Source organism: Pseudoduganella violaceinigra DSM 15887 (assembly GCF_000425385.1).
Lineage (GTDB): Bacteria > Pseudomonadota > Gammaproteobacteria > Burkholderiales > Burkholderiaceae_D > Rugamonas > Rugamonas violaceinigra.
The window spans coordinates 170339-226661 of the sequence record NZ_AUDI01000012.1 but is presented as its reverse complement, the minus strand read 5'-3'; the positions used below and the strand labels follow the sequence as shown (position 1 = coordinate 226661).

At 62.3% G+C, this 56323-nt stretch carries 56 protein-coding genes, 1 tRNA gene and 1 pseudogene (2 of these 58 cut by a window edge); 32 read left to right on the top strand and 26 right to left on the bottom strand.

All coding sequences use genetic code 11. The annotated features are described in order from the left end of the window. The 9 genes from lspA to H597_RS0109035 all read left to right on the top strand — a co-directional run. Nucleotides 1-359 carry the 3' portion of a signal peptidase II gene (lspA, locus tag H597_RS0109075; RefSeq protein WP_028101861.1) on the top strand. It extends 148 nt beyond the left edge of the window, so the window shows 359 of its 507 coding nt (coding positions 149-507); its start codon lies beyond the left edge, outside the window; it ends in the stop codon at nt 357-359. 10 nt (nt 360-369) lie between these two features. Further along, nucleotides 370-1590 (top strand): bifunctional phosphopantothenoylcysteine decarboxylase/phosphopantothenate--cysteine ligase CoaBC, encoded by a 1221-nt coding sequence (gene coaBC, locus H597_RS0109070; RefSeq protein ID WP_028101860.1) that lies wholly within the window; start codon nt 370-372, stop codon nt 1588-1590. Continuing rightward, on the top strand, nt 1587-2036 hold the full coding sequence (dut, locus tag H597_RS0109065) for a dUTP diphosphatase (RefSeq protein WP_028101859.1): 450 nt from the start codon (nt 1587-1589) through the stop codon (nt 2034-2036). The genes coaBC and dut overlap by 4 nt, the downstream gene beginning before the upstream one ends. Before the next feature lie 10 nt (nt 2037-2046). Next, nucleotides 2047-3147 (top strand): M48 family metallopeptidase, encoded by a 1101-nt coding sequence (locus tag H597_RS0109060; protein WP_051293642.1) that lies wholly within the window; start codon nt 2047-2049, stop codon nt 3145-3147. Then, nucleotides 3144-3533 (top strand): surface-adhesin E family protein, encoded by a 390-nt coding sequence (locus tag H597_RS30295; RefSeq protein WP_051293641.1) that lies wholly within the window; start codon nt 3144-3146, stop codon nt 3531-3533. Before H597_RS0109060 ends, H597_RS30295 begins: the two co-directional genes overlap by 4 nt. A gap of 20 nt (nt 3534-3553) precedes the next feature. After that, nucleotides 3554-4561, top strand: coding sequence for an XdhC family protein (locus H597_RS0109050; RefSeq protein ID WP_028101857.1), 1008 nt, complete (start codon nt 3554-3556; stop codon nt 4559-4561). 129 nt (nt 4562-4690) lie between these two features. Next, nucleotides 4691-5590: a DMT family transporter gene (locus tag H597_RS0109045; RefSeq protein ID WP_028101856.1), complete on the top strand. Its 900-nt coding sequence runs from the start codon at nt 4691-4693 to the stop codon at nt 5588-5590. Further along, nucleotides 5587-6498, top strand: coding sequence for a DNA-3-methyladenine glycosylase family protein (locus H597_RS0109040; RefSeq protein WP_028101855.1), 912 nt, complete (start codon nt 5587-5589; stop codon nt 6496-6498). The genes H597_RS0109045 and H597_RS0109040 overlap by 4 nt, the downstream gene beginning before the upstream one ends. A 288-nt stretch (nt 6499-6786) precedes the next feature. Further along, entirely contained in the window at nt 6787-7800 is a 1014-nt protein-coding gene (locus H597_RS0109035; protein ID WP_028101854.1) for a MerR family transcriptional regulator, read from the top strand. 55 nt (nt 7801-7855) lie between these two features. On the opposite strand, the gene H597_RS0109030 is transcribed toward H597_RS0109035, so the two are convergent. Continuing rightward, a tRNA-Met gene (locus H597_RS0109030) sits at nt 7856-7932 on the bottom strand. 186 nt (nt 7933-8118) lie between these two features. Between H597_RS0109030 and H597_RS0109025 the strand changes: the two genes are divergently transcribed. The 6 genes from H597_RS0109025 (at nt 8119) to H597_RS0109000 (ending at nt 14203) form a co-directional block, all read left to right on the top strand. Next, nucleotides 8119-8697, top strand: coding sequence for an NUDIX hydrolase (locus H597_RS0109025; RefSeq protein WP_028101853.1), 579 nt, complete (start codon nt 8119-8121; stop codon nt 8695-8697). Continuing rightward, nucleotides 8694-9401: a leucyl/phenylalanyl-tRNA--protein transferase gene (gene aat / locus H597_RS0109020; RefSeq protein WP_028101852.1), complete on the top strand. Its 708-nt coding sequence runs from the start codon at nt 8694-8696 to the stop codon at nt 9399-9401. Before H597_RS0109025 ends, aat begins: the two co-directional genes overlap by 4 nt. A 26-nt stretch (nt 9402-9427) precedes the next feature. Beyond that, a complete protein-coding gene (locus H597_RS0109015) occupies nt 9428-10159 on the top strand; it encodes an arginyltransferase (RefSeq protein ID WP_028101851.1) in 732 nt (243 codons plus the stop codon). A 50-nt stretch (nt 10160-10209) separates the two neighbouring features. After that, the gene (locus H597_RS0109010) at nt 10210-11250 is read left to right on the top strand and encodes a quinone-dependent dihydroorotate dehydrogenase (RefSeq protein WP_028101850.1); all 1041 of its coding nucleotides are present in this window, start codon (nt 10210-10212) and stop codon (nt 11248-11250) included. Between the two features lie 2 nt (nt 11251-11252). Then, on the top strand, nt 11253-12299 hold the full coding sequence (locus H597_RS0109005) for an aldo/keto reductase (protein WP_028101849.1): 1047 nt from the start codon (nt 11253-11255) through the stop codon (nt 12297-12299). A 179-nt stretch (nt 12300-12478) separates the two neighbouring features. Continuing rightward, nucleotides 12479-14203 carry a methyl-accepting chemotaxis protein gene (locus tag H597_RS0109000; RefSeq protein WP_028101848.1) on the top strand — a complete coding sequence of 575 codons (1725 nt, stop codon included), beginning with the start codon at nt 12479-12481 and terminating at the stop codon, nt 14201-14203. 10 nt (nt 14204-14213) lie between these two features. Here the strand turns inward: H597_RS0109000 and H597_RS0108995 are convergent, their stop codons facing one another. From H597_RS0108995 to H597_RS34045, 6 genes and pseudogenes are all read right to left on the bottom strand, one after another. Next, on the bottom strand, nt 14214-15917 hold the full coding sequence (locus H597_RS0108995) for a methyl-accepting chemotaxis protein (RefSeq protein ID WP_028101847.1): 1704 nt from the start codon (nt 15915-15917) through the stop codon (nt 14214-14216). A gap of 15 nt (nt 15918-15932) precedes the next feature. After that, nucleotides 15933-16865, bottom strand: a complete 933-nt coding sequence (locus tag H597_RS0108990; protein ID WP_028101846.1) for a CysB family HTH-type transcriptional regulator — start codon at nt 16863-16865, stop codon at nt 15933-15935. After that, complete coding sequence (locus H597_RS0108985) at nt 16862-17926, bottom strand: sulfate/molybdate ABC transporter ATP-binding protein (protein ID WP_028101845.1); 1065 nt, start codon at nt 17924-17926, stop codon at nt 16862-16864. The genes H597_RS0108990 and H597_RS0108985 overlap by 4 nt, the downstream gene beginning before the upstream one ends. Before the next feature lies 1 nt (nt 17927). Beyond that, a complete protein-coding gene (cysW, locus tag H597_RS0108980; protein ID WP_028101844.1) occupies nt 17928-18812 on the bottom strand; it encodes a sulfate ABC transporter permease subunit CysW in 885 nt (294 codons plus the stop codon). Beyond that, on the bottom strand, nt 18809-19687 hold the full coding sequence (gene cysT, locus H597_RS0108975; RefSeq protein ID WP_083941018.1) for a sulfate ABC transporter permease subunit CysT: 879 nt from the start codon (nt 19685-19687) through the stop codon (nt 18809-18811). Before cysT ends, cysW begins: the two co-directional genes overlap by 4 nt. A gap of 105 nt (nt 19688-19792) precedes the next feature. Beyond that, nucleotides 19793-20307, bottom strand: a pseudogene (locus tag H597_RS34045) (TSUP family transporter). A 260-nt stretch (nt 20308-20567) separates the two neighbouring features. Here H597_RS34045 and H597_RS0108965 point away from each other — a divergent pair. From H597_RS0108965 to H597_RS0108940, 5 genes are all read left to right on the top strand, one after another. After that, nucleotides 20568-21794 carry a hypothetical protein gene (locus H597_RS0108965; RefSeq protein ID WP_035373587.1) on the top strand — a complete coding sequence of 409 codons (1227 nt, stop codon included), beginning with the start codon at nt 20568-20570 and terminating at the stop codon, nt 21792-21794. A 705-nt stretch (nt 21795-22499) separates the two neighbouring features. Further along, nucleotides 22500-24614 carry a peptidase domain-containing ABC transporter gene (locus H597_RS0108955; RefSeq protein ID WP_028101840.1) on the top strand — a complete coding sequence of 705 codons (2115 nt, stop codon included), beginning with the start codon at nt 22500-22502 and terminating at the stop codon, nt 24612-24614. Next, nucleotides 24611-25534 carry a hypothetical protein gene (locus H597_RS0108950; RefSeq protein WP_028101839.1) on the top strand — a complete coding sequence of 308 codons (924 nt, stop codon included), beginning with the start codon at nt 24611-24613 and terminating at the stop codon, nt 25532-25534. Before H597_RS0108955 ends, H597_RS0108950 begins: the two co-directional genes overlap by 4 nt. A gap of 6 nt (nt 25535-25540) precedes the next feature. Next, nucleotides 25541-26833, top strand: coding sequence for an HlyD family secretion protein (locus H597_RS0108945; protein ID WP_028101838.1), 1293 nt, complete (start codon nt 25541-25543; stop codon nt 26831-26833). A 2-nt stretch (nt 26834-26835) separates the two neighbouring features. After that, entirely contained in the window at nt 26836-28740 is a 1905-nt protein-coding gene (locus tag H597_RS0108940) for a DUF3857 domain-containing transglutaminase family protein (RefSeq protein ID WP_035373584.1), read from the top strand. Nucleotides 28741-28806: 66 nt separating this feature from the next. Here the strand turns inward: H597_RS0108940 and H597_RS0108935 are convergent, their stop codons facing one another. Continuing rightward, a complete protein-coding gene (locus H597_RS0108935) occupies nt 28807-31203 on the bottom strand; it encodes a TonB-dependent receptor plug domain-containing protein (RefSeq protein ID WP_028101836.1) in 2397 nt (798 codons plus the stop codon). A 202-nt stretch (nt 31204-31405) separates the two neighbouring features. Between H597_RS0108935 and H597_RS0108930 the strand changes: the two genes are divergently transcribed. Continuing rightward, nucleotides 31406-31732 (top strand): hypothetical protein, encoded by a 327-nt coding sequence (locus H597_RS0108930; RefSeq protein WP_028101835.1) that lies wholly within the window; start codon nt 31406-31408, stop codon nt 31730-31732. Between the two features lie 57 nt (nt 31733-31789). On the opposite strand, the gene H597_RS0108925 is transcribed toward H597_RS0108930, so the two are convergent. From H597_RS0108925 to H597_RS0108910, 4 genes are all read right to left on the bottom strand, one after another. Then, on the bottom strand, nt 31790-32428 hold the full coding sequence (locus H597_RS0108925; protein ID WP_028101834.1) for a peroxiredoxin: 639 nt from the start codon (nt 32426-32428) through the stop codon (nt 31790-31792). Beyond that, entirely contained in the window at nt 32355-32990 is a 636-nt protein-coding gene (locus tag H597_RS30285) for an RBBP9/YdeN family alpha/beta hydrolase (RefSeq protein WP_083941016.1), read from the bottom strand. The genes H597_RS0108925 and H597_RS30285 overlap by 74 nt, the downstream gene beginning before the upstream one ends. A gap of 20 nt (nt 32991-33010) precedes the next feature. Further along, nucleotides 33011-34024, bottom strand: a complete 1014-nt coding sequence (locus H597_RS0108915; protein ID WP_028101833.1) for a sulfate ABC transporter substrate-binding protein — start codon at nt 34022-34024, stop codon at nt 33011-33013. Nucleotides 34025-34117: 93 nt separating this feature from the next. Beyond that, nucleotides 34118-34501: a diacylglycerol kinase gene (locus H597_RS0108910; RefSeq protein ID WP_028101832.1), complete on the bottom strand. Its 384-nt coding sequence runs from the start codon at nt 34499-34501 to the stop codon at nt 34118-34120. An 86-nt stretch (nt 34502-34587) separates the two neighbouring features. Here H597_RS0108910 and H597_RS0108905 point away from each other — a divergent pair, with 86 nt between their 5' ends. Continuing rightward, nucleotides 34588-35370 carry an IclR family transcriptional regulator gene (locus H597_RS0108905; protein ID WP_028101831.1) on the top strand — a complete coding sequence of 261 codons (783 nt, stop codon included), beginning with the start codon at nt 34588-34590 and terminating at the stop codon, nt 35368-35370. Here H597_RS0108905 and H597_RS0108900 read toward each other — a convergent pair. Together H597_RS0108900 and H597_RS0108895 are read right to left on the bottom strand one after the other, a co-directional pair. Then, complete coding sequence (locus tag H597_RS0108900; RefSeq protein WP_028101830.1) at nt 35355-36401, bottom strand: serine hydrolase; 1047 nt, start codon at nt 36399-36401, stop codon at nt 35355-35357. The two genes, H597_RS0108905 and H597_RS0108900, sit on opposite strands and share 16 nt — an antisense overlap. Nucleotides 36402-36544: 143 nt before the next feature. Next, entirely contained in the window at nt 36545-37240 is a 696-nt protein-coding gene (locus H597_RS0108895; RefSeq protein ID WP_028101829.1) for a nitroreductase, read from the bottom strand. 288 nt (nt 37241-37528) lie between these two features. Here H597_RS0108895 and phaP point away from each other — a divergent pair, with 288 nt between their 5' ends. The 4 genes from phaP (at nt 37529) to H597_RS0108875 (ending at nt 40825) form a co-directional block, all read left to right on the top strand. Continuing rightward, nucleotides 37529-38083 (top strand): TIGR01841 family phasin, encoded by a 555-nt coding sequence (gene phaP / locus H597_RS0108890; protein ID WP_028101828.1) that lies wholly within the window; start codon nt 37529-37531, stop codon nt 38081-38083. 168 nt (nt 38084-38251) lie between these two features. Further along, nucleotides 38252-38884, top strand: coding sequence for a helix-turn-helix transcriptional regulator (locus H597_RS0108885; RefSeq protein ID WP_028101827.1), 633 nt, complete (start codon nt 38252-38254; stop codon nt 38882-38884). Further along, complete coding sequence (locus tag H597_RS0108880) at nt 38874-39857, top strand: ornithine cyclodeaminase family protein (RefSeq protein WP_028101826.1); 984 nt, start codon at nt 38874-38876, stop codon at nt 39855-39857. Before H597_RS0108885 ends, H597_RS0108880 begins: the two co-directional genes overlap by 11 nt. An 11-nt stretch (nt 39858-39868) precedes the next feature. Further along, the gene (locus tag H597_RS0108875; RefSeq protein WP_035373581.1) at nt 39869-40825 is read left to right on the top strand and encodes a threo-3-hydroxy-L-aspartate ammonia-lyase; all 957 of its coding nucleotides are present in this window, start codon (nt 39869-39871) and stop codon (nt 40823-40825) included. Nucleotides 40826-40925: 100 nt separating this feature from the next. Here the strand turns inward: H597_RS0108875 and H597_RS33185 are convergent, their stop codons facing one another. Continuing rightward, nucleotides 40926-41732 (bottom strand): ChbG/HpnK family deacetylase, encoded by an 807-nt coding sequence (locus tag H597_RS33185; RefSeq protein WP_051293639.1) that lies wholly within the window; start codon nt 41730-41732, stop codon nt 40926-40928. A 150-nt stretch (nt 41733-41882) separates the two neighbouring features. On the opposite strand from H597_RS33185, the gene H597_RS0108865 reads away from it, so the two are divergent. Further along, nucleotides 41883-42542, top strand: coding sequence for a response regulator (locus H597_RS0108865; protein WP_028101824.1), 660 nt, complete (start codon nt 41883-41885; stop codon nt 42540-42542). Beyond that, the gene (locus H597_RS0108860; RefSeq protein ID WP_083941015.1) at nt 42539-43831 is read left to right on the top strand and encodes an ATP-binding protein; all 1293 of its coding nucleotides are present in this window, start codon (nt 42539-42541) and stop codon (nt 43829-43831) included. Before H597_RS0108865 ends, H597_RS0108860 begins: the two co-directional genes overlap by 4 nt. Nucleotides 43832-43877: 46 nt before the next feature. Here H597_RS0108860 and H597_RS0108855 read toward each other — a convergent pair whose 3' ends face one another. From H597_RS0108855 to H597_RS0108830, 6 genes are all read right to left on the bottom strand, one after another. Then, nucleotides 43878-44600 carry an ABC transporter ATP-binding protein gene (locus H597_RS0108855; RefSeq protein WP_028101822.1) on the bottom strand — a complete coding sequence of 241 codons (723 nt, stop codon included), beginning with the start codon at nt 44598-44600 and terminating at the stop codon, nt 43878-43880. After that, nucleotides 44600-45370: an ABC transporter ATP-binding protein gene (locus tag H597_RS0108850; protein WP_028101821.1), complete on the bottom strand. Its 771-nt coding sequence runs from the start codon at nt 45368-45370 to the stop codon at nt 44600-44602. The genes H597_RS0108855 and H597_RS0108850 overlap by 1 nt, the downstream gene beginning before the upstream one ends. A gap of 11 nt (nt 45371-45381) precedes the next feature. Beyond that, nucleotides 45382-46584 carry a branched-chain amino acid ABC transporter permease gene (locus H597_RS0108845; protein WP_035373578.1) on the bottom strand — a complete coding sequence of 401 codons (1203 nt, stop codon included), beginning with the start codon at nt 46582-46584 and terminating at the stop codon, nt 45382-45384. Nucleotides 46585-46596: 12 nt separating this feature from the next. Then, on the bottom strand, nt 46597-47526 hold the full coding sequence (locus H597_RS0108840; RefSeq protein ID WP_028101819.1) for a branched-chain amino acid ABC transporter permease: 930 nt from the start codon (nt 47524-47526) through the stop codon (nt 46597-46599). Between the two features lie 165 nt (nt 47527-47691). Continuing rightward, nucleotides 47692-48642 carry a 4-hydroxy-3-methylbut-2-enyl diphosphate reductase gene (gene ispH, locus H597_RS0108835; RefSeq protein WP_028101818.1) on the bottom strand — a complete coding sequence of 317 codons (951 nt, stop codon included), beginning with the start codon at nt 48640-48642 and terminating at the stop codon, nt 47692-47694. 4 nt (nt 48643-48646) lie between these two features. Beyond that, a complete protein-coding gene (locus tag H597_RS0108830) occupies nt 48647-49090 on the bottom strand; it encodes an FKBP-type peptidyl-prolyl cis-trans isomerase (protein ID WP_028101817.1) in 444 nt (147 codons plus the stop codon). 125 nt (nt 49091-49215) lie between these two features. On the opposite strand from H597_RS0108830, the gene H597_RS30275 reads away from it, so the two are divergent. The 4 genes from H597_RS30275 to rpmG all read left to right on the top strand — a co-directional run bounded on the left by H597_RS30275 (nt 49216) and on the right by rpmG (nt 51526). Next, nucleotides 49216-50226 (top strand): S1C family serine protease, encoded by a 1011-nt coding sequence (locus H597_RS30275; protein WP_051293638.1) that lies wholly within the window; start codon nt 49216-49218, stop codon nt 50224-50226. A gap of 79 nt (nt 50227-50305) precedes the next feature. Then, a complete protein-coding gene (gene radC, locus H597_RS0108820; RefSeq protein WP_028101816.1) occupies nt 50306-50980 on the top strand; it encodes a RadC family protein in 675 nt (224 codons plus the stop codon). A 127-nt stretch (nt 50981-51107) separates the two neighbouring features. Beyond that, complete coding sequence (rpmB, locus tag H597_RS0108815) at nt 51108-51344, top strand: 50S ribosomal protein L28 (protein WP_008451488.1); 237 nt, start codon at nt 51108-51110, stop codon at nt 51342-51344. Between the two features lie 11 nt (nt 51345-51355). Continuing rightward, nucleotides 51356-51526, top strand: a complete 171-nt coding sequence (rpmG, locus tag H597_RS0108810) for a 50S ribosomal protein L33 (protein WP_028101815.1) — start codon at nt 51356-51358, stop codon at nt 51524-51526. Between the two features lie 45 nt (nt 51527-51571). Here the strand turns inward: rpmG and H597_RS0108805 are convergent, their stop codons facing one another. From H597_RS0108805 to purN, 5 genes are all read right to left on the bottom strand, one after another. Next, nucleotides 51572-52051, bottom strand: a complete 480-nt coding sequence (locus tag H597_RS0108805; RefSeq protein ID WP_154668026.1) for a hypothetical protein — start codon at nt 52049-52051, stop codon at nt 51572-51574. Between the two features lie 93 nt (nt 52052-52144). Then, nucleotides 52145-53341 carry a DesA family fatty acid desaturase gene (locus H597_RS0108800; RefSeq protein ID WP_028101813.1) on the bottom strand — a complete coding sequence of 399 codons (1197 nt, stop codon included), beginning with the start codon at nt 53339-53341 and terminating at the stop codon, nt 52145-52147. Nucleotides 53342-53425: 84 nt separating this feature from the next. Then, nucleotides 53426-54724 (bottom strand): mechanosensitive ion channel family protein, encoded by a 1299-nt coding sequence (locus H597_RS0108795; RefSeq protein WP_028101812.1) that lies wholly within the window; start codon nt 54722-54724, stop codon nt 53426-53428. Nucleotides 54725-54802: 78 nt separating this feature from the next. Continuing rightward, entirely contained in the window at nt 54803-56095 is a 1293-nt protein-coding gene (locus tag H597_RS0108790; RefSeq protein ID WP_028101811.1) for an RsmB/NOP family class I SAM-dependent RNA methyltransferase, read from the bottom strand. Nucleotides 56096-56114: 19 nt separating this feature from the next. Next, nucleotides 56115-56323, bottom strand: partial view of a phosphoribosylglycinamide formyltransferase gene (gene purN / locus H597_RS0108785; RefSeq protein WP_028101810.1) — the end only. The gene runs 400 nt beyond the window's last position; only the last 209 of its 609 coding nucleotides appear in the window; its start codon lies beyond the right edge, outside the window — the gene reads right to left on this strand; it ends in the stop codon at nt 56115-56117.

Here is a 56323-nt window from a genome sequence, read left to right as displayed (position 1 = left end):
CCAGCTTCTTCAACCTGGTCCTGGCCTACAACAAAGGGGCGGCATTCAGCTTCCTGGCCAATGAAGGCGGCTGGCAGCGCCATATGTTCACCGCCATCGGCATCATCGCCGCGCTCTACATCATCTACCTGTTGAAACGCCACAGCGGCCAGCGCATGTTCTGCTGGGCCCTGGCCCTGATCCTGGGCGGCGCCATCGGCAACGTCATCGACCGCATCGCCTACGGCCACGTGATCGATTTCCTCGACTTCCACTGGCAAGGTTTCGGCCACTTCCCGGCCTTTAACATCGCCGATTCCGCCATCTGCATCGGCGCAGCGCTGTTCGTGCTGGACGAACTGCGCCGCGTGAACAAGTAGGAGCAGCAATATGGAGCTGACTGGCAAGAAAATCGTCCTTGGCCTTTCCGGCGGCGTCGCCTGCTACAAGGCCGCTGAACTGTGCCGCGCGCTGACCAAGGAAGGCGCCTCCGTGCAGGTCGTCATGACCGACGCCGCCACCCACTTCATCACCGCGGTGACGATGCAGGCGCTGTCGGGCAAGCCGGTGTTCAGCAGCCAGTGGGATCCACGCGTGAACAACAATATGGCGCACATCGACGTCACGCGCGACGCCGACGCCATCCTGATCGCGCCCTGCTCCGCGGACTTCATCTACAAGCTGGCGCACGGCGTGTGCGACGACCTGCTGTCGACCATGTGCCTGGCCCGCCCGCGCACCTTGCCGCTGCTGATCGCCCCGGCGATGAACGTGGAAATGTGGTCCAACCCGGCCACCCAGCGCAATGTCGACCAGGTGCGCGCGGACGGCATCACGGTGTTCGGCCCGGCCGCCGGCGACCAGGCCTGCGGCGAAGTGGGCCTGGGCCGCATGCTGGAGCCGGAAGAACTGCTGGCGGAAATGATCGCCACCTTCCAGCCGAAAGTCCTGGCGGGCAAGCGCATCTTGATCACGGCCGGCCCGACCTTCGAAGCGATCGATCCGGTGCGCGGCATCACCAACCTGTCCTCCGGCAAAATGGGTTATGCCGTGGCGCGCGCCGCGCGTGAAGCGGGCGCCGACGTGACCCTGGTGTCCGGCCCGACCGCGCTGGCGACGCCGTTCGGCGTGGCGCGCCACGACGTCAGGAGTGCGCAGCAGATGTTCGACACCGTGATGGACCAGATCGGCGGCCAGCATGTGTTCATCTCCGTGGCCGCCGTGGCCGACTGGAAGGTGGCCAATCCGAGCGCGCAGAAGGTCAAGAAGACCGGCGACGGCAGCGTGCCTGATCTGAAGTTCGAGCAAAACCCGGACATCCTGGCCAGCGTGGCCACCCGCACCAGCCTGGCCGGCTGGCCTTACTGCGTGGGCTTCGCCGCCGAATCGGAAAATCTGATCGAGTACGGCGCCACCAAGCGCGAACGCAAAGGCATTCCCCTCCTGGTCGGCAATATCGGCCACAATACCTTCGGCCAGGACGACAACACCATCATCCTGTTTGACGAACACGGACACACCATCCTGCCGCGCGCCGACAAGCTTACACTGGCGCGCCAGCTGATTTCCGAAATCGCCAAACGCATCGACAACAACTCGCTCTTCCAATGAAAACTGTAGACGTCAAAATCCTCGACCCGCGCATGAAAGACCAGATGCCGGCCTATGCAACCCCCGGCAGCGCGGGCCTCGACCTGCGCGCCTGCGTCGACGCGCCGATCGTGATCGAGCCCGGCCAGACCGTGCTGGTGCCCACCGGCCTGGCCATCCACATCGCCGACCCCGGCTATGCCGCCATGATCCTGCCGCGCTCCGGCATGGGCCACAAGAACGGCATTGTTTTGGGGAATCTGGTAGGCTTGATTGACTCCGATTACCAGGGACAACTGATGGTGTCCACCTGGAACCGGGGCGTCAACACGTTTACGCTGAATCCCATGGAACGCCTGGCGCAGTTGATCATCGTGCCCGTGCTGCAGGTTGGCTTCAATCTTGTCGAAGACTTTGAGGCCAGCGACCGCGGCGCCGGAGGTTTCGGCAGCACTGGCAAGCACTGAGGAAATACTTATGGCAGTAGGGCAACCCGTCAAATCACCTTACCCGCTGGCCTGGCCGGCAATCGCCGCCGCGCTGCTGCTCTCTGCCTGTTCCACCCTCCAACCCGGCGGCGAGCCGCCGGTCCCGGCGCAGCCGCTGCCGCCCGCGGAACCGCCGGCGCCGGTGGTAACGCCGCAGATGCAGGCCGCGCGCGACCAGCTGAAAGTGATCGCCGGCTTGCAGGAGCGTCTGTACCGCATCGCCGCCCCGCTGCTGATCAATAACGCCGACCTGTGCAAGACACAGGCGCGCAACCTGCTCGGCTTCACCGCCAAGAACAAATATTCCTACCCGGGCGAATATGCCGACGCCTCGACCGCCGTGCTCGGTTACGACGACGTGCTGCAGATTTCCGGCGTGCTGGCCGGCAGCGGCGCCGCGCGCGCCGGGCTGCGCAAGGGCGACGACCTGCTGGCAGCCGGCGGCAAGCCCCTGCCGCGCGGCCGCGACGCCGAAAGCAAGGCCGCCGCCGTCTTCGGTCCCCTGACCGCCAGCAGCGCCACGCTGAGCATGACCATCGGCCGCAACGGCAACAGCCAGACGCTCAACGTCCCCGTGACGCGCGCCTGCGCCTTCCGCGTCGATCTGGGCAACTCGGACAATGTGAACGCCTACAACGACGGCAGCCGCGTGCTGCTGACGCGCGGCATGATCAACTTCGCCCAGAACGACGAGGCGATCGCCTACGTGATGGCGAAGGAACTGGCGCACAACATCCTGGGGCACACCAACCAGATGAAGAGCACCGCCACCGTGTCCAGCCTCATCGACAACCTGACCTCGGTGCGGCCCGACCTGACCATGCTGGTCGGCAGCGCCGGCGTGCGGCCCATGCCACCGGACTACGATGTGGCGGCCGACAACCTGGCGCTGTACATGCTGGCGCGCGCCGGCTACAACATCGGCAATGCGCGCAGCTTCTGGCAGCGGCTGTCGGGCCAGTATCCGGCCACGGTGCTGAACGGCTATACCGCGATCCACCCGAACGTGACGGCCCGCCTGGCAGCCATGGACCGCAGCGTCTCCGAAATCAAGGCCAAGCAGGCCGCCAAGCGCCCCCTTCTGCCATGAAACCCGCGGTCCTGCTCCTCGCCCTGGCGCCTTCGGTGGCGCTGGCGGGGCCCTGGACCACCGTCGCCAGCGACAAGGACAGCACCTTGCTGCTGGACCGCAAATCCGTGCGCAGCAACGCCGACGGCCTGCGCGCCTGGACCATGGAAAGCTACCGCAAGCCGCAGACCGCCCCCGACGGCAAGATGTTCCTGTCCGTGCGCTCCCTGCACCTGTACGGCTGCGCTGCCGGCACCCGCACCCTGCTCAGCCAGACCTACCACGCCGAAGTACTGGGCAAAGGCGAACCGCTTGGCACCTTCAAATTCGAGGCCTACGACCCGGAAACCATTGCCCCGGACAGCCTGGCGGAAAAGGCCTTGAAGGCCGTCTGCAAAAAACCCTGACCCTTGCTATAGTGCGGTGCATGGACAGCATCGACCTCGAAGTACTCAAGACTTGCGCGGCATGGCTGGCGGCGGACCTGCGCTGCCAATTGGTCACGGTGATCCGTACCTGGGGCTCCAGCCCGCGCCCGATCGGCGCCACCCTGGCCATCTGCGAAGACGGGCGCGTGGTCGGATCGGTCTCCGGCGGTTGTATCGAGGACGACCTGATTGAGCGCGTGCGCAGGGAAGGCATCGTGCGCCGGCAACCGGAAATCGTCAGCTACGGCATCACCGCCGACGAAGCGCACCGTTTCGGACTGCCCTGCGGCGGCACCATCGAACTGGCGCTCGAACCGCTCGGCCCGCACAGCCGCATCGACGAACTGCTGGAACGGCTGGCCGCGCACGAACTGGTGGCGCGCACGCTGGACCTGGGCAGCGGCGCCGTCGCCCTCGAACGCGCGCGTCCCGGCGCCGTACTCGAACGCCGCGGGGACCAGCTGGTCACGCAGCACGGCCCGCGCTGGCGGCTGCTGATCATCGGCGCCGGCCAGCTATCGCGCATGCTGGCGCAGATCGCCACGGCGATGGACTACCACGTCACCGTCTGCGACCCGCGCGAAGAATACCGCGCCGGCTGGTCGCTACCCGATGTGCCGCTGGTGCACGCCATGCCGGACGACGTGGTGCTGGCAATGAAGCTCGATTCGCGCAGCGCGGTCGTGGCGCTGACCCACGATCCCAAGCTGGACGACATGGCCCTGATGGAAGCGCTCAAATCGGCTGCCTTCTACATCGGCGCCATCGGCTCGCGCGCCAACAACAACAAACGGCGCGAGCGCCTGCAACAGTTCGACCTGACGCCAGAACAGATCGCCCGCCTGCACGGCCCGATCGGCCTGTATATCGGCAGCAAGACGCCGCCGGAGATCGCCATCTCGATCCTGGCCGAAATGACGGCGATCAAAAACGGCGTCCCCGACGTATTGCAGATCAACCACGCCGCAGCGCTTGCGACAGAACCCGGTCCGGCCTGCCCCTCATGAATTCAATAGCAAGAAGCGGCTTGTCCCGACGGACGAGCCCGTGGCAACCTTGGGGTCAGGCTCTTGGGTTGCCAAGCATGGCAACCCAAGAGCCTGACCCCAAGGTTGCCACGAACTGAACTGAACCATATGAATACTTCAAACCTTCTCAAGCTGATTTTGCTGGCCGCGATCTGGGGCGGCTCGTTCCTGTTCATGCGGATTGCGGCGCCCGTGCTGGGGCCAGGGGTGCTGATCGAGTACCGCGTGACTTTCGCCGCCATCTTCCTGGCCGTGGTGGCCTTGGCGCTGCGCAAGCGGCTTGACCTGCTCACGCATTGGAAGCATTACCTCATCCTCGGCTTGTTCAATTCTGCCCTGCCCTTCCTCTTGTTCGCTTTTGCAGCCAAGACGCTGACCGCTTCCGTGCTGTCGGTGCTGAACGCGACCGCGCCGATCTGGGGCGCCATCGTCGGCGCCGTGTGGCACCGGCATATGGTGTCCGGGCGTGTGATGCTCGGGCTAGCCCTGGGGACGGCGGGCGTCGCCATGCTGGTCGGCTTCGACCATGTCAGCAGCAAGGATGGCGCGCCGTTGGCGATTGCTGCGGCCACCCTGGCGGCCTTCAGCTACAGCATCGCGACAACGTATACCAAGGTTGCCAAGTCGGCGCAGGGCGTGGAGCCCTTCGCCAATGCGCATGGCAGCATGTGGGCGGCGGCGGTGCTGACCATTCCTTCGCTGGCGATCTTCCCGCAGCCGGGCGAGCCGACCGCCGGCATCATGGCGGCCGCGCTGGCGCTCGGCGTGCTGTGCAGCGGTATCGCTTACCTGCTGTATTTCGGGCTGGTGCGCGATGTGGGCCCGACATCGGCTTTGACGGTCACCTTCCTGAACCCCTTGTTCGGCATCCTGTGGGGAGCCTTGTTCCTGCATGAAGTCGTGGGTTGGTACACCATTGCCGGGGCGGCCATCGTGATCACCGGCACCATGCTGGTCACGGGCTATAAAGTCCGTCTGCCATGGATGCGAAAAACCGAAGCGGCATGAAGCACGCCTTTTCGCTGGCCTTGCCCGCCGGCTACCGCGTGCAGGATGTGCTGGCCTTCCATGGCCGCGATGCCGAGAGCGTCGCGGAGCAGGTCAGCCCCGAAATGATCCGCAAGGGCATGCTGCTGGACGGCGTGCCGGTGGTGCTGAGCGCAGCGCTGCCACGCGGGCGCACGCGGACCGTAGCCTGCGAGGCCGACATCGAACTGCCCCGCGCACGCAAGCTGCCGCCGGCGCTGGCCGGAAAGCTCGAGGCGGCCGCCCGCAACATCCTGGGCCTGCACATCGATCCCGCTCCCTTCGTCGCATTCACGCGTGAAGACGCCCTCTTCGGCCCCTTGGTAGCGCGCCAGCCGGGCCTGCGGATCGTGCAATCGGCCACGGCGTTCGAGGCATTGACCTGGGCCATCATCGGCCAGCAGATCAACCTGTCGTTCGCCATTGCCCTACGCCGCACCTTCATCCTGCAAGCCGGGCGCCAGCACAGGGAGGGGTTGTGGTGCTATCCCGAAGCGTCCGATGTGGCCCGCCTGAGTGCCGAAGATCTCACCACACGCAAGTTTTCGCGCGCCAAGGCGGAGACCTTGATCCGCTTCGCCCAGTTGGTCGCCACCGGTGAACTCGATATCGAGGAACGCGAGGATAATCCAATTCCCGAGATTTGCAGGAAGCTGCTGGCGGTCAAAGGCATCGGCCCCTGGACCGTCAACTACGCCCTGCTGCGCGGCTATGGCTACGCCGATTGCTCCCTGCATGGCGATGTGGCCATCCGCGCCGCGCTGCAACGCCTGCTGGGCGAGGAGAGCAAGCCGGATATGGCGCGCACCGAGGCCTTCCTGCTGCGCTACGCGCCGCACCGCACGATGGCGGCGGCCCACCTGTGGGCCAGCCTGGCCAGCGCGCAGTAGCGTCAGAAGTCGTATTTGGTTTTCCGGGCCCAGACGCATCCCACGCCATTGATGCCGTTCGCGCCCCATACGGAAGGCCATCGGCACCACTTCATCTGCCGTACCGGCCGCTATCCATGCGGCAGAATGGCAAGCAGCGCGGCGGCGGCAAGGAGGCGAAAACGTTGCATAGTACGCATGCATAAGGGACGGATCGCTTACCATGACGATTTCTGCGAACAGTGCTTGACCCTCACCTAACGTCAGGCTCCAGCATGTGGCTAATGTAACGAGGACAAGGAGTTGAACATGATGTTGAAAGTGGGGGAACTGGCGCGCCGCTCCGGCCTGACCGTGCGGACGCTGCACCATTACGACAGCATCGGCCTGCTCAAGCCTTCGGGACGTTCCGATGCCGGCTATCGCCAGTACAACCGCGACGACGTGGCACGCCTGCACCAGGTGCAGGCCCTGCGCCGCTTCGGCATGGCGCTGGCCGATATCGGTCATTTCCTGGCCAAACCCGGTAATTCCCTACCCGAGCTGATTGCCCGCCAGATCGACTCGCTCGATCAGCAGATCGCCGAAGCCGCCAAACTGCGCGCGCAGCTGGTGCTCCTGCGCGGGCAGTTGCTGGCCGGTGAAGAACCGGAATTGGCCACCTGGCTAACCACACTGGAGCAAATGACCGTGTACGACAAATACTTTACCAAGGAAGAACTGGCCCAGCTGCCGATTTACACCGATCCGGCGGCGCGCGAGGAGTGGGCGCAGTTGATCGCCGCCGTCACCGAAAAGATGTCCGCCAACGTTCCGCCAGCCGATGCATCGGTGCAGGCACTGGCGGAGCGGTGGATGGCAACCTTCAGCCGCCATGCCGGCGACAATCCCGAAATGATGGTGCGCCTGGATAATATGTGGGCCCGCGAAGAGGCATACCGCAAGACGGCGGGCGTGACGCATGAAATGCGCAACTATATCGCCGCCGCGAGCGGCGAAAGGAAGCTGGCACTGTATGCCAAATACATGCTGCCGGCGGAAGTGGAGACCATGCGCAAGCATATCCAGTGCCGCGCACGTGAATGGCCGGACCTGATCATGGCCATCCGCCGGCAAATGGCCGCCGATTCCTCCCCTGCCGCACCGCAGGCGCGTGAGCTGGCGCAGCGCTGGTTCGAGCTGTTTACCGATATGGTGGGCAGCGCGCCGGACGCGCGCCTGCGTTTCCGCACGGCCCTTGAAAAAGAGCCGGAACTGAACGCGGGCCGCCTGATGAGCGACGATTTGCTGGAATTCCTGCGCCAGGCACACGTACCGGCCTGACAAGACGAAAAAAAACCGTCATCGCAAGCTGCTGATGACGGTTTCTTCTGAATTCTGGTTGCGGGGACAGGATTTGAACCTGTGACCTTCGGGTTATGAGCCCGACGAGCTGCCAGACTGCTCCACCCCGCGTCTGATGCACGTATTATAGGGCAGCGCGCCACTTTAGGCAATATTTATCCCAGCTCTTTTTGCGATAGCTCGAATATATTTCACTCGATCCCGGACCAAAGGCGTTCGGTGTAAAGTAGAGGTCCGCAGCAGGCAGCGCACGTCCGCGGATTTGCCCCGTCCTTCGCAATCAGCTACATTAATCCCATGAAATTTTGCTCAGAATGCGCCCACCCTGTTGAGTTGTTGGTGCCGGCCGGCGATAACCGGCCGCGTTATGTTTGCGTCAACTGCTCGGCAATCCATTATCAGAATCCCAAGATGGTGATCGGTACGATCCCGGTCTGGGAGCGCAATGGCGAGTTGCAGGTTTTGCTGTGCCAGCGTGCCATCGAGCCGCGCCGCGGCTTCTGGACCCTGCCGGCGGGTTTCATGGAAAACAATGAAACCACGTCCGAGGCGGCCCAGCGCGAGACGGAAGAGGAAGCCGGCGCCCACATCGAACTGGGCAAACTGTATACCCTGCTCAACGTGCCGCACGTGCACCAGGTGCATATGTTCTACCTGGCCACCCTGCGCGACCTCGCGTTTGCGCCCGGCGAAGAGAGCCTGGACGTGCAGATGTTCAGGGAAGCGGAAATTCCCTGGGATGACTTGGCCTTCCCCACCATCCGCACGACGCTGGAATGCTTCTTCGCCGACCGTGCCCGGATGCACCAGGGCGGCGGCTACGGTTTCCACACCCAGGATATTACGCAGCCGATGCGCCAGCCCGACGCCACATGATTCCCTGGCTCGACGTCAACACGCCCTTTCCCGATGTCTCCGAAGCCCTGACCACGGACGCGCCGGGACTGCTGGCCGCCGGCGCCGATCTGTCGCCGAACAGGCTGCTGGCCGCCTACCAGCGCGGCATCTTTCCCTGGTTTTCGGAAGGGCAGCCCATCCTTTGGTGGAGCACCGACCCGCGCATGGTCCTGCGCACGGCCGACTTCAAGGTGTCGGACAGCCTGAAAAAAACGCTGAAGAAGATCGCCCGCGATACCGGGCGCTGGGAAGTGCGTTTCGACAGCGCCTTTGAACAGGTGATGCGCGCCTGCGCCGCGCCGCGCCGCGACGGCCCCGGCACCTGGATTTCGGAAGACATCATCGCCGGCTACACCGGCTTGCACCAGCAGGGCTACGCCCACTCGTCGGAATTGTGGCTGGACGGGGAACTGGTGGGCGGCGCCTACGGCGTCTCGATCGGCGCCATGTTCTACGGCGAGTCGATGTTTGCGCGCGTCACCGACGGTTCCAAGGTCGCGCTGGCCTATCTCGTGCATTTTTTACGACAGCATGGCGTCGAGCTGATCGACTGCCAGCAGGAGACCGGCCACCTGGCGTCCCTGGGCGCCCGCCCTATCGCGCGCAAGGATTTCATTGCCCACTTACAGAAATGTATTGTGATGCCCCAGATACGCGATTGGTGCCCTATCGCACCGTTTTAAGCCGCGGACGCGTTATGATATGACTCATGACGCAGCTTAACGACCTCCCCTTCGCGACGTTGCAGTTTTATACAACGGCGCCTTATCCGTGCAGCTACCTGGATGCACGACAGGCCCGTTCGCAAGTGGCAACGCCGTCGCACCTGATCAATGCCGATGTGTATTCGGAGCTGGTGAAGAGCGGCTTCCGCCGCAGCGGCATCTTTACTTATCGTCCATATTGCGATGGTTGCCAGGCCTGCATTCCCGTGCGCGTGGCGGCGCGCGAATTCAAGCCGACGCGCGGCCAGCGCCGTGCATGGCAGCGCCACAGCAATCTGAAGGCGGGCGTGGCCAGCCTGGCCTTCTCGGACGAGCATTACGATCTTTACCTGCGCTACCAGAGCACGCGCCACGCCGGCGGCGGCATGGACCAGGATTCGCGCGACCAGTATGCACAGTTCCTGCTGCAAAGCCGCGTGAATACGCGCCTGGTGGAATTCCGCGAACCGGACGGCACGCTGCGCATGGTGTCCATCATCGACGTGCTGTCCGACGGGCTGTCGTCGGTCTATACCTTCTTCGATCCGGACGTGCCGGGCGCCTCCTTCGGCACCTACAACGTCATGTGGCAGATCGAACAGGCGCACGAACTGGCACTGGATTTCGTCTACCTGGGCTACTGGATCGAGGACAGCCCGAAGATGAACTACAAGATCAAATTCCAGCCGCTGCAAGCGCGTATCAAGGGTGTCTGGGGGCCGCTCACGGCGTCGTAGGCGCGGGCAGCGCAGTGTAAAATGCTGCAAAATTCCACAAAGCTGCCCACATGTCCGAAAAATTCCTGTACTCCCTCGCCCGCCCCGTCCTGTTCTCGATGGACGCCGAATCGGCCCACCATTTCACCCTGCCTGCACTGAAGCGCCTGTCCGCACTGGGGCTGACGCGCGCCATGGTGCGCCGCCCGAAAGACGATCCGCGCACCGTGATGGGCCTGACCTTCCGCAATCCGGTCGGGCTGGCCGCGGGCCTGGACAAGGACGGTGCCTTCATCGACGCGCTGGCCGACCTGGGCTTCGGCTCCATCGAGGTGGGCACCGTGACCCCGCGCGCGCAAGCTGGCAATCCCAAGCCGCGCATGTTCCGCATCCCGGCGGCCAAAGGCATCATCAACCGCATGGGTTTCAATAACGGCGGCGTCGACGCCTTCGTGGCCAATGTGCAGTCCTCGCGCTTTTACCAGAACCGCGAAGGCGTGCTGGGCCTGAACATCGGCAAGAACGCCGACACCCCGATCGAGCGCGCGGTCGACGACTATCTGCACTGCCTGGATAAGGTGTATCCGTATGCCAGCTATGTGACGGTCAACATCTCTTCGCCGAACACCAAGAATTTGCGCCAGCTGCAGGGCGCGTCCGAAGTGGACGGCCTGCTGTCGCAGCTGAAGGCGGCGCAGCTGCGCCTGGCCGACCAGCATAAGCGCTACGTGCCGATGACCTTGAAGATCGCGCCGGACATGGACAGCGACCAGGTGAAGAACATCGCCGACGCATTGATGCGCCATAAGATCGATGGCGTGATCGCCACCAACACCACCCTCAGCCGCACCGCCGTGGAAGGCATGCAGCACGGCGCGGAAACGGGCGGCCTGTCCGGCGCGCCGGTGTTCGAACTGTCGAACAATGTGATCCGCCTGCTGAAAGCGGAATTGGGCGGGGCGCTGCCGATCATCGGCGTGGGCGGCATCATGCAGGGTAAGGACGCCAGGGCCAAGATCGACGCCGGGGCCCAGCTGGTGCAGCTGTATTCCGGCCTGATCTACGCCGGCCCGGCGCTGGTGCGCGACTGCGCCGACGCGTTGCGGGGCTGAGAATGGAGAAAACCGCCCTTGGCCGCAGCGGCCTGAACGTCAGCAAAATCTGCCTCGGCACGATGACTTTCGGCCAGCAGAACAGCGAAGCCGATGCGCACGCCCAGCTCGATTACGCGCTGGAGCGCGGCATCAACTTCATCGATACGGCGGAGCTGTATCCAGTGATGCCGTCCGCTGCGACCCAGGGTGACACGGAACGCTTCATCGGCAGCTGGCTGAAAAAGTCCGGCCGCCGCGCCGACATGGTGGTGGCGACCAAGGTCGCCGGCCCCAACCCGTATCTGCAGTGGATCCGCAAGGGCAAGAGCAACCACAACGCGACCCATATCCGGGCCGCGGTGGAGACCAGCCTGCAGCGCTTGCAGACCGATGTCATTGACCTCTACCAGTTGCACTGGCCGAGCCGCAACGTGCCGATCTTCGGCGCCAGCCAGTTCGATCCCGGCAAGGAACGCCACAGCATCGCCATCGAGGAAACGCTGGCGGTATTGGGCGACTTGATCAAGGAAGGCAAGATCCGCCATATCGGCGTATCCAACGAGAGCAGCTGGGGCGTCGCCGAATTCGTCAAGCAGGCCGAGATGAAAGGCTTGCCGCGCATTGCCACCATCCAGAACCTGTACAACCTGACCGCGCGCCATTTTGAGACCAGCTTCCTGGACGAGACTTGCTTCCGCGAGCAGGTAAGCCTGCTCGCGTATAGCCCGCTGGCGTTCGGCCAGTTGACGGCCAAGTATCACGATGACCCGAAGGCGCATGGCCGCCTGACGATCTTCCCGCCCAGCTGGAGCCCGCGCTACCTGCGCCCGGGCGTGATCGACGCCGTGGCGCAGTACGCCAGGCTGGCGCGCGACAACGGCATGACCCCGACCCAGCTCGCCCTGGCCTGGTGCTATTCGCGCTGGTTCGTGGCGTCGACCATTGTCGGCGCGACCACATTGGCGCAACTGAAAGAGAATATCGACGCGCTGGAGGTGAAGCTGCCGCAGGACGTCATGGCTGCCGTGGATGCGATCCATGCGCGCCTTCCCAATCCGGGCCAATAAGCCACAATCTCACCAATTCCCACTTGCTTTGCGGGAACCTTGTTGCTAGCATCGGGGTTCCAGGGCGTCCGCCTCGCCGGACCATGCCTGCCCTGCCTCCCCGCCGCCCCACCCTCGCGGCATGAAACTCTCCCGAACCAGAAATGATGCCTGCGCACGTGCGCGGGCCGGAGCCGCACATGCTGAACAACCTGACAATCAAGACCCGCCTGATCGCCGTCCTGGCGCTGCTGTCCATGACCATGACCGTGATCGGCGTGGCGGGCATCGCCAGCCTCGCCAATTCGAACGCGTCGCTGAAAACCGTTTATGAGGACCGCCTGGTGGCGCTGGGCCAGCTGCAGGACGTCATCCGCACCATCAACCGCAACCAGCTGAATGTCGCCAAGGCGGTCAGCGACGATCCCGCCAAGCTGCCGGAAATGGTCAAGGCGGTGGAAGAAGGCCGCGCCAAAACCATCAAAGTCTGGACGGAATACGCCGCCACCTATCTCACCGACGAGGAAAAGGTCCTGGTGGAGCGGTTTGTCGCGGCGCACACGGCATTCCTCGACGAAGGCCTGAACCCGGTGCTGGAAGCCGCACGCGCCGGAGATGTCCCGAAGATCAACACGCTGCTGCATGGACGCCTGAATGAGCGCTATGTGGCCATGCGCGAGATCATGAACCAGCTGATCCAGCTGCAAATGGATGTCGGCAAGAACGAGTTCGAAAGCTCGCAGGCCAGCTATGCCAGCTTCCGCGTCGTCGTGATCGGCCTGATGCTGGGCGGCCTGGCCATGGCGGCCGGCATCGGATGGTGGCTGATACGCAGCATCACCCAGCCGCTGAACCGTGCGGTGCGCATCGCCGAAAGCGTCGCGGCTGGCGACTTGACGCAGGAAATCGCGGTGCAGTCGCAGGACGAAACAGGCAAACTTCTGGCGGCGCTGCGCGAGATGAACAACAGCCTGGTGGGCATTGTCGGCAATGTGCGCCAAGCTACCGACTCGATCAGTACCGCCTCGTCGGAAATCGCCAGCGGCAACCTGGACCTCTCCTCGCGCACCGAAGAGCAGGCCAGCTCGCTGGAGGAAACCGCATCGTCGATGGAAGAACTGACATCGACCGTGCGCCAGAATGCCGACAATGCGAAGCAGGCCAACCAGTTGGCGGGGAACGCGTCGGACGTGGCGCGCCGCGGCGGCGCAGTGGTGTCGCAAGTGGTCGACAAGATGAGCGCCATCAACGAATCGGCCTACAAGATCGTGGAGATCATCTCGGTCATCGACGGCATCGCATTCCAGACCAACATCCTGGCGCTGAATGCGGCAGTGGAAGCGGCACGCGCAGGCGAACAGGGACGCGGCTTCGCCGTGGTGGCGTCCGAGGTGCGCAACCTGGCGCAGCGCGCGGCTGGCGCGGCGAAGGAAATCAAGCAGCTGATCGACAACTCCGTGGCGCAGGTGGAAGAAGGCAGCCGCCTGGTTGACCAGGCCGGCGCCACCATGCAGGAAGTCGTCGCCAGCGTGCAGCAGGTATCGGACATCATCGGCGAAATCTCGGCTGCCAGCGGGGAGCAAAGCGCCGGCATCGAGCAGATCAATGAAGCGGTGGTGCAGATGGATAATGTCACGCAGCAGAACGCTGCGCTGGTGGAGGAAGCGGCAGCGGCGGCGGGAGCGCTGCAGGAACAGGCGGCATCGCTGTCGCAGGCTGTCAGCGTGTTCCGCCTGGAGGCAACGGCGCATGCTCCCGCCGTCGCGCGCGCCGCGCCGCGCAAGCAGCTGGCAGCACCGGCACGCAGCAGCAGCAGCAGCAGCAATGTCGCACGGCTTCAAACGCGCAGCGCGGCAGAGCCTGCTGCCCCGGCGCCTAAGCGTTCGGCCGAGGCATCCGGCGGCGACGGTTGGGAAGAATTCTGAGCGCCAGGGCTCAGAACTCGCCCCACTCCCCTTCCGCTTTGGTGCTGGCTTTGACCAGGCGCGGCGCTGCCCGGCGCCCGGCGGGCGGCGCCGACGGCGGGCGGGTTGCCGCCTTGACCATCGCGCGCGCTGCCAGCCGCTGCGGGTCCGCCTGCTGATCCACGAGGCGGAACACACTGACCGCCTCGGACAGCATTTCCGCCTGTTCGCGCATCGATTGCGCGGCGGCTGCGGCTTCTTCCACCAGCGCGGCATTCTGCTGCGTCACGTCGTCGATGGAGACGATGGCCTGGTTGACCTGCGCGATGCCGCTGCTTTGCTCCTGGCTCGCTGCGCTGATCTGCTGCATGATGTCGCTCACTTGCTGCACCGCCTTGACGATGCCATCCATTGTTTCGCCGGCTTGGTCGACCAGGCGCGCGCCCTCGTCCACGGTATCGACCGAGTGCCCGATCAGCTCCTTGATCTCCTTGGCGGCGGCAGCGGAGCGCTGCGCCAGGTTGCGCACTTCGGAAGCGACGACGGCAAAGCCCCTGCCCTGCTCGCCGGCGCGCGCGGCTTCGACGGCGGCATTCAGCGCCAGGATATTGGTCTGGAACGCGATGCCGTCGATCACGCCAATAATGTCGACGATCTTGTTCGAGGATTCCTTGATGGCGCCCATGGTATTGACCACCTGGCCCACCACCGCGCCTCCGCGCGTGGCGAAATCGGAAGCGGCCACCACCAGTTGCGTCGCCTGGCGCGCATTCTCGGCGTTCTGCTGCACGGTCGACGTCAGCTCTTCCATTGAGGATGCGGTTTCTTCCAGCGAGCTGGCTTGCTGCTCCGTGCGAGAGGATAAATCGAGGTTGCCAGTGGCGATTTCGCTGGACGCCGTGGTGATGGTGTCCGACCCCGAACGCACCTTGCCGACGGTGCGCGCCAGGCTGTCGTTCATATTGGCCAGCGCCTGCAGCAGCTGGCCCGTTTCATCGCGGCTGGTCACTTCAATGCGCTGCGTCAGATCGCCGCCGGCGACCGCCTCCGCCACGCCGACCGCGCGGTTCAGCGGCCGGGTAATGCTGCGCGTCACCCACCATGCCACCCAGGCGGCCAGCGCGGCCGCCGCCGCCGTGAGCATGACCATCAGATTGCGCGAACTTGTGTAAGCCTTGTCGGCCACATCGTTGGCGGCGTTGACGGCTTCCGCTTGATACTTCACCAGCTCAGTCAGCGCGGCCAGATAAGCCGTCTGCTCCTTGCGCACGGCCGAGAGCAGGTATTTGACGCTCTCTTCGCGCTGGCTGTCGTCCCGGGATTTCTGCAGGAAGGTTGTTTGCACCACCAGATAGCGGTCGCGCGCTTCCAGCACGGCCTTGAGCTTGGCCTTGCTGTCCCCATCGACATCATCGGCAATCAATTTGGCAAGCTTGTCGAGATTGCCATCGATCTCGACCTTCTTGTCCTCGACCCGCTTCAACTCTTTCTTGATGGTTTCCGGATCGGTGGACAACATGGCGTTGCGCATGGCGCGGGCGATGTCGTTGACGCCGCCGATCGTCTCGTAGGCGGCGACCACCTTCGGCACCTTATCCTTTGCAATATCCTCGGTGCCTTCGTTCAGTTTCCCCAGGTTGGCAATGCCCGTTCCGGCAATGCCAACCATGAAGGCCAAGGCGAGCCCCAATCCGGCGGCCAGGCGGACGCCAATCTTCCAGTTGCCGATCCCCATACAACCTCCTCAAGGTTACAGGGCATCGCCTCCCTGCAAGGCCTGCTCGATGTCGGCGCGCTTCAATTCCGGTGCAAACTGCGCGATAAATTCATAGGCATATGAACGCAAGTATGCTCCTTTGCGTAATGCAAGTCTTGTTGTATTTGCCGCGAACAGATGGGAAGCTTCGATCGCGCGCAAGCCTTTGTCGCGGCCGTGGTCGAAGGCCATTGAGGCGACGACGCCCACGCCCAGGCCCAGCGTCACATACTGCTTGATGACGTCCGAATCCATCGCGGTCAGCACAATATCCGGATTCACGCCGGCCTTGTCGAATGCGGCGTCGATGTGCCCACGGCCGGTGAAGCCGACGTCGTAGGTGATCAGCGGGTAGTCCGCCAGGTCTTCCAGGCGGATCGGGGAACGTGTCAGCAGCGGGTGGCCATCCGGCACGACGACCAGGTGGCTCCAGCGGTAGCACGGGAACGACACCAGGTCGGGGAACTGCGACAGGCCTTCGGTGGCGATGCCGATATCGGCCTTGCCCGACAGGACCCATTCCGCAATATGGTCAGGCGCGCTTTGCTGCAGGGCAATGCGCACATCCGGGAACTCGTTACGGAAATGCGAGACCGCCTTCGGCAGCGCATAGCGCGCCTGGGTGTGCGTCGCCGCGATGGTCAGCGTACCGCTCTTCTGGCCGGTGAATTCCAGGCTGGCCTGCTGCAGGTTTTCCGCCTCCACCAGCAGGCGGTCGACGATCTTCAGGATGCCCTTGCCCGGTTCGGTCAATCCGGTCAGGCGCTTGCCGTTGCGCTCAAAAATGACGACGCCAAGTTCGTCTTCCAGTTCGCGGATCTGGCGGCTCACCCCCGGCTGGGACGTGAACAGCGCATTCGCCACGTCGGTCAGGTTGTAATTGCGGCGTGCGGCTTCGCGCACGGAACGTAGCTGTTGGAAATTCATGCGTGTGCACCCTCATCGACAAAGACGCGCAAGCGCTTGGGACGTACCACAAGGGTCTCGCCGTCTTTCAGGTTTAATGCGATATATCGTTCGCTGGAAATGGTTGCCTCGATCATCTGGGCGTTGTCGGCGCGTTCCAGGTCGAGCTGGGCCAGCGGGCCGATGGCATGGGCACGGCGCAGCTTGACCACGATGCCTTCGGCGCCCTGTTCATAGCGTTCGACTTCGAGATCATGCGGGCGGATGTAGGCTGTGCCTTTGCCGCTGCCATGGCCCTCCACGTCGAACTCCACGCCGTCGCTGGCCAGCACGCCTTCGTGCACGCGGCCATGGAATACGTTGACATTGCCAAGGAAGCCGTAGACGAAGGGCGACGCCGGATGGTTGTAGACCTCGTGCGGGGAACCGAGCTGCTCGACGCGGCCCTTGTTCATCAACACCACGCGGTCGGCCACTTCCAATGCCTCTTCCTGGTCGTGGGTGACGAAGATCGAGGTCACGTGCAGCTCGTCGTGCAGGCGGCGCAGCCAGCGGCGCAGCTCCTTGCGCACTTTGGCGTCCAGCGCGCCGAACGGTTCGTCCAGCAGCAGCACACGCGGTTCAACCGCCAGGGCACGCGCCAGGGCGATGCGCTGGCGTTGACCGCCGGAGAGCTGCGGCGGGTAACGGTCGGCCAGCCAGTCCAGCTGCACCAGTTCCAGCAGCTCCTTGACCTTGCGGCGGATCTGCTCTTCCGACGGGCGCTCCTTGCGCGGCTTCACGCGCAGGCCGAACGCCACGTTTTCGAACACGGTCATATGCTTGAACAGCGCATAGTGCTGGAACACGAAGCCGACCTGGCGTTCGCGCACGTGGCGGTCGGACGCGTCGGCGCCATCCAGCAGCACCTGGCCCGAATCCGGATGCTCCAGGCCGGCGATGCAGCGCAGCAGCGTGGTCTTGCCGCAGCCCGATGGCCCCAGCAGCGCGGTCAGCTCGCCTTGCGGGAAATCGAGCGACACATTGTCCAGGGCGACGAAATCGCCGAAACGCTTGTTGATGTTCTTGACTGCGATCGTCATATCAATGCTCCTTGGCGTCGTCGCCGTAGTTTTCGTGCAGACGCCATTCGATAAAGGTTTTCACTGCCAGGGTCACCAGCGCCAGCAGTGCCAGCAGCGAGGCCACGGCAAAGGCTGCGGCGAAGTTGTATTCGTTATAGAGGATCTCGACCTGCAGCGGCATGGTGTTGGTCTCGCCGCGGATATGTCCCGACACCACCGAGACGGCGCCGAATTCGCCCATGGCGCGGGCATTGCACAGGATCACGCCATACAGCAGGCCCCATTTGATATTCGGCAGGGTCACGCGGAAGAAGGTCTGCCAGCCGTTCGCGCCCAGCACCACCGCCGCCTCTTCTTCCTCGCTGCCCTGCGCCTGCATCAGCGGGATCAGTTCACGGGCCACGAATGGGAAGGTGATGAACACGGTGGCCAACACGATGCCCGGCACGGCGAACAGGATCTTGACGTCATGCGCCGCCAGCCATTCGCCAAACCAGCCCTGCGCGCCGAACAGCAGCACGTAGATCAGGCCCGAGATCACCGGCGATACCGAGAACGGCAGGTCGATCAGCGTCAGCAGCAGGCTCTTGCCGCGGAATTCGAACTTGGTGATGGCCCAGGATGCCGCCACACCGAACACCAGGTTGAATGGCACGGCGATCACGGCGGTCAGCAGCGTGAGCTTGATGGCGGAAATCGCATCGTCTTCCAGGATGGCGGAGGCGTAGACGTTCCAGCCCTTCTTCAGCGCCTCGGTGAATACGGCCGCCAACGGCACGAACAGGAACAAGGTCAGGAAAGTCAGCGCCAGGGCGATCAGGGCAAAGCGCACCCAGCGCGGCTCCAGCACGTCCTGGCGTTGCGGCAGTTCGCCGCGGCGGATGGGGGTGGCCGATGCGCTCATTTGCGGGCCTTTCCGCGCGACCAAGCCTGCAGCAGGTTAATCGTCAGCAGCATGAGGAAGGAAGCGACCAGCATGACCACGGCGATGGCGGTGGCGCCGGCATAGTCGTACTGTTCCAGCTTGGTGATGATAAAGAGCGGGGTAATCTCGGACACCAGCGGCATATTGCCCGCGATGAAAATCACGGAACCGAATTCGCCGGTGGCGCGCGCGAAGGCCAGCGCAAAGCCGGTCAGCAGCGACGGCAGGATGGTCGGGAACACCACGCGCCTGAAGGTCTGGAAAGCCGAAGCGCCCAGGCTGGCGGCCGCTTCTTCCAGTTCGCGCTCGGCATCTTCCAGCACCGGTTGCACGGTACGCACCACGAACGGCAGGCCGATGAAGGTCAGCGCCACCACCACGCCCAGCGGGGTGAAGGCCACCTTGATGCCCAGGACACCTTCAATATATTTTCCGAACCAGCCATTGGACGAATACAAGGCTGTCAGCGTAATGCCGGCAACCGCGGTCGGCAGCGCGAACGGCAGGTCAACCAGGGCGTCGACAATACGCTTGCCGGGGAATTTGTAGCGCACCAGCACCCAGGCGACGATGCCGCCGAAGAAGACGTTGAACAGGGCCGCGATGAAGGATGCGCCGAAGGTCAGCTTATAGGAAGCCACTACGCGCTCCGAACTGATCGCCGCCCAGAAGGCGCTCCAGCTCATGGTGAAGGTCTTGAGGAAGATCGCCGACAGCGGGATCAGGACGATCAGGGTCAGGTACAGGATCGTGAAACCCAGCGACAGGTTAAAGCCGGGCATCACGCGGTATGGCGCTTTACGGGCCTTGACCTCTCCTGCCGGCGCGGTCGCCGGCAACGCTACTGCAGACATGCTTGCTCCCTTATTACATTTTCGACTAACAGGAGCGAATATTCGCATTCAGGCGTTATAAACCCAACTAACCTTTTGTCATTTGCTTAGATGCGGGACCGGCAGTCAGGCCACCAGTTTGGCGGCAACGGACACCAGGACGGTTCCCAGCACCCCGCGCAGAATGCGTTCCGGCATAGAGCGGGCGAACCAGGAACCGATCGCAATGCCGGGCACGGAGCCCACCAGAAGGGTCGCGAGCAGGACCCAATCGATGGAAACCAGCCACCCGCTGCCGCGATCGCGGTCAGCGGCACGGCATACGCGATGTCGGTGCCGGCTTTACATATGCGGATCAAGTGGCCGATTTGCTTGTCCAGGGCGCCGAAGTGTTTCAGGGCCATGGTCGCAAGCACCGCCGCAGGCTAGGCGCCGCGGCAAAGCAGCCGCACCACGTCCCAGCATACGGTGCCGCGCACGCGGTGGGTGGCAACGCCCGCGTTCTTGGTAATGGAGGCTAAGGCCAGGTCAGTGCGCACCGCCACCGAGCGGGAACTCCCAAACAGGAGGGTCAGGCTGGGGCGCTTTTGTCCGATTGCCAGAGCTGACAACGACTTCTTGTATGCACGCTGATACGGCAGCCGAGGCCGGAAATCAGGTGTTTAGCCGACCAGCGTTCAGACTTTCGGGCGAATAGCAGAAAACATAAGAAAACTACAATAGTGCAATTATTCTAACATCTCCATGGAAACATTCTATAAATTAATAAATAATGTAATCAAATTGTAATTAGTTTTTGGTAATTGTTTAGATTGGTATCGAAGTGCAAGCAGTCCCTGCAGTATTCCCAGTTTTCCCCGAGATCCTTTGGCTGAACACTTCCAGGATCGAAGCGCAGACCGTGCGCGACATTTTCAACGCCAGCGCCACCAATAACCCGCGCAGTGCGATTCATTCGACCTCATTGCGAGAAGCTGTCGCCGAGGTCATCTGGGCAGAAGTATTAAAACAGATGCTGCCTTTCGGCTCAGTGCCGGCCTATGCTATTGTGCGGCAAGGCGAAGCAGCCCATCACCTGGTCTTGCGCCAAGCCTCCTTATGCCATGCAGCCTATCAGGGCGCAGCACTTAGTGAAATCTATGCGGAGTTTGCTTCCATCTTCGGCGACGATATACGCCACCTGAGAGGAAATGCGCGCATTAGCCAAGGGCTGATCCATGTCTTGCGGCGCTATGCCGTTCAATTCAGCGCCGGTGTGGCGCGGTGCCTGCCGTACGAATTGTTGGCACCAGCTCACCTCGCTCTGGATGGACGAGTCAATGTGGCCGGAGCTACGCAACTACTATCCGGTCGCACAACCGATCGGTATGCCGACCCGGCACGCTCAAAGTTCCGCACCCTGGTATATAGCCTCCGCGACTTCCACCGGCAAGTCGAATGCCACTGGGGCAAGGACGGTCTGATTTCCCGAGCGGCGCTACTCGAAGCCTTCCGGCGCTCTTACCTGCGCGGCCGCGCCACTCATTTATTGAAGCTGACAGGCATGCCGGCCGCCTTTTGGATAAAGCAGGAATCATCTGGTCGCACGCGCTTCTTCCGCCAGGTGCGCCGACTCGATGCCGCAGCGCGCCATGCTGTGATGACTGAAGCTGCACTTACGGCTGACGCGCATCTCGATCAGCACTTACATGGCCTGATCAACGACGACGCTTCGCGTCAATCTTTCGTCGAGAGCTACATCCTGTACAGGAATCGGTTTATCGCCGTGTTGCCGATGGAACGACAGCCTTATGGGCGCCTGTACCTTGCACTGCAAGCCCACCGGTTGAACGCGGATTGGGTTTCTGCTGTCACGGAATGGAGCCGCTTCGATGGCGAGCCGGAACAGGTGTCCGCCCATATTGGCAATGCGCTCGACCATTTACGCTATCTTGTTCCGGATTTGCATCCAGACCTCCCCGCACCGACCGCTCTGAGCCAGATCGACGAATTGATGTATCTGGACAGGCCGCTCGATAAATTTGTCGCAGAATGTATGCGCCGCGCCAAGGCCGGCAGCAGCGCCATCGCGCGAGCCCTGAGCCTGGCTGCGGCCTGCCGCCTTGGCTGGCCGCAGGTAGCCTGCTAGCCCATCTCCCTTTCAAAGCTTATCTGAACGCATCAAGCGACGACATCGCCGTCGCCGCTTGTGTAATGGCTGATATTGCCCGCCAAATGTTATGAAGTGGCAGTAGTTAATTAGGAAATGTAATGCGTGTATTGAAAGTAACCGAGTTCGCCTCCGTATCGGGTGGCAATGATTCGCAATGTCCTGGCGGTTGGGCAAAGGGTTCCGATGGCAGTGTGGTTTGCTGCCCAGCAGGAAGCCGGGCCGATGTTGTCGTTAAAGATTCTGGTGGCCAAGGGGGCGGCCAAGTTGAAATGACGTTCTCCCAAAAGCTCTTGGGCAGTCTGGGTTTTGGCGGTGGGGGTGCCAGCCATACCCATGAGAGCCATGCTCAATGCGTCGAAAACAGTCCAGGGCTCAAAGCCACCCAGCCTCGACAGCAGTCGCCACAACCACGTAATTCGCCACAACCACGTAATTCGCCACAGCCACGTAATTCGCCACAGCCACGCGCATCGACGCCTTCTCCTGGTCCTGCTTGCTCTTCCGGAAGTGGCGGCGGCGACAGCGGCGGTGGCGACAGCGGCGGCGGCTGGGGAGGTGGCGGCGGCAGTACCGTGGCTAAATACGAACAAGATGACGAAATGTAAGCGGGGGCCGACGTCAATATCGGTTCGCTGAAATCTGGCAGCGCCACGTGTGGCGCTGCCACATCAAATGAAATCTATGAAAGTCATTCTTCAGACTGAAGCAAGTGAATGCGCGCTTGCCTGCCTTGCTATGGTCTCCTGCGCCCATGGCAACCAAGTCGACCTGATCAGCCTGCGACGCCGCTTCACCGTATCGCTCAAAGGCAGCAACCTGGAGCAGGTCGTCCATTATGCCGGTCTCATGAATTTCAGCAGCCGCGGACTGCGACTGGAGCTGGACGAGCTGGATCAGCTGAAACTCCCGTGCATGCTGCACTGGGACATGAATCACTTCGTCGTCCTCAGGCGCGTGGCCGGCAACAAGATAACGATCATCGATCCCGCTTTCGGGGAACGCGTCCTTGACTTTAAGCAGGTTTCCGGCCATTTCACCGGTGTCGCACTGGAGCTCACGCCGAACGCCCAATTTCGCCGCGCCGAAAACCGCCGGCAAGTAAAGCTATCGGATCTGACGGGCCGTGTACTTGGACTGAATATTTCACTGGGCCAGATCTTCCTGGTCTCGATCTTCCTACAATTGCTGGGTTTGGCAGCCCCCTTATTAAATCAGATGGTGGTCGACGATGTCCTGGCGGGCCACGACTGGGAGCTACTGCCTGTGCTCATGCTCGGCTTCGGCCTGGTGCTGCTGATCCAGACAGCCGTCACCATGGCGCGTGGCTGGATGGTGATGGTCCTGAGCCAGAGCCTGTCACTGCAGTGGTATAGCAATGTGTTCAGCCACATGCTGCGTTTGCCACTGGCCTTTTTCGAAAAACGCCACCTTGGCGACCTGCTCAACCGATTCAGTTCGATTGGCACGATCCAGAATACCCTCACCACCAATGCCGTCACGGTCTCGCTTGATGCGCTGACCGGCCTGATCGCCGTGGTCATGATGTGCCTCTATTCAGGACGCCTGGCCCTGATCACTCTCGGCGCCACTGCTGCCTACGCCCTGCTGCGCCTGATGTCCTACCGCGCCTACCGGAATGCTTCCCTCATGCGGATGAACAGCAGCTCGCGTGAAAATTCGCACTTTCTGGAGACCATGCGCGCAATGCTGCCGCTCAAGCTATTTGGACGCGAGCAAGAACGCCTCGCACGCTGGCAGAACCTCCGCGTGGAAGTGCAGAACCGCGATACCCAGAACACCATCATGAATATCTGGTTTGGTGCAGGCAATAGTCTGATTTTCGGCATCCAGAACTTGGCGGTGTATGGCGTGGGTGCCAGCCTGATCATGGACAGCAGGCAAAGTTCTGCCTTCACGATCGGCATGTTCTTCGCCTTTAACAGCTACGCCAGCCAGTTCACCGCACGCATGGCATCGCTGATCAATTACCTGGTCGAACTGCACATGCTTGGCTTGCACTCCGAACGCCTGGGTGATATCGCCTTATCAGAACCAGAGAAGGACTCCACACCTGCGAACGATTTGAGCCACCTTACGCCACGGATTGAGCTGCGCAATGTCAGTTTTCGCTATGGCGAAGGCGAATCCTGGGTAATCAAGGACGCCAACCTGGTCGTCGAACCGGGCCAGAGCGTGGCCATCGTCGGCGCCAGCGGCGGCGGCAAGACCACTTTGATGAAAATCTTACTTGGACTGCTCAAAACCCGCCACGGCGAGGTGCAATTTGGCGGCACCTCGATCGAAAAACTCGGCGTACGCAACTTCCGGCGCCTGATCGGCACTGTCATGCAGGAAGACGTCCTACTCACCGGCAGCATCGCCGAAAACATCAGCTTCTTCGACACCAAGCCTGATGAACAACTGATCCATGAATGCGCCAAGGCCGCTTTCGTATTTGACGAAATTAGCGCAATGCCGATGGGCTTCCACACATTGGTAGGCGACATGGGTTCCTCCCTGAGCGGAGGCCAGAAGCAGCGCATTCTGCTGGCGCGCGCACTCTACAAAAGGCCCATGATCCTGGCGATGGACGAGGCGACAAGTCATCTCGATTCGGACAACGAGCGACGTGTAACAGCGAAACTGAAAGAGCTGAACGTGACGCGCATCTTCATCGCACACCGCCGCGAAACGATAAACAGCGCAGACCGCGTATTCGAACTGAACAAAGGCCGCCTCACCGAGCGCAAGCCCGCCACAGCCCAACCGAACATTCTTAAGGACGCAGCAATATGAACAACTTCCCCCATCACGAGCTGGCCGGACAGACCAGCGCAGGGAAAGCCCCCCTCTTGCCGGAACGCGAACGGCGCAAGCCCGCACGCGCATTGGTTGGCTGGATGTCGAAAAAAGCGGCGGCGGAAACCTTGGCCGGCCGCCACCATAGCCCGAACGATCCAGATATCCTCAAGCGGGTGCGCGATGCGCACAACGCTGTCGCCGATCGGATCGGTACTTTTGACAGCACAGGCGCGGTTTACGATGTTCCTGAGATCCTCCGGGACTACGTGGATGCACTGAGCGCCATGCCCATGTATGACCTCTACCGGCGCCATGGCTGGCAGGTGAAAATGGTCGACCTGCGCAAAGTATGCGCGGTGCAGGAAATCGTCCACCTGGAACATGCAGTCAATCGCTTCGACGCTCTCCGTGCCGACGACTTGCTGTCGATTGCCAAGGTGTGCTTGCCGCAGAAAGGCGATGTGGGGGACGTCAAGGTCCATTGGTCCGAGGCCGACCAGCATTGGATACTTAGTTCCGAAAATCCAAACCTCAATGTATGCGCCCATTACAACGAGCCGCAAGATCTCGGTGGCGGACGCATGGTCCCGGCATATGGATTCTGTGCCGAGGCCCAACCTTCCCTTGTGCAGGTTGTCCATTACCGGGGCCGTTACATATTACGGGATGGTTATCACCGTTCTTTGGCGTTGGCAGCGCGCGGCATTCATCACATTCCCGTGGTATTCCGTGAATATGGCGAGTTCGAAAGCCTTGGCCTGAATAGCGGCTGCCTTGCGGAGCCCACTTTCCTCGGCAATAATCCGGCGACTATTTTTGACTTCCTCGACGACGAGGTGTCGGCGCCAACGACCTTGTCGGTGAAGAAGACGCTGATCGTTATTGAAGCCAAACGTTACGTGCTGTCGATTTAGAGGTAAATGGTGAAGTTGTTTCGGGACGAAGTGCTGCAAAAGGATCAGAACTGGCTGGGAACAGTACGTTTGGCCCGCCCCCTGAGCTTTTCGGTCATTGCTGCCGCTGTAGGCGTGGCCCTGCTACTGACGGTGGCATTTCTCGCCTTCGGCAATGTCACCCGCAAGGCCAAACTCGCAGGCTTGCTGGTTCCTGCAGAAGGGAGCCAGAATATCACGACGCCGCAAAATGGCGTAGTGCTGGAGCGGCTCGTGCATGAAGGACAGCATGTGGAAGCTGGAGAAACCCTTCTTGTCATTAGCCTCGAACGCAAAAGCCTGGTCGGCGGCGGCATAGAAAACACCAGCGAAGCGGTTGCCCAGGAAATCAGCCGGCGTCAGCTACTGGTGGAGGATGCGAGGCTCCTGAGCCGGATGCGCATCATGCAACAGCGGCAATCGGCGCAAGAACGCTTGGCCGGGATCGACGCCGAAATGGCTCAGACTGACGAAGCAATCCATCTGCAGCAGCAAAAGATCGCGCTTGAACAAGACAGCATTGAACGCCTGAAGCCGCTAGTAGCCAGCGGCTATCTTGCAGAATCAAAGCTCATCGAAAAGCGCGAAATGCACATCGATGCAATGAGCCAAATGCAATCGCTGACACGCGCACGTTCTTCCCTGATGCGCGACCGCAGAAGCTTACGCGGCGAGATCGACAATTTCGACGTGCAGCTGAAATCGGAGGCAAATGCCTTGGACGTTCAGCAAAGCACTCTGAAACAGGATGAACTGGAAAATGCTGCCCGAAGACAGCTGGTGCTGACCGCCCCCAGCTCCGGCACTGTTTCCGCGATTGAAATCAAGCCCGGCCAATCCGTTCAGGCCGGGCAGACCCTGGCGACCGTATTGCCAAATACCAGAGGCGGAAATACTCTGGAAGCCCAACTCTTTGCGCCTAGCCGGACCGTGGGGTTTGTGCGGCCAGGCCAAAGCGTCTATATCCGCTATGCAGCCTTCCCTTTCCAGAAGTTTGGCATGCATGAAGGCCATATCAAGGCCATTTCGGCGACGCCGTTTTCACCGAGCGAACTGCCTCCGGAACTTGCGCAGCAGCTGCTTGCACAGAATGGAAGTACAGAGGGGCTGTATCGCATTTCCGTAGCGCTGGATAAGCAAACCGTCCAAGCCTACGGAGAGGCGCAAGCGCTGAAACCAGGCTTCGTACTCGAAGCCGACGTGATTCAAGCGCGGCTCAAGCTGTGGGAGCTGATGTTCGAGCCGCTCCTCGCAATCGAGAAAAAAATGCAAATAGATTGACCATGGACTTTGACTTAATCAAGCATCATTGGGGTTTCAAGGCAGCGTTCCTGGCCACAGCGCTTACATCGCCAATTTGCCAGGCAAACTCCGTTACGAAATTGCGCGACGACATACACTTCCGCGTCTATGCAAACGGTCGCTTCGACTATACCCAGACCGTCGTTACCCGGATTGACGATGACGAGGCTGCACAGAACAATCGCATGGTACGGATCTGGTTCGACCCAAACCGGGAAAAAGTCGACGTCCGGGAAGCATGCATCAAGAGACAAAACGGCAAACGCTGGTGCGCGGTCAAGAGCCAGATGAAATTGCAACCAGGCACGCTAAAGATGTTGGACGCCGAGTTTACGAACTTTCGTGCGCTCGGCATTTCTTTCGACCAGTTGGCCAGCGGCGACGAGCTGGTACTCGTGACCCATAGCAGGATGGTCGGCAAGCCGCCCATTGCAAATCAGTTTGCTGCAATGACCGAGCCAGGTTTGGCACGCTCACCCGCCACGGTATCCATGTCGATTGACTTGCCAACAAGTATGCCACTTCGGGACTTGGTGCAGGGATTCCGCGCAACGCGTACAAGGCTCGCTCACGGCCGTCAGTTCTACCGCTGGGTCTGGGATGGCAAGCCAGACCCGCGCGTCGAGACAAACGGGGTCGATTCGGGATTGCGAAGGGCCCAGGTCCGGGTCTCCACTTTTGCAGATTACGCAAGCATTGCTCGCACCTTCGACAGCATGTTTGAGACGCAGTCCATGCCAGATCAAGAACTGTCGCAACTGGTTGAGCATCTGATCGCAGGCGTCAGCGCTCCCAGGGACCGCGCTCTTGCCCTCTATCGCTGGGTTCAGGACAATATTCGCTACAGGGCGGTGTATGGCGCGGACGGCCGGATCATCCCCAAACATTCGGCCGCTGCCATTTACACTGCCCGCATTGGCGACTGCAAAGACCACGTCGTATTGTTGAATGCGATGTTGAAGGCAGCGGGGATCGACAGTTCTCCCGCATTGATCGCCTTGGGACAGGAGTTCTTCAGCGTGCCGGACACGCCAACACCAGTCTTTGACCATGTCATTACCTACATTCCTTCGCTGGACCTTTATCTTGATGGCACATTCAAGGATGCCGCCGGCCCCTATCTTCCCGGCCGTCTCTACGACAAGCCCGTCTTGCTGACACGTAGCGGCGTCTTGTCGCGCACGCCCTTCAATCAAGCAGGACGCGAAACACGTCAAACTTCCTTTGTGTTGCAGTCGGATGGCTCGGCAAGGTTCGACTATAAGGAGCAAGTGGAGGGGCTGCGCGGAGCGCTATTGCGCCGAAAACACAATGGCTACGCCAAGCTTCCTTCGGGCGACTGGGCCGAACCAATGTTGGCCGGACGCGCCTGGGACGGCGGCGGCATGGAGGAGCCCAGCGCCCCTGAAGGAAAGCATGACGCATACGCTTATCGTCTGCACGCCAGGATCGAGCACTTCCTAAAGCCTGGCCAGTCAGCCTTCGAGCTCGATAGCTCACTCAATTCCGGCATCTTTGATCTTGCTGCGGAACTGGATCGCGAAAAAGTCAGGTCCCAGCCTTTCCTTTGCGATCCAGCGGACCACGAGGAAACAGTCAGCTATATTCTTCCCGACGGATTTGAACCGGCTTCCTTGCCGTCCGATGTCGCTGTGCAGGCTGGCATCCTGCGCTACTCCGCAAGCTACCAGCATACAGGTCAGAACATCATGGCCACTCGCAAGCTCGTCCTGCTGAAACCAGGCACCCGCATTTGCACCCCAGCCGACTTTGAACGCTTGCAGCCTGCGCTGGATGCGATTCGCTCTGACCTGCTGTACAAAGTATCGTTGCAACCTGTCGCAGAAGCTACCAATGCCACCGTTGGCGCAAGCGGCGGCACCTAAGGCTGCCGGATGAAAAACGGGGCGGCAACTGCCGCCCCGCCTGGACACATATCTGCCGATAATCGCTTAGAAGGCAGTATCGAACTTCACATACATCGAACGGCCATTCATGCCGAACGGGCAGGTTTCCCAGCAATATTTGAAGCCGATGTTTGCCAAGCCGCCGCCATTGGTCCACTCGGAAGGATAGGTGTCAAACAGGTTGTTGACGCCAAACGATACGCTGGTCTTCTTGCTGAAGTTATAGCGAACGCTCGTATCGAGCAGCCATTTGGCTTCCCAGGTGTGCAGGGGACCGAAGCCTTCGCCGCTCACTTCGCCGTAGTAGTTGGCGCGGGCGTTGACGTTCCATGGGCCGAAGGTGTAGTCGGCCGCCACCACGTGGTGCTTGCGTGGCTGGCCGTGTTCGATCAAGGTCACCTGCGCCTGGCTGAACAGCTGGTCGCCGGTCAACAGGCTGGATGGCGAATGGCGTTTGGTCACCTCGGTCTTGTTGAAGCCCAGCTGGCCGGACAGCACCAGGGTGGACGATTCAAACTTGGTCGTGTGGTCGGCCACGATGTCCAGGCCGCGGGTCTTGGTGTCGACCGCATTGGTGAAGAACTGTGCCTGCCCCACCCCCAGCGGGTTAAGCACGTTGGCGATCGGTCCGCCGCCGGCTTCTGGCGAGATCTCGCTCGAGAACACGATACGGTCCTTGATCTTGATCTGGTAAACGTCGGCGGTCAGCGACATATTCTTGGCAGGACGCAGCACCATGCCGACCGATGCGTTGCGCGACGTCTCTTCTTTCAGTGGCTTGATGCCCAGCGCCGTGGTGACGGCGCTGCCTTCGCGGGCGGTCAAGGTCTCGGTCAGCTGGCCTGCGCCGTTCAGGTTGGTCGAGACCGAGCTGTAGAACTTCTGCTGCACGCCCGGTGCGCGGAAGCCGGACGATACGCTGGCGCGCAGGCCGAATTCCTTGATCGGGTCCCAGCGGGTGCTGAACTTGCCGGTCACGGTGCTGCCGAAGTCCGAGTACTTTTCATAACGTACCGCGCCGGCCAGCAGCAGCTCTTTGACCGGGTGGTATTCGCCATCCAGGAACAGCGCGATATTGTGACGGCCTTCGTCCACGGCCGTGGCCGGGGTATAGCCGGGGAAGCCTTGGGTGCCGGAAGCCGCTGTGCCGCCATTCTGGTTTTTGATGACGACAGCCGGGTTATTGGTGCGGCCGTACTGGTAGGACACAGGGTCGCCCGCAACAATCTGGTAATTGTCCTGGCGGTATTCAAAACCGGTCGCCAGGAACACTTCCTGGCCGCCCAGCTTGATCGGCCCTTTCACATCGGCGTTGATGGTGGTCTGGTTGAATTTCAGCTTGCCGGTATCGGCTTCGAATGGCGAGTCGGCGTAAATCCCTCCGCCCGGCTTCGGCTCATACCAGTAGGAGATGTTGATGGTCTGCTTCTCGTGGAAATCAAACTCGCTAGCGCCGTGGTTGATGCTGATGTCGGCCTTCCAGTCGTTGGGCAAATCGCGGCGGTAGCCAAAGGCGAACGACGCGTCTTTGATCGTCGTACGGATGTTGGGCAGGAAGCCTTCTGGATATACGGAAGGCACATTCCGGTCATCATCCTTTGGACGGAAGAAGCCAGAGGAATCGCCTTTGCGCTTGGATAAGCCGCCGAAAGCGTAGAACTCGCTGCCATTATCGATCGGCAGCGCTGCGTTCCACCACAGGTAGCCGTCCTTGGCATTGCCGTCGCCGATGCGCATGGTCCTGCGCGGAGGATTCGTGCGTGCGTCAAGACCGGCGCGGTTGGTTTCGCCGCGCTTGCGCGCTTCCAGGGAAACATTGATGAAGCCGCCGTTTTCGCCCAGCGCCCAGCCGCGGTTCACGCTGCCGGAATACAGGTCGCCGTCGCCTTCCTTGGTGGTGCCGTACTGGCCGCTGAGCGCGGTTTCGCCCACGTTCGACTTCAGCACGATGTTGATCACGCCGGCGATGGCGTCCGAGCCGTATTGGGCCGCCGCGCCGTCGCGCAGCACTTCGATGTGGTGGATGGCCGACAGCGGAATCGCGTTGATGTCGGTACCGGCCGAACCGCGGCCGATGGTCTGCTGCACGTTCACCAGGGCCTGCTGGTGGCGGCGCTTGCCGTTCACCAGCACCAGCAGCTGGTCAGGGCCAAGCGAGCGCAGAGTCGCAGGGCGGATGCTGTCGGTACCGTCGCTGACGGTGGTGGAGGAGAAGTTGAACGACGGATCCAGCGACTGCAGCAGCTTGCCCAGTTCGAGCGGACCGGCCGACGTCATGTCCTTCATATTGATCAGGCCAACCGGTGCTGCGGTGTCGAGCGCGGTCTTGGCGGTAGCGCGCGAGCCCAGGACGACAACGGTTTGCTGTTCATCGGCGGCAGTCTGGGCAACAACCTGGGAAGTGGCCAGTAAAACAGCACTGGCGATAAGGGTGCGTTTCATATCTTGATCCAATCTCTCTAACGATTTTTATGTGGTGCCGCCAAAAAATACTAACCTCGCACAATAAAACTCACAAAGGAATAATTCATTTATAACAAGTGATTTGCCTGCCAACGTTGCAAGAATGGAACAGCTTGCGGCTATTGGCTTGTCTCCGCCCCGGTGCTACATTGTCAGCAAGCGATCCATGGGAGGAAGTGTGATGACTGATGCTCTGTTGCTGACCGACCGTTTGTGCGACCTGACCGAAATGGCCCTGCAGGCCTACACCAAGTTCGAGAAGGCCACTGTCTACTGCACCGCCAAACAGCTGATGGCCGACTTCGAGAATGCCGGGCTGCCGCTGGCGGCCTTCGACAAACTCGCCGCCATCCAGGCCAGCATCCTGGCGGCCGTCGAATTCGCCCCGCCGGGCGGCAAGAACAATCCCCAGTGCATCGTCAGCGCACGCAACGAGATCGCCGCGCTGCGCGACATGCTGAAAGAAAAAAAGCGCCCCGAGGGGCGCCTGCAAGAACATCTGCACTAGTCGTTGCAGGAGCCTGGTGATCGTCGCCCCCGCCCGACCGGCATATTTCTTAAACCGTCACTTGTTCGGTTGCGGCGTAAGGCGCAGGTATGGGCGCGGCGCCTTGAAGCCCGCCGGGTACTTCTGCTTGATCACTTCCGGATCCTGCACGGTAAGCGGGATGATCACGTCGTCGCCATCCTTCCAGTTGCCCGGGGTGGCGACGGTGTGCTTGTCCGTCAGTTGCAGGGCGTCGATCACGCGCAGCACCTCGTCGAAGTTGCGGCCGGTGCTCATCGGGTAGGTGATCGAGAGGCGGACCTTTTTGGCCGGGTCGATCACGAACAGCGAGCGCACGGTGGCGGTGGCCGACTGGTTCGGGTGGATCATGTCGTACAGCGCCGACACCTTGCGGTCGGCGTCGGCGATGATCGGGAAGCCGACCACGGTCTGCTGCGTCTCTTCGATATCCTTGATCCATGCATGGTGCTTGTCGGCGGGATCCACCGACAGCGCGATCGCTTTCACATTGCGCTGATCGAACTGCGGCTTGAGCTTGGCGGTCAGGCCAAGCTCCGTGGTGCAGACCGGGGTGAAATCGGCCGGGTGCGAAAACAGCACGACCCAGGAATCGCCGGCCCATTCATGAAACCTGATGCTGCCAATGCTGGAATCCTGTTCGAAGTCCGGTGCGGTATCGCCAAGGCGCAAACTCATTCATTTTCTCCATTGTTAAATTTGATGCGCGCTGCGCCAGGACTTGCAGCAGCCGCTGGCCAAAACGCCAGTCGCCCAAGCCCGAATCAGCGTTGATATGTCCCAAGGCCCCGGCGTTGACGAAGTCGCTGCCCCAGCGCTGCGCCCAGGTTTCGGCGCGCTTGGCCGTCATCCATGGATCGTTGGTGCTGGCCACCATGATCGAAGGGCATGGCAACTCTCCGTGCGGCAGCAGGGAGCTGACCTGGAACTTATCGGGATCGGCAGGCCCCACCAGCAACACGCCCGCCACGTGGGGGGAGGATGAACGTGACAGGCTCAATGCAGTGGTGAGGCAGCCGAAACTGTGTGCAACGATGAGGGTCGGGCGGCGGTCTTCATCCAGTACTTCATCCAGGCGGTCGGCCCAGCGCAGCAGGACCGGATCGCTCCAGCGCTTCTGCTCTACCCGCTCGAAGCGCGGGTACAGGCGCTGCCAGCGCGACTGCCAGTGATCGGGGCCGCTGTTGTGCAGGCCCGGCGCGACCAGGACGCGGAATCGGTTCAGTTGTTGGATCGCCATGAGACCCTCCGTTGCTTGAATTATTTACCCGCGACCTTGGCGCCGGGCTGGTAGATCTGGTCGAATACGCCGCCATCGGCAAAGTGCGTCTTTTGCGCGATGCTCCAGTCGCCGGCCACGTCGCTGATCTTGAACAGCTTCACGTTCGGGAATTGGGCGGCGTACTTCTTCGCTTCCTTCTCCACGCTCGGGCGGTAGTAGTTCTTCGCGATGATGGCCTGGGCCTGGTCGGTGTACAGGAAGTTCAGGTAAGCCTCGGCCACTTTGCGGGTACCGCGTTTGTCGACCACCTTGTCGACCACGGCGACCGGCGGTTCGGCCAGGATGGAGGCCGACGGCGCCACGATTTCCACCTTGTCCGCGCCCAGCTCCTTGATCGCCAGCAGGGCTTCGTTTTCCCATGCGATCAGCACGTCGCCGATGCCGCGCTCGACGAAGGTGGTGGTGGCGCCGCGCGCCCCCGAATCGAGCACCGGCACGTTCTGGTACAGCTTCTTCAGGAAGTCGCGGGCGCTGGCGTCGCTGCCGCCCGGCTGGCGCAGGGCGTAGCCGTAGGCCGCCAGGTGGTTCCAGCGCGCGCCGCCGGAGGTTTTCGGATTGGGGGTGATGACGGCCACGCCCGGCTTGACCAGGTCGTTCCAGTCCTTGATGCCTTTCGGGTTCCCTTTGCGAACCAGGAAGACGACGGTGGAGCTGTAGGGGGCGGCGTTGTGGCCCAGGCGCTTCTGCCAGTCCTTGCCCACCAGGCCGCGCTCGGCGATGGCATCGATATCGTAGGCCAGCGCCAGCGTTACCACGTCGGCTTCCAGGCCGTCGATCACGGCGCGGGCCTGCTTGCCGGAGCCGCCGTGCGACTGCTTGATTTTGACGTTGTCGCCGGTCTTGGCCTTCCACTCCTTGGCGAAGGCCGCGTTGACATCCTGGTACAGCTCGCGGGTCGGGTCATACGAGACGTTGAGCAAGCTCACGTCGGCGGCCTGGGCCACGGCAGCGGTGGCGAACAAGGCGGCGGCAATCAGTTTCCTGGACAGCATCTGGATTCCCCTTAATGTTTGGAGATGCCAGATTACCTGCCGCCTATATAAATACGAACGAATACTTTCTTCGTTCGTTATACCGGAAAGTAATTAAAAGAAGCGATTGAACAGGACGACCGCCCAGGTCGCGCCTGCCAGCAGGCAGGCCAGCAGCACGGCGGCGCTGCCGAAGTCCTTGGCGTTCTTCGATAGCGGGTGGCGTTCCAGCGAGACCCGGTCCACCACCGCTTCAATGGCCGAGTTGATCAGCTCGACGATCAAGACGATCACCATGCTGCCAATCAACACCAGTTTCTGGAAAGCAGAGACGGGCAACAGCACGGCCGCAATGGCGCCCACCACGAACACGGCCAGTTCCTGGCGGAAGGCGTGCTCCGAACGGACGGCGGTTTTCAAGCCATCGATGGAGTAGAAAAAGGCCGAAAAAATGCGCTTCAGGCCGCTCTTGCTTTTGAATTCACTAGTTGGTTCCATGGGGACGGATTATAGCGACAGATTCCCATTTTTTTCACATCATGGTATAAATAAGTCTGCCTATACCGCACCGCACCAACCACATTATGAAAAGCGAAACCCTGCCCCCGCAGGAACAAAAGACCACCATCCAGGTCATCGACCGCATGACGGCCCTGCTTGACGCCTTGGCCAAATACCCCGATCCGGTCAGCCTGAAAGAGCTGTCCAAGGTCTCCGGCCTGCACCCGTCCACCGCCCACCGCATCCTGAACGACCTGGTGGTGACGCGCTTTGTCGACCGGGTGGAGCCGGGCACCTACCGCCTCGGCATGCGCCTGCTGGAACTGGGGAATGTGGTGAAGAGCCGCCTGTCCGTACGCGAAGCGGCGCTGGATTCGATGCGTGCATTGCACAAGAAAACGCAGCAGACCATCAACCTATCGGTGCGCCAGGGCGACGAAATCGTCTACATCGACCGCGCCTATTCCGAGCGCTCGGGCATGCAGGTGGTGCGTGCGATCGGCGCGCGCGGCCCGCTGCACCTGACGTCGACCGGCAAGCTGTTCCTGTCGGTGGACGAGCCGAAGGCGATCCGCGCCTATGCCACCCGCACCGGGCTGGCTGGGCACAACAAGAATTCGATTACCGACCTGGCGCGCCTGGAGCGCGAGCTGAGCCTGGTGCGCGCGCGCGGCTATGCGCGCGACAACGAGGAACTGGAACTGGGGGTGCGCTGCATGGCGGCCGGCATCCTCGACGATTCCGGCAAACTGGTGGCAGGCTTGTCGATTTCCGCGCCGGCCGACCGGCTGCAGGACGAATGGCTGGAAGACCTGGTCAATACCGCCAACCAGATCTCCGCCACCCTGGGCTACATCCCCGAGTAAGACTGGGCGCTGGTGCTGGCGCCGCTCACATTGTCACCGAAGGCCGGCCTGAGGGCGGCCAGCCACTTCTTCATGCGGGTGGCGTCCGCCACGCGGGCCGCCGTGCCTTTGGCATCCAGCAGCACCATGATGACGGCGCGCCCTTCCACAATCGCCTGCATGATCATGCAGCGGCCCGCTTCATTGATGAAGCCGGTCTTCTGCAGGCCGATTTCCCAGCCCGAATTCGGCGCCACCAGACGGTTGGTCGTGCCGAAGGTGACCGGGTGGCCGTTGTTTTCCACCACCGCTTTCGGGTCGGTGGAGAATTCGCGCAGGATCGGGTGTTCGTAGGCAGCCTGCACCAGTTTGGCCAGGTCGCGGGCGCTGGCCACATTCATCTTGGACAGGCCGTTGGAATCCACATAACGGGTGTCGTTCATGCCCAGCGACTGCGCCTTGTCGTTCATGGCCATGACGAAGGCCGGCAAGCCGCCCGGATAATTGCGGCCCAGGGCGGACGCGGCGCGGTTCTCCGAACTCATCAGTGCGATGTGCAGCATATTGCGGCGGGTCAACTGGTCGCCGACTTTCAGGCGCGAGGAACTGAATTTTTCACGGTCGACGTCTTCGTCGGTGACGGTCAGCACTTCATCCAGGTCCTGGTTGGCTTCCACCACCACCAGGCCCGTCATCATCTTCGTGATCGAGGCGATCGGCAGGGCAACGCCGGCATTCTTTTCGAACAGGACTTCGGAATTGGCCTGGTCCAGCACCAGGGCCACATTGGATTTCAGGTCCAGCGGGTCGCGCACCAGGTTCAGGCCCGCCAGGTCGCCCTCGGTCGGGCGGCTGTAATCATTGACCTTGCTCATGCGCTGGTAAATGATCTTGCTGTGGCCGCGCACCATGACCGTACGCTTGACCATCTGGACTTTGGCTGCCGGGGCGGCATGACGGACGCCTGCTTTCTTGATGGCCGCCTGCGCAGAACCCATCGATGCCGATGCGCAAAGCACGGACACCAGCACGCTGATAGCAAGTTTGTTCATTCGTCATTCCCCGGTGTGAAACAGCAGAATCGCTAGTTGCAGTGTAGCAAAACCAAATTCCTGCGCAAGCTTTTCTGAAGTAAAGTTTTCAGCCTCACAATACACAATTTCCCTAGTGACGCGGGCCTGCAACGAAAGCTTGTTCACTCCATAAATTTAACAAATTTGGCAAGCGGCTCGCGCTCGGTCACCAGCGTATTTTCAATTTTGCCACGATCGGCAAAACCAAGCGACATTCCGCATACAACAGTTTCACTGGCGGGCAATCCAAGCACCTCGCTGATGATGCGGTGGTACTGGGTAAAGGCGGCCTGCGGGCAGGTATCGAGGCCGCGGCCGCGCGCCGCCACCATGATATTTTGCAAAAACATCCCATAATCGAGCCAGGAGCCCTGCTCCATGATGCGGTCGATGGTGAAGATCATGCCGACCGGCGCGTCGAAGAATTTGAAATTGCGGCCATGCTGGGCCGCCATGCCGGCCTTGTTGTCGCGGGTCAGGCCCAGCAGCGCGTACAAGTCCCAGCCCACTTTGCGGCGGCGGTCGATGAAGGGCGAGACCCACTCGCGCGGGTAATAGGCGTATTCCTCGATATGCAGCTTGTTCAGCTCGGGATCGGCATAGGCGGCCAGGATGCGGGCCGACAAGGCCTCCTTCATGGCGCCCGTCAGCACATAGACTTTCCAGGGCTGGGTATTGGTGCCGGAGGGCGCACGGGCGGCCACTTCCAGGATGGCTGCGATATCCTGCTGCGCCACCGGGGTCGGCAGGAACGCGCGGATCGAGCGGCGCGAGGTGATGGCCGTGTCGACGGCTTGCTGTTCTGGGGAGGTGATCATGGTGGCCTGGCCTGTTGGTTGCTCAACCACAAATATTACTCCAATCGCCGCCGCGGCCCTACTGGCATCGCCTGGTGGCAAACGCAGCTGCCTGGCAGCAATTGGCGTGCAACTTCTATCAAGAAATCCTTTGGTGACAATAAGTTAGTTACTTTGTGCAACGCACAAAAAGCGCTTGACTTTGCCCCCTGAACCCGGATAATCGGCTTTGTTGCGTTGCACAATACGTTGTTTTCAGTTGTAGAAGCAGCAAGTTCCAACGACTAATTTACTTATTTGGAGAGTCCAATGTTTGCGATTCCTGAGCAGTTTTCAAATGCCACCAAGGCAAACTTCGAAAGCCAATTCGCACTCTTTTCTTCGCTGACCAACAAAGCCTTCGAAGGCGTTGAGAAGTTCGTAGACCTGAACATCACCGCTGCCAAGGCATCGCTGGAAGAATCGTCGGTCGCTACCAAGCAGCTGCTGGCTGCCAAAGACCCGCAAGAATTCTTCACGCTGACCGCTGCCCAGGCCCAGCCAGCCGCCGAGAAAGCCATCGCTTACAGCCGCCACCTGGCGTCGATCGCTTCCGGCACCGGCGCGGAATTCAGCAAGGCCGCCGAGTCGCAGATCGCCGAGACCAACCGCAAGGTGATCTCCCTGGTTGACGAAGTGAGCAAGAATGCCCCAGCCGGCAGCGAAAGCGCCGTTGCCCTGTTCAAGTCCGCCCTGAACAACGCCAACGCCGGCTACGAGCAGTTCACCAAGAGCGCCAAGGCCGCCGCTGAAACCTTCGAAGCCAATGTGAACGCCGCTGTGAACCAGTTCAGCGCCGCCGCCACGTCCGCAAAGAAGCAGTAATCCATACCTCCGCCGGCCTTGATGGCCGGCCATGAAGCAACGCTGTACACAGGTCTCCTCGGCATCCGTGGTTTCCTCTCAGCGGGTGTCCTTCACGAGCCCCGGCTAGTCCGGGGCTTTTTTTGCACCAAAGTTTACAATTCATCCAAAACGAGATAATCTGTCTTAATGACAAAGCGCACGCCCGACCAGCAGCACTTGCTGGACCAGATGAAACACGTCGCCGAGGGCCTTGGCCGAACGCTGGCCCCGTTCACCGAGGTGGTCCTGCACGACCTGCTCGACCCCGGCCATGCCGTGCTGGCGATCCATAACAATCTTTCCGGCCGCGCCGTGGGCGAGCCCGCAACGGAACTGGGACTGGCGCGGATTGCCGATCCCGCCTTCCCGCAAGTGCTGGCCAACTACCCGAATACCTTCCCGGACGGCCGCCCGGCAAAGAGCACGTCGGTCGGCATCAAGGACAAAAACGACCAATACATTGCCGCCCTGTGCCTGAATGTGGACCTGAACCTGTTCCGCAGCCTGCAGGCGATGCTGGGGCAGTTCAGCAATGTCGATCCAGCCGCCGCCGTGATCGAATCGCTGGCGCCGGCCGCCGGGGCGGACGCGATCCGCGCCCATATCGAACAATTCGCCGCACGGCTCTCGACCACGCCGCGCGCCTTGAAAGCCGACGACCGCCGCGCCCTGATGCGCGAACTGGGCGACGCCGGCCTGCTGCAAATGCGGCGCTCGATGGAAACCATCGCGGCCCACCTGGGCGTATCCCGCGCCACGGTGTACAACTATGCAAAATAACGACGCCAGCTTGCTGCTGCTCGACCGCGATGCCGTCGCGGCGCTGCTGCAGCCGGACGATGTGCGCGCCGCGGTGCGCGAAGCATTCGCACTGCACGCACAACGGGCCGCGCGCGTGTTCCCGCTGGTGCGCGAGGAGCTGCCGGGCAGCGCGGTATTCGGCATCAAGTCGGGCGACGTGCCGTCGCAGGCGCTGCTTGGCTTCAAGGCCGCCGGATTCTGGCCCGCCAACCGCGAAGCCGGCGGCGTAGCGCACCAGGCCACCATCATGCTGGTCGATCCGCGCAGCGGCCGCCCGCTGTGCATCGCCGACGGCAATGCCGTCACCACCGCGCGCACGGCCGCCGCCGGAGCGCTCGGGCTGCAATTGCTGGCGCGCGCCGACAGCGCACAACTATGCGTGTTCGGCACCGGCGTGCAAGCACGCGGCCATGTCGACTACGCGCTGCACGCCCTGCCCTCGCTCCAGCGCGTGCGCTATGTGACCGCGGATGGCCGGCAGGACGCGGCGTTTGAAGCCCTGTTTGCCGGCCGCAGCGATGTCGCGCCGGCAGGCGGCGCCGGCACGGCCGCCGCCGATGCGGCCGTCGCGGCGGCGGACATCGTCATCACGGCCACGCCCGGCCACAGCACGCTGTTCAGCGCCGGCGCCGTGCAGGCCGGCACGCACATCAACGCCGTCGGCGCGGATACGCAAGGCAAGCGCGAACTGCCGCAAGGCCTGCTGCAGCGCGCGCGGGTCTGGGCCGACGACCTGCCGCAAGCGCGCCGTATCGGCGAGCTGCAATGGGCGCCAGGGTTGCCAGCGGCCGAACTGGGCGAACTCTTGGCGGCGCCGCTGCCCCGCAAGGCGGGCGACATCACGATATTCGATATGACGGGCATCGCCCTGCAAGACCTCACCACGGTGCGCATGCTGTACCAGCGCGCCATCGCCAACAATATCGGCCGGAACATTCCCTGGCCCTGGTAAGGAAAGAAAATATGACCCTCCCGACTTATGCAGACATCGTCGCGGCCGCCGGCCGCATTGAAGGCCACGCCCACCGTACGCCGGTGCTGACTTCGCGCAGCGCCGACGAAGAGCTGGGCGCGCAGCTCTATTTCAAGGCGGAGAACCTGCAGCGCATGGGCGCCTTCAAGTTCCGCGGCGGCTTCAACGCGCTGTCGCGTTTCAGCCCGGCGCAGCGCAAGGCGGGCGTGGTGGCCTTCTCGTCCGGCAACCATGCGCAGGCGATCGCGCTGTCGGCCAAGCTGCTCGGCATCCCGGCGACCATCATCATGCCGGAAGACGCGCCCGCGTCGAAGATCGCCGCGACGCGCGGCTACGGCGGCAATGTCGTGACGTACGACCGCTACAAGGAAGACCGCGAAGCCATCGGCCGCCAACTAGCCGAAGAAAAAGGCATGACCTTGATCCCGCCCTACGACCACGCGGACGTGATTGCCGGCCAGGGTACGGCGGCGAAGGAACTGTTCGAGGAGGTGGGCGAACTCGATTACTTCTTTGTGTGCCTGGGCGGCGGCGGCCTGCTGTCAGGCTCCGCGCTGGCGACGCGCGCGCTGTCGCCGCAGTGCAAGCTGTACGGCGTCGAGCCGGAGGCGGGCAACGACGGCCAGCAATCGTTCCGCAGCGGTACGATCGTGCACATCGATACCCCGCAGACCATCGCCGACGGCGCGCAGACGCAGCACCTGGGCGCGCTGACCTTCCCCATCATCCAGCGCGATGTGGACGACATCCTGACCGTCAGCGACGCCGAACTGGTCGATGGCATGCGCTTCTTCGCCGCGCGCATGAAGATCGTGGTCGAACCTACCGGCTGCCTGGGCTTCGCGGCGGCGCGCAAGATGAAGGAAGCGCTGCGCGGCAAGCGGGTGGGCGTGCTGATCAGCGGCGGCAACGTGGATCTCGCACGCTTCGCCAAGCTGCTGGCCTAAGAGGCCGTTTCAACATGGCCATGGCGTTGTTGCAGCTCCTTGCCGTGCAGGCGCACTGCCTTCGTCGCTGCGCCTAGCCACGCCCATTTGGAAACAGCCGCTAAGTCACCGTCTGCGCGGCGCGCATGGCGTGGCCGCGCCAGTTCACGGGCTGCACGTCGAATTCGCTGCACAGTTCGCGGAACTGCTGGCTGCCGAGGAACTGGTATTCCTTGACGCGGAACGCCGCCCCGCCCCAATCCTTCAGCGCCGGATGGCACATGGCCAGCCCGCCCTGCGCCGGTGCGCTGGCCAGCCAGCCATACCAGCGCGCCGCCAGGTCGGCCGCGGCGGAACGGTCGTAGACGCCCATGAAATCGGCATTGCTGCGGCAGGCGATGCGTTCCAGGCGGCGCGCCAAACTGGCGCTGCCCAGCATGCCGATCACGGCCGCCTTGCCGCCGCGCCAGCGGCGCGAGGCGGTATTGCGCACGCGGATGCGTTTCGCGCCGTGCCGCTCCAGCAATTGCACCAGCGCCTCGCGGATGACGGGAAACTGGTGCACATGCTGGTGGCCATCGATGAAGTCGGGCAGCCGCCCCGTCAGCTCGCCAAAGCGCTGGAACTGTCCCTCCAGCGCCGCACGCACATGCGCCGCATTCAGTGTGCCGCTCCAGGCAGCAAGCATCAGGGACGGCAACCCGGTCTCGCGGCGATAAGCGGCGCGCGCCATCTCGCTGGTGAAATCCAGGTGCAGTCCGAGGTCGGCCCCCTGGCGCGCGATGGCCCCCAGCGTTTCGCGATTCGGCCGCCCCAGTGCCATGACGCTGGCAGCGCTCACAATCCCCCGGCCCACCAGCTCAGCCACGGCGTCATCCACGGCGGGATGCATGCCGACGTCCTCGGCATTGATGATCAAGCTTTTCATTGTTTTAATTCCGCAAACGTCCTGGCCCGGCTTTGGGTAACATGCTCAGGCTGACTGATGATCATGCGAACAGGCTAGCAGGGGCAGAATTAAGGCATCGTTAACGCAGGTTAAGAAATAATATTGATAAGACAACTTCAAGGAGACAGGGTGCGATTGTTACTGGTGGAAGACGACGACATGATCGGCGAAAGCATCGAGGCCGGACTGCGCGGGGAAAACTACGCGCTCGATTGGGTGCGCGACGGCGGCAGCGCCGAACTGGCGGCGGCCACGGGCAGCTACGACCTGGTGCTGCTCGACCTGGGCCTGCCGCGGCGCGAAGGCATGGCGGTGCTGCGCAGCTTGCGCGCGCGCGGCGAAGACATGCCGATCCTGGTGGTCACGGCGCGCGAAGGCACGGCAGCGCGCATCGAGGCGCTGGACGCCGGCGCCGACGACTACCTGGGCAAGCCGTTCGACCTGGATGAACTGCTGGCGCGCATCCGCGCCCTGCTGCGGCGCCGGGTGTCGCGCAGCACCTCGCTGATCGTGCATGGCCGCCTGAAGCTCGATCTGGCCAGCCACACCATCACCTGCGACGGCGCCGAAGTATTGCTGTCGGCGCGCGAATTCGCCGTGCTGCGCGTCCTGCTGGATGAACCGGGCGCGGTGGTCCCCAAACGCCAGCTGGAGGAGCGCCTGTACGGCTGGAATGCCGAAATCGAGAGCAATGCCATCGACGTCCATATCCACCACCTGCGCAAGAAGCTGGGCGCGGGCCTGATCCAGAATGTGCGCGGCGTCGGCTACAAAGTGGCGGCGTCATGATGTCGACCTTGCGCCGCCAGCTGATGGTGGGCATGCTGTGTGCCACCCTGGCCGCCACCCTGGCTGCCGGCTGGCTGCAATACCGGGCTCTGCGCATCGAGACCAACGAACTGGCCGACATGCAATTGCGCCAGCTGGTCGAAGCCCTGCCCGACAAGCTGGCCTATGACATCCCGACACCGACCGCTGAAGATCCGGACGAGGACTTCGTGCTGCAGGCATGGGATGAACTGGGCGAGCAGATATACGATTCCAAACCGTCGGCGCGGGCGCCGCGCCACGACCTGTCCGGCTTCGCGGTGATCGAACAGAACGGCGCTGCCTGGCGCGTCTTCGGCGATACCGCCAATGGACGCTATGTGCAGGCCAGCCAGCCGATCGCGGTGCGCAACCGCATGGCCGCCGCCATCGCGCTGCGCACCGGCATGCCCCTGCTGGCCTTTGTCGGCGTGATGGCGCTGCTGGTGCGCTGGGTCGTCAGCCGCGCCATGCGCCCGCTGGAATACCTGGCCAAGGCGGTGGCGCACCGTTCGCCCGCCATGCTCGATCCGCTGCCGCCGGACGGCTGGCCCGGCGAGCTGACGCCGGTGGTGCACGCGCTGAACGGGCTGCTGGAGCGCTTCGGCCGCTCGCTGGCGACGCAGCGCATCTTTGTCGCCGACGCGGCGCACGAGCTGCGCTCGCCAATCACCGCGCTCAAACTGCAGCTGCGCCTGATGGAGCGTGCCGACAGCGAAGCGGCGCGCCAGCAGAATTTCGCCAAGATGCATGAGCGGCTCGACCGCACCAGCCACCTGGTGCGGCAATTGCTCAACCTGGCGCGGGTGGAGGCCGGGCCGGCGGCCCAGGATGTGCAGAACGTGGACTTGCAGCGCCTTGCCTGCGAGGCGGTGGCCGACTACAGTGCGCTGGCGGAAAGCCGGCGCGTCGACTTGGGCGTCGAAGCGCAGGAAGCGGTGTATGTGCGGGCCGACCCGGACGGCCTGCGCATCCTGCTCAATAACCTGCTGGACAACGCCCTGCGCTACGCGCCCGACGATGGCCGGGTCGATGTGATCGTGCAGCAGCAGGGGCGAGGCGCCCTGCTGCGCGTCAGCGATAACGGGCCGGGCGTCAATGCGGCCGACCTGGAGCGCCTGTCGGACCGCTTCTTCCGCCCCGAAGGCAGCCGCCCGGGCGGCTGCGGCCTGGGCCTATCCATCGTGCGCCATATCGCCGACAACCACGGCGCCCGCCTGCATATGGACAACCGCGCCGGCGGCGGCTTCAGCGTATCGGTCGAGTTTTGAGCCACGGCGCGCAAGCCAGGGCCGGATCACCCGGCCCGGCGCATCGCTACTCGCCCAGGTAGGCGGCCTTGACGCGCGGGTCGTCCAGCATGTCGGCGGCATTGCCAGTCATGGTGAGCGCGCCCGACTCCATCACATAGCCCCGGTTGGCAGCCTGCAGCGCCAGCTTGGCGTTCTGCTCCACCAGCAGGATGGTGATGCCCTGCTGGTGCACGTCGCGGATCACCTCGAAGATCTTCTCGACCATGATCGGCGACAGGCCCATGGAAGGCTCGTCCAGCAGCAGCAGGTGCGGATGGCACATTAGCGCGCGCGCCATGGCCAGCATCTGCTGCTCGCCGCCGGACAGCGTGCCGGCCAGCTGGCCGGCGCGCTCTTTCAGGCGTGGGAACACGCCGAACCACTTCTCGATATCGGCCGCGATGGCGGCCTTGTCGTTCATGGTGTAGGCGCCCATCATCAGGTTTTCGGTGATGGTCATGCGGGTGAACACGCCCCGCCCTTCCGGCACCATGGCCAGCTTCTTCTCCACCAGGTGGAAGGACTGCGAGCCTTTCAGCGACTGGCCCAGATAGGACACGGTGCCTTCCACCTTGCAGGCCGGCAGGGTGCCGGTGATGGCCTTCAGCGTGGTGGTCTTGCCGGCGCCGTTGGCGCCGATCAGGGTCACCAGTTCGCCTTCATTGACTTCCAGGTCGATGCCCTTGACCGCCTTGATGCCGCCGTAGGCGACCTTCAGGCCCGAAACTTTCAATACATTGGCGCCCATCAGTGCGCTCCTCCCAGATAGGCGTCAATCACGGCCTTGTTGCTTTGGATTTCGGCCGGCAAGCCTTCGGCAATCAGCTTGCCGTATTCCAGCACGCTGATGCGGTCGCACAGGCCCATCATCAGCTTCACATCGTGCTCGATCAGCAACACGGTCTTGCCGTCATTCTTGATCTTCACCAGCAGCTCGCGCAGGGCCAGCTTTTCGGTCGCGTTCATGCCGGCCGCCGGCTCGTCCAGCGCCAGCAGCTGCGGGTCGGTCGCCAGCGCGCGGGCGATTTCCAGCCTGCGCTGGTCGCCGTAAGCCAGGGACTTGGAGGTGCGGCTGGCAAAGTGGCCGATGCCGACGAAGTCCAGCAGTTCCTGCGCGCGCTGGCGGATCGCCGCCTCTTCCTCGCGCGCGGCCTTGTGGCGGAAGATGGCGCCGAGCACGCCCTGGCGCGTGCGCACGTGGCGCCCCACCATCACGTTTTCCAGCGCCGTCATCTCGCCGAACAGGCGGATGTTCTGGAAGGTGCGGGCAATGCCGGACCTGGCCACCGCGTGCGGCGCGGACGGCGAGTAAGGCTGGCCGGCCAGTTCGAAGGTGCCGGTGTCGGGCTGGTACAGGCCGGTGATCACATTGAAGAAGGTGGTCTTGCCGGCGCCGTTCGGTCCGATCAGGCCGTAGATCTGCCCTTTGTTGATCTTGATGCGCACGTCGGTCAGGGCCTGCAGGCCGCCAAAGCGTTTGTTGACGCCTTCGATTTTCAGGATTACTTGTTCGCTCATCTCTACTAGCCTCATGCTGCCATTACGCCGGTCGACTGGCCCTTGGCGTCCGAATCGGCGTCCGGACGATCTTCATGCTTGGGCGAGGGCCACAGTCCCGCAGGGCGCACCAGCATGATCAGCACCAGGGCCAGGCCGTACAGCAGCTGGCGCAACACTTCCGCATCGATCAGCACTTCGCCGAACAGCTTCATTTGCAAGGGATTGACCACATAGCGCAGCAGATCCTGCAGCGAGGCCAGCAATACCGCCCCCAGCACCACGCCGGGCACATGGCCGATACCGCCCAGGACCACCATCGCCAGCACGCTGATCGATTCGGTCAGGCTGAACGATTCCGGCGACACGAAGCCGGTGAACGAGGCGTACATCGCGCCTGCCACGCCGCCGAAAGTGGCGCCCATGGAAAAGGCCAGCAGCTTGACGTTGCGGGTGTTGATGCCCATGGCCTTGGCGGCGATTTCGTCTTCGCGGATGGCGACCCAGGCGCGGCCCAGGCGGGAATGCTGCAGCCGGCTGGTGACGAACACGGTGCCGATCGCCAGCAGCAGGAACAGGAAGTAATAGGCATTCACTTTCGGCATGGAGAAGCCGCCGACGGCCACGATGCCGCGCTCGCCGGCCAGGCTCACGCCGAACACCTTGATCGGATCAATCATATTGATGCCTTGCATGCCATTGGTGACATTGACCGGATCGATCAGGTTTTGCAGGAAGACCCGGATGATTTCACCGAACCCCAGCGTCACAATGGCCAGGTAATCGCCGCGCAGCTTGAGCGTCGGGGCGCCGAGGATCACGCCGAACAGGCCCGCCAGCGCCGCGGCCATGGGCACGATGAACCATACCGACAAATGGATACCATTGCTGCGGATATCCTCGCCCATGACGGCCGCTAGCGCATTGCCGATGGCCGGGCTGAAATTGATCAGCGATTCCAGGAAGGTGGCGAACTGCGGCGAAGCGAGCATGCCGGTCAGGTAGGCGCCCAAGGCATAGAAGGCGATGTACCCCAGATCCAGCAGGCCGGCGAAGCCCACCACGATATTCAAGCCCACCGCCAGCATGATATACAGCAGGGCCATGTCGGCGATACGCACCCAGGAATCGCCGAATGGAGCGACCGCGAACGGGAAGATGAGCAGTGCCGCCAGCAGCAGGGCCAGGTTGCGATAGGCCTGCTTGGGGTGCGATTGCGTGTCGAAATGCATCATGTCCAGATCCTGTTAAGCGCGGTCGGCCACGCGTTCGCCCATGATGCCGGACGGACGCAGCGTCAGCACGACGATCAGCGTGAAGAAGGCGAAGATATCCTGGTAGTTCGATCCCATGAAGCCGCCGGTCAGGTCCGAGATATAGCCAGTGCACAGCGCCTCGATCAGGCCCAGCACGATACCGCCGACCATGGCGCCATAGATATTGCCGATCCCGCCCAGCACCGCGGCACAGAAGGCTTTCATTCCCGGCAGGGCGCCCATGTAGAACACGATGTTGGCGTAATTGGCGCCCCACATCACGCCGGCCACGGCGGCCAGGGCGGCGCCGATGGCAAAGGTGACGACGATGATACGGTTGGCATCGACGCCCATCAACCCGGCCACGCGCGGGTTTTCCGAGACGGCGCGCATGGCGCGGCCCAGCCGGGTCTTCTCGACCAGGATGACCAGGCCGAACATCGACAGGCCGGCCAGCGCCAGCAGCAGCAGCTGGGTCACGGTAATCGACGCCCCGCCCAACTGGATCGGGTCGGTGCTCAACAATTGCGGGAAGGTCAGCGGATTGCGGCCCCAGATCATCATGGCAAAGGTCTGCAGCAGGATGGACATGCCGATGGCGGTGATCAGGGGCGCCAGGCGCGGCGCATTGCGCAGGCGGCGGTAGGCGATGCGCTCAATGAGGACGTTGACGATGATGCAGCCGGGGATGGCGCCCAGCATGGCAATGCCCAGCTGTACGTAGCCCGGCAGGCCCGGGGCGTACACGCCCAGCAGTTTCAAGATGGAGAGGCCGATCATCGCGCCGATCATCAGCACGTCACCGTGGGCGAAGTTAATCAGGTTCAGCACGCCGTACACCATCGTATAGCCGAGGGCGATCAACGCATACATGCTCCCCAGCACCAGGCCGTTGAGAATTTGTTGGATAAAAGTATCCATCGGGTCTGCCCTTTAGTACTCAAAAGAACGAATAAAAACGGCACCCAAGGTTTCCCTCGTGGTGCCGCCGTTTGGAAGCGTTCGCCATCATAGCGAGGTTTCCGAAAAACTAATCGTGGAAAATCCGCAATATTCTAAATTAAATTCTTTGCGCTCCGGCCCGTATTACTCGGCGCTGTTGTTTTTGCCGCCATCAAGGCCTTTTGGCAGCGGGAAAGTTACCGCCTCTTCCACGCCGTCCAGGGTGCGCACGCTCTTCGCGCCCAGTTCCTTGAGGCGGTTGATGACGGCTTCCACCAGCACTTCCGGGGCCGAGGCACCGGCCGTGACGCCGAAGCGCAGCTTGCCGTCCAGCCAGGCTGGATCGATCTGGGAGGCGTTGTCCACCATATACGCCGGGGTGCCCTTCTTCTCGGCCACCTCGCGCAGGCGGTTGGAATTGGAGCTGTTCGGCGAGCCGACCACGATCACCACCTCGACCTGCGGCGCCATGAATTTCACGGCTTCCTGGCGGTTGGTGGTGGCGTAGCAGATGTCGCCTTTTTTCGGCTCAATAATATTCGGGTATTTTGCCTTCAGGGCTTCGATGATTTGTGCCGTATCATCCACGGAAAGCGTTGTTTGCGACACATAGGCCAGCTGGTCCGGATGGCGCACCTGCAGGCGGGCCACATCCTCCACCGTCTCGACCAGGTACATGCCCTCGTCGGTCTGGCCCATGGTGCCTTCCACTTCCGGGTGGCCTTCGTGGCCGATCATGATGATTTCGCAGCCCTGCTTGCGCATCTTGGCCACTTCCACGTGAACCTTGGTCACCAGCGGGCAGGTGGCGTCGAAGATGGACAGGCCGCGCGCTTCCGCTTCCGCGCGCACCGCCTTCGACACGCCGTGGGCCGAGAACACCAGCGTGTTGCCGGACGGGACATCGTCCAGTTCTTCGATGAAGATGGCGCCCTTGGCGCGCAGGTCTTCCACCACATAGGCGTTGTGCACGATTTCGTGGCGCACGTAGATCGGCGCGCCGAACTGCTGCAGCGCGCGCTCGACGATTTCGATGGCGCGGTCGACGCCGGCGCAGAAGCCGCGCGGCTGGGCGAGGAGGATTTCTTTGTCCATAGTCTTACAGCACCGAGATGATGTTGACTTCAAACTTGACCGGCTGGCCGGCCAGCGGGTGGTTGAAGTCGAAAATGGCGACGTCGTCGCGCAGTTCGCGCAAGACGCCGGCGAAGCGGCCGCCCTTGGGCGCCGCGAAGTCCACCAGGTCGCCGATCTTGTATTCATTGTCCGGATCGGAGTTTTCCTCCAGCGTGGCGCGGGTCACGGCCTGCACCAGGTCGGGGTTGCGCGGGCCGAAGGCTTCGCCGGGCGCCAGTTCGAATACCTTGTGGGTGCCTTCCGGCAGGCCGATCAGCAGCGCTTCCAGGTTCGGCGCCAGCTGGCCCTGGCCCAGCATCAGCGTGGCAGGATTGCCTTCAAAGGTGGAGACGATATTCACGCCATCCATGGAGGCGAGGCGGTATTGCAGGGTAAGGTAGGCCGAAGCGGTGACAACGTTAGACATGGAAACAACTCTGGTGACGGGCAAAGCGGTATTGTAAAGCCTTGGCTGGCGCCCTGCCCATTCGGCAGTTGATTTTAATGATGCGAAAATAATAATATTCACTATCGCCATCACGAAAGCTTGCCATGCCCCTTTCCCGCCTGTTGCCCGCTTGCGCCGGCCTGCTGTTGGCCGCCCTCCCCGACGCCGCCCGCGCCCTGCCGGCCGACCAGTTGTACGCCAGGCTGGCCCCCAGCGTATGGCGGGTGAATACCTTCGACAAGCAGGGCAAGCCCTATGGCCAGGGCAGCGCCGTGGTGATCGGCCGCGAAACGCTGCTGACCAACTGCCACGTCCTGCTGGGCAGCTATGGCGCGACCGTGCAGCAGGACAACCGCAGCTTCGGCATCGTGCTGCAGTACGCCGACCCGGACAACGATCTCTGCCAGGTCACGGCAAAAGGCCTGGACGCCCCGGCGGTGGAGCAAGGCGACAGCGACCGCCTGGCGGTCGGCAGCCGCATCTACGCGCTGGGCAACCCGCGCGGCCTGGAGCTGACGCTGAGCGACGGCCTGATTTCCGCCCTGCGCAAGGATGGCAAGGGCAGGCTGGCGTGGATACAGATCAGCGCCCCGATTTCGCCAGGCTCCAGCGGCGGCGGCGTATTCGACGAAAACGGGCGCCTGATCGGCATCAGCACGGCCGGCTACGAAAACGCGCAAAACCTGAACCTGGCCCGGCCCATCCTGCTCGCCAAAGGACTGGCCGAACGCCACGCCGCCTGGATGGCGCGGGCCGATGCGCGCAAAGCCGCCAAGGCGGCCGCCAGCCCGCCCCTGCCGGTGAGCCCTGCGGCGCGGCCCGGCCTGCAGGCGTCCGGCTACGCCGAGATTGACGACCTGGCAAAATTCAAGCGGGTGGCGGCGGGCGCCGGACCGGAAGCGGCTTACAAGCGCTTCCTGGCCGCGCCCCTGCCGCGCGCCTTTGCCATCAGCGACGACGGGCAGACCTGGCAAACCTGGAGCCTGGCGCCGCAGGACCAAGGCGCACCGCGCGAACCGTCCGAACGGGCCATCAAGCGCTGCGAAAAGGAATACCGGCAGCACTGCTACTTGTACGCCATCGACAACACGGTGGTCTACCGGCCGCCGCAATAATCAGCAGCAGGCTTGAGGCGCTTCAAGGCGCCGTCCGCCGCCGCACCGGACAATGCATACTTTGCAAGCGGAGGCGGGAATGGCGATTCCAGACTGGCCGGCCAGCGAGCGGCCGCGTGAACGGTTGATACGGCAAGGCGCGGCATCGCTGTCGGATGCGGAATTGCTGGCGGTTTTCCTGCGCACCGGCATTCCCGGCAAGGATGCCGTGGCGCTGGCGCGCGATGCACTCAACCGCTTCGGCTCCCTGCACGCGCTACTGGCCGCTTCGCTGACGGAATTTTGCGTCGTGCCCGGGCTGGGCGCGGCCAAATACGCGCAATTGCAGGCCACCATGGAGCTGGCGCGGCGCGCCATCGCCGAACAGCTGGCCGAGCGCCACGTGCTGGGTTCGCCGCAGGCGGTGCGCGAATTCCTCAGCCTGCGCATGCGCGGCAAGCCGTATGAATCGTTCCACGTCCTGTTCCTGGACGTGAAAAACCGCCTGATCGAGGCGCGCGAACTGTTCCGCGGCACCCTGACCCATACCTCGGTCTACCCGCGCGAAGTGGTGCGCGAGGCGCTGGCCTACAACGCCGCCGGGCTGATGCTGGTGCATAACCACCCGTCCGGCACGCCCGAACCCAGCGAATCGGACCTGCTGCTGACCAGGGCGCTGGTGCAGGCGCTGGCCCTGGTGGATATCCGCATCCTCGACCATTTTGTGGTGGCCGGACACCAAGTCCATTCCTTCGCCGAACACGGTCAAATCTAGCTTTTACAAATGTTAAATTAATCGATTTTCACATGACACAATTGTTTTTCGCAAGTGCTTGAAAAAGCTCAGGAAATTCCATATACTCTTGTTTTTCCAAATTCGGAAGTAATTCAAGGAGTGTGCCATGGCACGTGTTTGCCAAGTTACTGGGAAGAAGCCGATGGTCGGCAACAATGTTTCCCACGCAAACAACAAAACCAAACGTCGTTTCCTGCCTAACCTGCAGAACCGTCGTATTTTTGTTGAATCTGAAAACCGCTGGGTCTCCCTGCGTCTGTCTAACGCCGGTCTGCGCGTAATCGACAAGGTCGGCATCGACGCCGTCCTGGCCGACATGCGTGCACGTGGCGAGAAAGTTTAATAGGGAGCTGAATCATGGCAAAAACTGGCCGCGACAAGATCAAGCTGGAATCGACCGCTGGTACTGGTCACTTCTACACCACGACCAAGAACAAGCGCACCATGCCTTCCAAAATGGAAATCATGAAGTTCGATCCTAAAGCACGCAAGCACGTGATGTACAAGGAAACCAAGATCAAGTAATCGATCTTCGGTTCGAACAAAAAACCGCCCTTCCGGGCGGTTTTTTTATTTGCAGCCTTCCAGCGTTTGCAGCTGCAGGCGCTTGCCGGCGTGGATGGCGGCCACCTTGCCGTCATTCATCATGTAGCGGATGGCCAGTTCGCGGTCGCCCGTTTCCACCATCAGCCAATCCTCATGCTGGGGATGCGGCCTCACCGCGTCGCCATACACGCGCACCAGCTTGGAAGCCGGATCGCCGATCTTGATATTGCGCTCGGTGCCATAGCCGCCGGACACGTCGACCCGCGCCACGACCTTGCGCACGAAGGTCACTTCCACGGTCGGATAGCGCTTCGAACGGGCCACGCGGCAGTTCTTGTCGTCCGAGATCATCTTGTCCGCCTCCAGGCCGCCGAAGGTGGTGCCCAGGTTTTCGTAGCGCGCGCCAACCTTGTACGGGCCCAGGCCCTCCGGTTTGATTTGCCAGGACGCCGCGTGTGCACTGCCCGCCAGCATCAGCGCCAGCGGCAAAAGTAAGCGTTTCAAAGTTGCCTCCATCCAATTATTTTCCACAAAGAAACAGAGAGCATAATGCAAAACGGCCCCGAAGGGCCGTCTTGCTGGAAAGTGTGTTGCGTATTAGGCGTAGCTGCGCAGGCGCAGCGAGAATTCCTGCAAGGACTTGATGCCCGACGCTTCCGCGCGCTCGCACCAGTCTTGCAATTTCTGCACCAGCTCATCACGCGTAAAGTGCGAACGCTCCCACAGCACGCCCAGCTCCACACGCATATTGTGCATGGTTTCCAGCGCCTTCGAGTGCTGGAACAGTTCCACCAGCTGCTGCTGTTGCGGCGCCGCCAGCTTGCCCGGCTCGCGCTGCAGCAGCTTGCGGGACGACTTCAGGAAGCGCGATTCCAGCTGCGCCTTGTCCTTCAGTTGCGCCAGCTCTTCCTTCCAGGCGTGCTTGACCGACTTGGCGTATTTGGCCATCACGTCGTAGCGGTTGGCGATCACGGACTGCAGGGTGTCGAAGTCGGCCTTCACCTTGGCGGTGTCGAATTTCGGCTTCGGCGGCATCTTCTTCACTTTGGCCAGGCCAACCATTTCCATGGCGCGGATATAGCCCCAGCCGATGTCGAACTCATACCATTTGGACGACAGCTTGGCCGAGGTGGCGTAGGTGTGGTGGTTGTTGTGCAGCTCTTCACCGCCGATGATGATGCCCCAAGGGACGATGTTGGTGGCGGCATCGGCGCAATCGTAATTGCGGTAGCCCCACCAGTGGCCGATACCGTTGATGATGCCGGCGGCGGTCACGGGGATCCACAGCATCTGCACGGCCCACACGGTAATGCCCTTGGCGCCGAACAGGATCATGTCCAGGATCAGCATCAGTGCCACGCCCTGCCAGCTGAAGCGCGAGTACAGGTTCTTCTCGATCCAGTCGTCCGGCGTGCCGTGGCCATACTTCTCCATGGTTTCCTTGTTCTTCGATTCAGCGCGGTACAGCTCGGCGCCTTCCCAGAATACCTTCTTGATGCCTTTGGTCACCGGGCTGTGCGGATCTTCTTCGGTATCGCACTTGGCGTGGTGCTTGCGGTGGATCGCGGCCCACTCCTTGGTCACCTGGCCGGTGGTCAACCACAGCCAGAAGCGGAAGAAGTGCGAAGGAATCGCGTGCAATTCCAATGCACGGTGCGCCTGGTGGCGATGCAGGAAGATCGTCACGCTGGCGATGGTGATATGGGTCAGGATCAGCGTTGCCGCCACCGTGCCCCAAACGCCGAGGCCGGTCACGCCATTACTGATGAAATCGAGAACTGCGCTTAAATCCATTACAACTCCAAATGAGGCCACGAATAGGCGCAATTGTACGCGCATTCGACAGTGATTTGAGGAAGGTTTTCCCTTAGGAACTGATTATTTATTAGGCAGATGCTCCGGCAGAGGGCCTAGCAGGCGCACCTCGCGTTGCGGGAACGGTACAGCAATATTATTTTCTTTCAAAGCCTTCCAGATTGCACGATTGACATCCGAAGTCACGCCGCCGCGGCCATTTTCCGGATCATTGATCCAGAAAGCCAGCGCCAGTTCCAGGCCATCGGCACCGAAGGCCTGCAGCATGCCGGAGGGCGGCTTGTCCTTCATCACGCGCTCGATGGTGAGGGCGGCATCTTCGATCAGCTTGAGCACGAAGTCGACATCGGACTCGTAGCCGACCGTGACGCGCGTGACAATCACCACGGCCGGATTGGTCAGCGAAGAATTCTGCACCGCGCCCGACACCAGCATCTCGTTCGGCACGATGGACTCGACGCCGTCGGCGCCCTGCAGCACGGTATAGCGGGTATTGATCTGCGTGACCTGACCGCTGTACTTGTCGACGGTGATGACATTGCCGATGGTTAGGCTGCGGTCGAGCAGGATGATAAAGCCCGACACATAATTGCTGGCGATCTTCTGCAAGCCCAGGCCAAGGCCGACACCCAGGGCGCCGCCAAACACCGACAGCACCGTCAAGTCGATCCCCACCAGCGACAGGCTGACCAGCACCGCCACCAGGATCAGCAGCGCGCGCCCCATGCGCGCCAGCACGACGCGCAGGTTGGAATGCATATTATGCAGGTTCATCAAGCGCTCTTCGAGCGCCGCGCCGGCCCACATCGCCAGCAACAGCAGCACCACGACGGAAACGGCGGCCTGCAGGATGGTGGAAATCGAGACCTTGTGCTTGCCGAGCGGGATCAGCGTGTCGTCGAGGAAGTCGAAGATGTCCTGGTAAAAACCGGTGATATAGAACACGAAGGCCAGCCACACCAGCAGCTGGAACACCTTCTCGATGGTTTGCATGCCCTCGCCCACCACGCCGCCGCGCGCGAACACGCGGCGCAGCAGGTAAAAGCCGAAGCGGATGACGGCAAGCGAGCTGAAGATTGGCAGCGCCAGCTTGAACAGATTGGTGTGGTACCAGCGGCCCAGCAATTTCTGCGAGAGCCACAGCAAGGCGACGATGGCCAGCGGCCCGACCACGCGGCCGAAGCTCTCGACTCCGAAGCGTGCCACATGGTTGTTCGCCGTGCGCGCCTCGACGCCGCGGCGCAGGAAGCGCGACAAAGTCCAGCCCAGCAAGATCGACAGCATGATCGCCCCGCCCTGCCACACCAGGCTCGGATCGCGCAAGTCCCCCAACAAATCACTCAGCAAATTCGCCAACGGCATCGTTTGGCATCCTCCTTATGGTTCGGTCCGTGGCAAGCAAAGAGCCTGACCCCAAGGTTGCCACGGGCTGGACAGTAATTACTCTTCGTCGGCCTCGGCCGGCTTGGCCATGGGCTTGCGCTCGAACACGGCTGCGAAGAAGCCGTCGGTCTGGTGCTTGTGCGGCAGCAGCTTGAGGTAGTCGCCCATTTCCAGGTTGGCGATCTTCTGCTCGGCCAGCACTTTGCTCATCGGCACCAGTTCGAAGTCCGGGTGGCGGTCAATGAATTGCTTGGCGACGGCGTCGTTCTCTTCTTCCAGCAGCGAGCAGGTGGCGTACACCAGGCGGCCGCCCGACTTCACCAGGCGCGCGGCACCGTCCAGGATGGAGATCTGCTTTTCCTGCATTTCGCCGATCGCGCTTTCCGGCTGGCGCCATTTCACGTCCGGATTGCGGCGCAGCGTACCCATGCCCGAGCATGGCGCGTCGACCAGTACGCGGTCGATCTTGCTGGCCAGGCGCTTAACCTTGGCGTCCTTTTCGTGGGCGATGGCGACCGGGTGCACATTCGACAGGCCGGAGCGCGCCAGGCGCGGCTTCAGCTTGCTCAGGCGTTTTTCCGAGACGTCGAAGGCGTACAGGCGGCCGGTGTTGCGCATCTGCGCCCCCAGGGCCAGCGTCTTGCCGCCGGCACCGGCGCAGAAGTCGACCACCATCTCGCCGCGCTTGGCGCCCAGGATTTGCGCCAGCAGCTGGCTGCCTTCGTCCTGCACTTCAATGGCGCCCGATTTGAACAGCGGCAGGTTTTGCAGCGCCGGCTTTTTCTTCAGGCGCAGGCCCAGCGGGGCGAATGGGGTCGGCTCGGCGATGATGGGCGCGTTGGCCAGTTCGGCGATCACGGCGTCGCGGTCGGTCTTCATGGCGTTGACGCGCAGGTCCAGCGGCGCCGGGGTGTTCAGCGCATCGGCCAGGGCCAGGGTTTCGTCTTCGCCATACTGGGCAACGAGCTTGTCGAACAGCCATTTCGGCATATTCGCGCGCATCGATTTGTGCAGCAGCGAGCGGTCGATTTCCAGCTGGCGCTTCAGCCATTCGGATTCGTCTTCCGACAGGCCCGGCAGCGCGTCGATGCCGACCGCGTCGGCCATGCCCAGCAGTACCAGGCGGCGGATGGTGGCGCCGCCGGAGCCGGCTTCGGCGCGGTCGGTGAAGAAGGCCTTGTTACGCAACACGGCGTACACCGATTCGGCGATGGCGCCGCGCTCGCGGCCGCCCAGCTTCGGGTGCAGTTTGAAGAAATGCGACAGGGTGGTGTCGGCGGGCGCGGTGAAGCGCATGATTTCACGCAGCACGGTTTCAGCGCTGGTGAGGACGTATGGTGGCAAACGCATGGTATTTCTTTCTAGTTGTTCAGTGGCGGTCAATATTGACCTTGCCATCCTCGATCTTCATCCGGCCTTCGACGAACCAGCGGATGGCGCGCGGGTACATCATATGTTCCTGCGCCAGCACGCGCGCCGCCAAGACATCGGCGCTATCGCCCGGCAGGATGGGCACCGACACCTGGTCCACCAGTGGGCCATGGTCCAGCTCGGCGGTCACGAAGTGCACGGTGGCGC

Bases quoted from the DNA above. Each gene is read 5' to 3' on its own strand.
- rpmB (WP_008451488.1), top strand. From the start codon at position 51,108: ATGGCACGTGTTTGCCAAGTTACTGGGAAGAAGCCGATGGTCGGCAAC.
- H597_RS0109005 (WP_028101849.1), top strand. From the start codon at position 11,253: ATGGAGAAAACCGCCCTTGGCCGCAGCGGCCTGAACGTCAGCAAAATC.
- H597_RS0108855 (WP_028101822.1), bottom strand. From the start codon at position 44,600: ATGGGCGCCAATGTATTGAAAGTTTCGGGCCTGAAGGTCGCCTACGGC.
- H597_RS0109060 (WP_051293642.1), top strand. From the start codon at position 2,047: ATGGCAGTAGGGCAACCCGTCAAATCACCTTACCCGCTGGCCTGGCCG.
- H597_RS0108880 (WP_028101826.1), top strand. From the start codon at position 38,874: ATGCAAAATAACGACGCCAGCTTGCTGCTGCTCGACCGCGATGCCGTC.
- dut (WP_028101859.1), top strand. From the start codon at position 1,587: ATGAAAACTGTAGACGTCAAAATCCTCGACCCGCGCATGAAAGACCAG.
- H597_RS0108830 (WP_028101817.1), bottom strand. From the start codon at position 49,090: ATGTCTAACGTTGTCACCGCTTCGGCCTACCTTACCCTGCAATACCGC.
- H597_RS0108995 (WP_028101847.1), bottom strand. From the start codon at position 15,917: ATGGGGATCGGCAACTGGAAGATTGGCGTCCGCCTGGCCGCCGGATTG.
- H597_RS30275 (WP_051293638.1), top strand. From the start codon at position 49,216: ATGCCCCTTTCCCGCCTGTTGCCCGCTTGCGCCGGCCTGCTGTTGGCC.
- H597_RS0108800 (WP_028101813.1), bottom strand. From the start codon at position 53,341: ATGGATTTAAGCGCAGTTCTCGATTTCATCAGTAATGGCGTGACCGGC.
- H597_RS0109025 (WP_028101853.1), top strand. From the start codon at position 8,119: ATGAAATTTTGCTCAGAATGCGCCCACCCTGTTGAGTTGTTGGTGCCG.
- H597_RS0109035 (WP_028101854.1), top strand. From the start codon at position 6,787: ATGATGTTGAAAGTGGGGGAACTGGCGCGCCGCTCCGGCCTGACCGTG.
- H597_RS0108795 (WP_028101812.1), bottom strand. From the start codon at position 54,724: ATGCCGTTGGCGAATTTGCTGAGTGATTTGTTGGGGGACTTGCGCGAT.
- H597_RS0109045 (WP_028101856.1), top strand. From the start codon at position 4,691: ATGAATACTTCAAACCTTCTCAAGCTGATTTTGCTGGCCGCGATCTGG.
- H597_RS0108950 (WP_028101839.1), top strand. From the start codon at position 24,611: ATGAACAACTTCCCCCATCACGAGCTGGCCGGACAGACCAGCGCAGGG.
- H597_RS0108955 (WP_028101840.1), top strand. From the start codon at position 22,500: ATGAAAGTCATTCTTCAGACTGAAGCAAGTGAATGCGCGCTTGCCTGC.
- aat (WP_028101852.1), top strand. From the start codon at position 8,694: ATGATTCCCTGGCTCGACGTCAACACGCCCTTTCCCGATGTCTCCGAA.
- H597_RS0109015 (WP_028101851.1), top strand. From the start codon at position 9,428: ATGACGCAGCTTAACGACCTCCCCTTCGCGACGTTGCAGTTTTATACA.
- H597_RS0108850 (WP_028101821.1), bottom strand. From the start codon at position 45,370: ATGAGCGAACAAGTAATCCTGAAAATCGAAGGCGTCAACAAACGCTTT.
- H597_RS0108845 (WP_035373578.1), bottom strand. From the start codon at position 46,584: ATGATGCATTTCGACACGCAATCGCACCCCAAGCAGGCCTATCGCAAC.
- coaBC (WP_028101860.1), top strand. From the start codon at position 370: ATGGAGCTGACTGGCAAGAAAATCGTCCTTGGCCTTTCCGGCGGCGTC.
- H597_RS0108945 (WP_028101838.1), top strand. From the start codon at position 25,541: ATGGTGAAGTTGTTTCGGGACGAAGTGCTGCAAAAGGATCAGAACTGG.
- cysT (WP_083941018.1), bottom strand. From the start codon at position 19,687: ATGTCTGCAGTAGCGTTGCCGGCGACCGCGCCGGCAGGAGAGGTCAAG.
- cysW (WP_028101844.1), bottom strand. From the start codon at position 18,812: ATGAGCGCATCGGCCACCCCCATCCGCCGCGGCGAACTGCCGCAACGC.
- ispH (WP_028101818.1), bottom strand. From the start codon at position 48,642: ATGGACAAAGAAATCCTCCTCGCCCAGCCGCGCGGCTTCTGCGCCGGC.
- H597_RS30285 (WP_083941016.1), bottom strand. From the start codon at position 32,990: ATGGCGATCCAACAACTGAACCGATTCCGCGTCCTGGTCGCGCCGGGC.
- H597_RS0109010 (WP_028101850.1), top strand. From the start codon at position 10,210: ATGTCCGAAAAATTCCTGTACTCCCTCGCCCGCCCCGTCCTGTTCTCG.
- H597_RS0108840 (WP_028101819.1), bottom strand. From the start codon at position 47,526: ATGGATACTTTTATCCAACAAATTCTCAACGGCCTGGTGCTGGGGAGC.
- H597_RS0109000 (WP_028101848.1), top strand. From the start codon at position 12,479: ATGCTGAACAACCTGACAATCAAGACCCGCCTGATCGCCGTCCTGGCG.
- H597_RS0108935 (WP_028101836.1), bottom strand. From the start codon at position 31,203: ATGAAACGCACCCTTATCGCCAGTGCTGTTTTACTGGCCACTTCCCAG.
- H597_RS0108860 (WP_083941015.1), top strand. From the start codon at position 42,539: ATGATGTCGACCTTGCGCCGCCAGCTGATGGTGGGCATGCTGTGTGCC.
- H597_RS0109040 (WP_028101855.1), top strand. From the start codon at position 5,587: ATGAAGCACGCCTTTTCGCTGGCCTTGCCCGCCGGCTACCGCGTGCAG.
- H597_RS0108930 (WP_028101835.1), top strand. From the start codon at position 31,406: ATGACTGATGCTCTGTTGCTGACCGACCGTTTGTGCGACCTGACCGAA.
- radC (WP_028101816.1), top strand. From the start codon at position 50,306: ATGGCGATTCCAGACTGGCCGGCCAGCGAGCGGCCGCGTGAACGGTTG.
- H597_RS0108875 (WP_035373581.1), top strand. From the start codon at position 39,869: ATGACCCTCCCGACTTATGCAGACATCGTCGCGGCCGCCGGCCGCATT.
- H597_RS0108885 (WP_028101827.1), top strand. From the start codon at position 38,252: ATGACAAAGCGCACGCCCGACCAGCAGCACTTGCTGGACCAGATGAAA.
- H597_RS0108895 (WP_028101829.1), bottom strand. From the start codon at position 37,240: ATGATCACCTCCCCAGAACAGCAAGCCGTCGACACGGCCATCACCTCG.
- H597_RS0108915 (WP_028101833.1), bottom strand. From the start codon at position 34,024: ATGCTGTCCAGGAAACTGATTGCCGCCGCCTTGTTCGCCACCGCTGCC.
- H597_RS0108790 (WP_028101811.1), bottom strand. From the start codon at position 56,095: ATGCGTTTGCCACCATACGTCCTCACCAGCGCTGAAACCGTGCTGCGT.
- H597_RS0108940 (WP_035373584.1), top strand. From the start codon at position 26,836: ATGGACTTTGACTTAATCAAGCATCATTGGGGTTTCAAGGCAGCGTTC.
- phaP (WP_028101828.1), top strand. From the start codon at position 37,529: ATGTTTGCGATTCCTGAGCAGTTTTCAAATGCCACCAAGGCAAACTTC.
- H597_RS33185 (WP_051293639.1), bottom strand. From the start codon at position 41,732: ATGAAAAGCTTGATCATCAATGCCGAGGACGTCGGCATGCATCCCGCC.
- H597_RS0108985 (WP_028101845.1), bottom strand. From the start codon at position 17,926: ATGACGATCGCAGTCAAGAACATCAACAAGCGTTTCGGCGATTTCGTC.
- H597_RS0108905 (WP_028101831.1), top strand. From the start codon at position 34,588: ATGAAAAGCGAAACCCTGCCCCCGCAGGAACAAAAGACCACCATCCAG.
- H597_RS0108925 (WP_028101834.1), bottom strand. From the start codon at position 32,428: ATGAGTTTGCGCCTTGGCGATACCGCACCGGACTTCGAACAGGATTCC.
- H597_RS0108990 (WP_028101846.1), bottom strand. From the start codon at position 16,865: ATGAATTTCCAACAGCTACGTTCCGTGCGCGAAGCCGCACGCCGCAAT.
- H597_RS0109050 (WP_028101857.1), top strand. From the start codon at position 3,554: ATGGACAGCATCGACCTCGAAGTACTCAAGACTTGCGCGGCATGGCTG.
- H597_RS30295 (WP_051293641.1), top strand. From the start codon at position 3,144: ATGAAACCCGCGGTCCTGCTCCTCGCCCTGGCGCCTTCGGTGGCGCTG.
- H597_RS0108900 (WP_028101830.1), bottom strand. From the start codon at position 36,401: ATGAACAAACTTGCTATCAGCGTGCTGGTGTCCGTGCTTTGCGCATCG.
- H597_RS0108910 (WP_028101832.1), bottom strand. From the start codon at position 34,501: ATGGAACCAACTAGTGAATTCAAAAGCAAGAGCGGCCTGAAGCGCATT.